52 protein-coding genes (1 of these 52 cut by a window edge) are annotated in these 57,124 nt (G+C 61.2%); 38 read left to right on the top strand and 14 right to left on the bottom strand.

Going from position 1 to position 57,124, the window contains the following annotated elements; translation table 11 throughout:
* From mdcA to WA157_RS03190, 10 genes are all read left to right on the top strand, one after another.
* Positions 1–273 carry the final stretch of a malonate decarboxylase subunit alpha gene (gene mdcA / locus WA157_RS03235; RefSeq protein WP_422619585.1) on the top strand. The gene continues 1,380 nt to the left of window position 1, outside the view, so the window shows 273 of its 1,653 coding nt (coding positions 1,381–1,653); its start codon lies beyond the left edge, outside the window; the stop codon is at positions 271–273.
* A 17-nt stretch (positions 274–290) separates the two neighbouring features.
* A complete protein-coding gene (gene mdcC, locus WA157_RS03230) occupies positions 291–623 on the top strand; it encodes a malonate decarboxylase acyl carrier protein (RefSeq protein ID WP_422619584.1) in 333 nt (110 codons plus the stop codon).
* Positions 620–1,507, top strand: a complete 888-nt coding sequence (locus WA157_RS03225) for a biotin-independent malonate decarboxylase subunit beta (protein WP_422619583.1) — start codon at positions 620–622, stop codon at positions 1,505–1,507. Before mdcC ends, WA157_RS03225 begins: the two co-directional genes overlap by 4 nt.
* On the top strand, positions 1,504–2,202 hold the full coding sequence (gene mdcE / locus WA157_RS03220) for a biotin-independent malonate decarboxylase subunit gamma (protein ID WP_422619582.1): 699 nt from the start codon (positions 1,504–1,506) through the stop codon (positions 2,200–2,202). Before WA157_RS03225 ends, mdcE begins: the two co-directional genes overlap by 4 nt.
* Before the next feature lie 28 nt (positions 2,203–2,230).
* On the top strand, positions 2,231–2,929 hold the full coding sequence (gene mdcG, locus WA157_RS03215; protein ID WP_422619581.1) for a malonate decarboxylase holo-[acyl-carrier-protein] synthase: 699 nt from the start codon (positions 2,231–2,233) through the stop codon (positions 2,927–2,929).
* An 8-nt stretch (positions 2,930–2,937) separates the two neighbouring features.
* Positions 2,938–3,894 (top strand): triphosphoribosyl-dephospho-CoA synthase MdcB, encoded by a 957-nt coding sequence (gene mdcB / locus WA157_RS03210; protein WP_422619580.1) that lies wholly within the window; start codon positions 2,938–2,940, stop codon positions 3,892–3,894.
* Complete coding sequence (mdcH, locus tag WA157_RS03205; RefSeq protein WP_422619579.1) at positions 3,891–4,826, top strand: malonate decarboxylase subunit epsilon; 936 nt, start codon at positions 3,891–3,893, stop codon at positions 4,824–4,826. Before mdcB ends, mdcH begins: the two co-directional genes overlap by 4 nt.
* Before the next feature lie 187 nt (positions 4,827–5,013).
* Entirely contained in the window at positions 5,014–8,271 is a 3,258-nt protein-coding gene (locus WA157_RS03200) for a hypothetical protein (protein ID WP_422619578.1), read from the top strand.
* A gap of 21 nt (positions 8,272–8,292) precedes the next feature.
* Positions 8,293–9,501 carry a hypothetical protein gene (locus tag WA157_RS03195; RefSeq protein WP_422619577.1) on the top strand — a complete coding sequence of 403 codons (1,209 nt, stop codon included), beginning with the start codon at positions 8,293–8,295 and terminating at the stop codon, positions 9,499–9,501.
* Positions 9,502–9,601: 100 nt separating this feature from the next.
* Entirely contained in the window at positions 9,602–10,612 is a 1,011-nt protein-coding gene (locus WA157_RS03190; protein ID WP_011464146.1) for a patatin-like phospholipase family protein, read from the top strand.
* A gap of 69 nt (positions 10,613–10,681) precedes the next feature.
* Here WA157_RS03190 and WA157_RS03185 read toward each other — a convergent pair whose 3' ends face one another.
* Positions 10,682–12,244 (bottom strand): glycoside hydrolase domain-containing protein, encoded by a 1,563-nt coding sequence (locus tag WA157_RS03185; RefSeq protein ID WP_422619576.1) that lies wholly within the window; start codon positions 12,242–12,244, stop codon positions 10,682–10,684.
* 400 nt (positions 12,245–12,644) lie between these two features.
* On the opposite strand from WA157_RS03185, the gene osmF reads away from it, so the two are divergent.
* From osmF to WA157_RS03115, 14 genes are all read left to right on the top strand, one after another.
* On the top strand, positions 12,645–13,571 hold the full coding sequence (osmF, locus tag WA157_RS03180; protein ID WP_422619575.1) for a glycine betaine ABC transporter substrate-binding protein OsmF: 927 nt from the start codon (positions 12,645–12,647) through the stop codon (positions 13,569–13,571).
* 44 nt (positions 13,572–13,615) lie between these two features.
* Positions 13,616–14,794, top strand: a complete 1,179-nt coding sequence (locus tag WA157_RS03175; RefSeq protein WP_422619574.1) for an ABC transporter permease — start codon at positions 13,616–13,618, stop codon at positions 14,792–14,794.
* On the top strand, positions 14,787–15,719 hold the full coding sequence (locus WA157_RS03170) for an ABC transporter ATP-binding protein (protein ID WP_422619573.1): 933 nt from the start codon (positions 14,787–14,789) through the stop codon (positions 15,717–15,719). The genes WA157_RS03175 and WA157_RS03170 overlap by 8 nt, the downstream gene beginning before the upstream one ends.
* A complete protein-coding gene (locus WA157_RS03165; RefSeq protein WP_422619572.1) occupies positions 15,716–16,486 on the top strand; it encodes an ABC transporter permease in 771 nt (256 codons plus the stop codon). The genes WA157_RS03170 and WA157_RS03165 overlap by 4 nt, the downstream gene beginning before the upstream one ends.
* Positions 16,487–16,844: 358 nt before the next feature.
* The gene (locus tag WA157_RS03160) at positions 16,845–17,198 is read left to right on the top strand and encodes a HesB/IscA family protein (RefSeq protein WP_422619571.1); all 354 of its coding nucleotides are present in this window, start codon (positions 16,845–16,847) and stop codon (positions 17,196–17,198) included.
* Positions 17,195–18,631, top strand: coding sequence for a Fe-S cluster assembly protein SufB (gene sufB, locus WA157_RS03155; RefSeq protein WP_422619570.1), 1,437 nt, complete (start codon positions 17,195–17,197; stop codon positions 18,629–18,631). Before WA157_RS03160 ends, sufB begins: the two co-directional genes overlap by 4 nt.
* On the top strand, positions 18,628–19,419 hold the full coding sequence (gene sufC / locus WA157_RS03150) for a Fe-S cluster assembly ATPase SufC (RefSeq protein WP_422619569.1): 792 nt from the start codon (positions 18,628–18,630) through the stop codon (positions 19,417–19,419). The genes sufB and sufC overlap by 4 nt, the downstream gene beginning before the upstream one ends.
* A complete protein-coding gene (gene sufD, locus WA157_RS03145) occupies positions 19,416–20,738 on the top strand; it encodes a Fe-S cluster assembly protein SufD (RefSeq protein WP_422619568.1) in 1,323 nt (440 codons plus the stop codon). Before sufC ends, sufD begins: the two co-directional genes overlap by 4 nt.
* Positions 20,739–20,743: 5 nt before the next feature.
* The gene (locus WA157_RS03140) at positions 20,744–21,994 is read left to right on the top strand and encodes a SufS family cysteine desulfurase (protein WP_422619603.1); all 1,251 of its coding nucleotides are present in this window, start codon (positions 20,744–20,746) and stop codon (positions 21,992–21,994) included.
* Entirely contained in the window at positions 21,991–22,479 is a 489-nt protein-coding gene (gene sufU / locus WA157_RS03135; protein WP_422619567.1) for a Fe-S cluster assembly sulfur transfer protein SufU, read from the top strand. The genes WA157_RS03140 and sufU overlap by 4 nt, the downstream gene beginning before the upstream one ends.
* 30 nt (positions 22,480–22,509) lie before the next feature.
* Entirely contained in the window at positions 22,510–23,070 is a 561-nt protein-coding gene (locus tag WA157_RS03130) for a NifU family protein (protein WP_422619566.1), read from the top strand.
* 37 nt (positions 23,071–23,107) lie between these two features.
* A complete protein-coding gene (locus WA157_RS03125; RefSeq protein ID WP_422619565.1) occupies positions 23,108–23,572 on the top strand; it encodes an RrF2 family transcriptional regulator in 465 nt (154 codons plus the stop codon).
* A 50-nt stretch (positions 23,573–23,622) separates the two neighbouring features.
* Entirely contained in the window at positions 23,623–24,864 is a 1,242-nt protein-coding gene (gene serA, locus WA157_RS03120) for a phosphoglycerate dehydrogenase (RefSeq protein ID WP_422619564.1), read from the top strand.
* 27 nt (positions 24,865–24,891) lie between these two features.
* On the top strand, positions 24,892–25,122 hold the full coding sequence (locus WA157_RS03115) for a DUF3079 domain-containing protein (protein ID WP_422619563.1): 231 nt from the start codon (positions 24,892–24,894) through the stop codon (positions 25,120–25,122).
* Positions 25,123–25,137: 15 nt separating this feature from the next.
* On the opposite strand, the gene WA157_RS03110 is transcribed toward WA157_RS03115, so the two are convergent.
* The 3 genes from WA157_RS03110 to bktB are packed head-to-tail and all read right to left on the bottom strand — an operon-like array spanning position 25,138 to position 28,966.
* Positions 25,138–25,833: a response regulator gene (locus WA157_RS03110; protein WP_422619562.1), complete on the bottom strand. Its 696-nt coding sequence runs from the start codon at positions 25,831–25,833 to the stop codon at positions 25,138–25,140.
* 6 nt (positions 25,834–25,839) lie between these two features.
* Positions 25,840–27,750 carry a type IV pili methyl-accepting chemotaxis transducer N-terminal domain-containing protein gene (locus WA157_RS03105; RefSeq protein ID WP_422619561.1) on the bottom strand — a complete coding sequence of 637 codons (1,911 nt, stop codon included), beginning with the start codon at positions 27,748–27,750 and terminating at the stop codon, positions 25,840–25,842.
* Between the two features lie 28 nt (positions 27,751–27,778).
* Positions 27,779–28,966, bottom strand: a complete 1,188-nt coding sequence (gene bktB / locus WA157_RS03100) for a beta-ketothiolase BktB (protein ID WP_422619560.1) — start codon at positions 28,964–28,966, stop codon at positions 27,779–27,781.
* 230 nt (positions 28,967–29,196) lie between these two features.
* Here bktB and WA157_RS03095 point away from each other — a divergent pair, with 230 nt between their 5' ends.
* A complete protein-coding gene (locus WA157_RS03095; protein ID WP_422619559.1) occupies positions 29,197–29,616 on the top strand; it encodes a response regulator transcription factor in 420 nt (139 codons plus the stop codon).
* A gap of 8 nt (positions 29,617–29,624) precedes the next feature.
* On the opposite strand, the gene WA157_RS03090 is transcribed toward WA157_RS03095, so the two are convergent.
* Positions 29,625–30,257 carry a response regulator gene (locus WA157_RS03090; protein WP_422619602.1) on the bottom strand — a complete coding sequence of 211 codons (633 nt, stop codon included), beginning with the start codon at positions 30,255–30,257 and terminating at the stop codon, positions 29,625–29,627.
* Positions 30,258–30,313: 56 nt separating this feature from the next.
* On the opposite strand from WA157_RS03090, the gene WA157_RS03085 reads away from it, so the two are divergent.
* The 5 genes from WA157_RS03085 (at position 30,314) to WA157_RS03065 (ending at position 33,032) form a co-directional block, all read left to right on the top strand.
* Positions 30,314–31,195 (top strand): sensor histidine kinase, encoded by an 882-nt coding sequence (locus WA157_RS03085; protein WP_422619558.1) that lies wholly within the window; start codon positions 30,314–30,316, stop codon positions 31,193–31,195.
* Positions 31,196–31,391: 196 nt separating this feature from the next.
* Complete coding sequence (locus WA157_RS03080; RefSeq protein WP_422619557.1) at positions 31,392–31,556, top strand: DUF1328 domain-containing protein; 165 nt, start codon at positions 31,392–31,394, stop codon at positions 31,554–31,556.
* Between the two features lie 95 nt (positions 31,557–31,651).
* On the top strand, positions 31,652–31,996 hold the full coding sequence (locus WA157_RS03075; protein WP_422619556.1) for a hypothetical protein: 345 nt from the start codon (positions 31,652–31,654) through the stop codon (positions 31,994–31,996).
* A gap of 125 nt (positions 31,997–32,121) precedes the next feature.
* On the top strand, positions 32,122–32,505 hold the full coding sequence (locus WA157_RS03070) for a hypothetical protein (protein WP_422619555.1): 384 nt from the start codon (positions 32,122–32,124) through the stop codon (positions 32,503–32,505).
* Positions 32,502–33,032 carry a hypothetical protein gene (locus WA157_RS03065; RefSeq protein WP_422619554.1) on the top strand — a complete coding sequence of 177 codons (531 nt, stop codon included), beginning with the start codon at positions 32,502–32,504 and terminating at the stop codon, positions 33,030–33,032. Before WA157_RS03070 ends, WA157_RS03065 begins: the two co-directional genes overlap by 4 nt.
* Before the next feature lie 34 nt (positions 33,033–33,066).
* On the opposite strand, the gene WA157_RS03060 is transcribed toward WA157_RS03065, so the two are convergent.
* Together WA157_RS03060 and WA157_RS03055 are read right to left on the bottom strand one after the other, a co-directional pair.
* Positions 33,067–33,225, bottom strand: a complete 159-nt coding sequence (locus tag WA157_RS03060) for a DUF3309 family protein (RefSeq protein WP_011464173.1) — start codon at positions 33,223–33,225, stop codon at positions 33,067–33,069.
* Positions 33,226–33,257: 32 nt separating this feature from the next.
* Positions 33,258–33,542, bottom strand: coding sequence for a hypothetical protein (locus WA157_RS03055; protein ID WP_422619553.1), 285 nt, complete (start codon positions 33,540–33,542; stop codon positions 33,258–33,260).
* Positions 33,543–33,877: 335 nt separating this feature from the next.
* Here WA157_RS03055 and WA157_RS03050 point away from each other — a divergent pair, with 335 nt between their 5' ends.
* From WA157_RS03050 to WA157_RS03035, 4 genes are all read left to right on the top strand, one after another.
* Positions 33,878–35,980 carry an ice-binding family protein gene (locus tag WA157_RS03050; protein ID WP_422619552.1) on the top strand — a complete coding sequence of 701 codons (2,103 nt, stop codon included), beginning with the start codon at positions 33,878–33,880 and terminating at the stop codon, positions 35,978–35,980.
* A 102-nt stretch (positions 35,981–36,082) separates the two neighbouring features.
* The gene (locus WA157_RS03045; RefSeq protein WP_422619551.1) at positions 36,083–37,243 is read left to right on the top strand and encodes an outer membrane beta-barrel protein; all 1,161 of its coding nucleotides are present in this window, start codon (positions 36,083–36,085) and stop codon (positions 37,241–37,243) included.
* A 142-nt stretch (positions 37,244–37,385) separates the two neighbouring features.
* Positions 37,386–37,628, top strand: a complete 243-nt coding sequence (locus tag WA157_RS03040; protein ID WP_422619550.1) for a hypothetical protein — start codon at positions 37,386–37,388, stop codon at positions 37,626–37,628.
* Positions 37,629–37,631: 3 nt separating this feature from the next.
* Complete coding sequence (locus WA157_RS03035) at positions 37,632–46,166, top strand: GH36-type glycosyl hydrolase domain-containing protein (RefSeq protein ID WP_422619549.1); 8,535 nt, start codon at positions 37,632–37,634, stop codon at positions 46,164–46,166.
* Positions 46,167–46,293: 127 nt separating this feature from the next.
* Here the strand turns inward: WA157_RS03035 and WA157_RS03030 are convergent, their stop codons facing one another.
* On the bottom strand, positions 46,294–46,803 hold the full coding sequence (locus tag WA157_RS03030; protein ID WP_422619548.1) for an RrF2 family transcriptional regulator: 510 nt from the start codon (positions 46,801–46,803) through the stop codon (positions 46,294–46,296).
* A 105-nt stretch (positions 46,804–46,908) separates the two neighbouring features.
* On the opposite strand from WA157_RS03030, the gene WA157_RS03025 reads away from it, so the two are divergent.
* From WA157_RS03025 to WA157_RS03015, 3 genes are all read left to right on the top strand, one after another.
* Positions 46,909–48,114 (top strand): NnrS family protein, encoded by a 1,206-nt coding sequence (locus WA157_RS03025; RefSeq protein WP_422619547.1) that lies wholly within the window; start codon positions 46,909–46,911, stop codon positions 48,112–48,114.
* A 30-nt stretch (positions 48,115–48,144) separates the two neighbouring features.
* Entirely contained in the window at positions 48,145–48,528 is a 384-nt protein-coding gene (locus WA157_RS03020) for a SirB2 family protein (RefSeq protein ID WP_422619546.1), read from the top strand.
* Positions 48,529–49,145: 617 nt separating this feature from the next.
* On the top strand, positions 49,146–51,425 hold the full coding sequence (locus WA157_RS03015) for a nitric-oxide reductase large subunit (protein WP_422619545.1): 2,280 nt from the start codon (positions 49,146–49,148) through the stop codon (positions 51,423–51,425).
* Positions 51,426–51,448: 23 nt separating this feature from the next.
* Here WA157_RS03015 and WA157_RS03010 read toward each other — a convergent pair whose 3' ends face one another.
* The 5 genes from WA157_RS03010 to WA157_RS02990 form a co-directional block, all read right to left on the bottom strand.
* Entirely contained in the window at positions 51,449–52,432 is a 984-nt protein-coding gene (locus tag WA157_RS03010; RefSeq protein WP_422619544.1) for a diguanylate cyclase domain-containing protein, read from the bottom strand.
* A gap of 13 nt (positions 52,433–52,445) precedes the next feature.
* Positions 52,446–53,054: a chemotaxis protein CheC gene (locus WA157_RS03005; protein WP_422619543.1), complete on the bottom strand. Its 609-nt coding sequence runs from the start codon at positions 53,052–53,054 to the stop codon at positions 52,446–52,448.
* A 5-nt stretch (positions 53,055–53,059) separates the two neighbouring features.
* Complete coding sequence (locus tag WA157_RS03000) at positions 53,060–53,434, bottom strand: response regulator transcription factor (RefSeq protein ID WP_422619542.1); 375 nt, start codon at positions 53,432–53,434, stop codon at positions 53,060–53,062.
* Positions 53,435–53,526: 92 nt separating this feature from the next.
* A complete protein-coding gene (locus tag WA157_RS02995) occupies positions 53,527–53,694 on the bottom strand; it encodes a hypothetical protein (protein WP_422619541.1) in 168 nt (55 codons plus the stop codon).
* A gap of 172 nt (positions 53,695–53,866) precedes the next feature.
* Positions 53,867–55,369: an ISNCY family transposase gene (locus WA157_RS02990; RefSeq protein ID WP_422619540.1), complete on the bottom strand. Its 1,503-nt coding sequence runs from the start codon at positions 55,367–55,369 to the stop codon at positions 53,867–53,869.
* 486 nt (positions 55,370–55,855) lie between these two features.
* On the opposite strand from WA157_RS02990, the gene WA157_RS02985 reads away from it, so the two are divergent.
* The gene (locus WA157_RS02985; RefSeq protein ID WP_422619539.1) at positions 55,856–56,413 is read left to right on the top strand and encodes a hypothetical protein; all 558 of its coding nucleotides are present in this window, start codon (positions 55,856–55,858) and stop codon (positions 56,411–56,413) included.
* A gap of 139 nt (positions 56,414–56,552) precedes the next feature.
* On the opposite strand, the gene WA157_RS02980 is transcribed toward WA157_RS02985, so the two are convergent.
* Positions 56,553–56,990: a hypothetical protein gene (locus WA157_RS02980; RefSeq protein ID WP_422619538.1), complete on the bottom strand. Its 438-nt coding sequence runs from the start codon at positions 56,988–56,990 to the stop codon at positions 56,553–56,555.
* Positions 56,991–57,124 lie beyond the last annotated feature (134 nt).

The following is a 57,124-nucleotide window of genomic DNA, read 5'->3' as shown; positions in this document are numbered from 1 at the left end:
GAAGAAGGCATTGCCAATTTGCTGCTGTGTCGCAGCGACGAAGAGCGCGAGCAAGCCATTCGGGGCGTGGCGGGCTACACCCCGGTGGGCTTGGCGCGTGACCGACGCATGGTGGAAAACCTGCGGGACCGGGGTGTGATCCAGCGCGCAGAAGACATCGGTGTTGACAAACGTGATGCCACGCGCAGCCTGCTGGCGGCGCGCAATATGCGCGATTTGGTACGTGCCTCGGGCGGGCTTTATGACCCGCCTAAACGGTTTCGCAATTGGTAAGTGGCAAGGACGAATCCGTGGAAAGACTTCACTTTGAATTTCCGGGGCAACATGCGCCAGGGCACTTCACGCCTGTTCTGGTGGGGGTGGTCGGATCCGGCAATCTGGAGGTGATGTTGGAGCCTCATGGAGGCTCCACGTGCACCATCGACGTCACCACGTCGGCCGGGGGTTTTGGCCCCATTTGGGAGGCGGTGGTCCACGACTTTCAGACCCGTCATCGCCTGGCGGGGATCGCTGTCTCCATCAACGACATGGGTGCCACCCCCGCCGTGGTGAGTTTGCGTCTGGACCAGGCAGCGGCTGCGCTGCCTCTGGGTTCGCAGTCAAATTTTGGTGCCCCGACATGAACCGCAGTTTTGCCGAATCCACTGCCCGTGAGCGTGTCATGCACTTGCTCGATGCCGACAGCTTTCACGAAATTCTGGGGCCAGCCGAGCGCGTGGTCAGCCCGCACCTGGCGCTGCTGGGCGTGCCGTCGGCGTTTGACGACGGTGTGGTCATTGGCAGCGGCTTGCTTGATGGCCAGGTCATCCTCGTCGCGGCTCAGGAAGGTGAATTCATGGGGGGTGGCGTGGGCGAAGTGCACGGTGCCAAGCTGGTCGGTCTGTTCAAACGCGCGCTTGCCGTCAAACCCGCTGCTGTCATCGTGTTGGCTGAGTCCGGTGGCGTGCGTTTGCACGAGGCCAATGCCGGATTGATTGCGGTGTCTGAGGTGATGCGTGCCCTGCTTGATGTGCGCGCCCAAGGCATCCCGGTGATCATGCTGATTGGTGGTGCCAACGGCTGCTTTGGCGGCATGGGGCTGATTGCGCGCTGCGCCGACCATGTGGTGATGAGTGATATTGGCCGTCTGGCCATGTCGGGCCCCGAGGTGATTGAATCCTCCAACGGGGTTGAAGAATTTGACTCGCGTGACCGCGCGCTGGTGTGGCGCACCACCGGTGGCAAGCATCGCTACCTGACGGGTGACTGTGATGTCCTGGTGGAGGATGACGTGGCGCAATTTCGTGCTGCCGCTATGGGTTTGCTTGGTCGGTCCGTGCCCCTGAGTCTGGCCTCGATGGAGGCAGAACACGCCCTGCTGGCCAGCCGTTTGAGCCGTTACGGCGACTGCCGTGACGCACTCGATATCTGGCAGCGCGCGGGTGTCGCTGACCCGTTGCGGGTGCCCGATATGGAAGCCAGGCAGATGCCAGCCTTGAAAGCACTGAACCCCAAGGAGCTGGCATGAACTGGGAAGCCTTGCTCGCCGCCCTCTTTGGCAAATCGCATGACGTCAAGTGCGATGGTGATCTGCTCAGTGGCACGGCCCAATTCAATGAACACACCCTCACGGTGGTGGGCACCACCCATCATGCGGCAATTGGGGTGGAGCTCGCGCTGGCACAGGCGCGTGTGGTGCTCAACACGGTGCGTGAACATCCTGGGCGGGGTATTTTGTTGCTGGTGGACACGCAGGGTCAACGCTTGCGCCACCGCGATGAGCTGCTGGGTATCAATCGCTACATGGCTCACATGGGCTGTTGCGTTGAGCTGGCGCGGCGTCAGCACCACCCCGTGATCGGTTTGGTTTACGACCAGGCACTGTCCGGCGGTTTTATTACCTCTGGCTTGATGGCCGACGCTTGTTACGCATTGCCTGAGGCAGAGATTCGTGTCATGCGCTTGCCGGCGATGGCGCGCGTGACCAAAATTGACGAGCAGCGACTTGCTGAACTCTCAAAATCCAATCCGGTTTTTGCGCCGGGGGTGGAAAACTACGTGGCCATGGGCGGTATTCGCGCGCTCTGGAGCGGTGATCTGAAGGCCTGCCTGTTGACCGCGCTGCTGGATGCATTCACCCTGGACGAGCGTGCCGCTGATGGCGCTGCACGTGGCGGGCGCAGGCTTGCCGCGCAGGTCACAGCGCGTGTTGTCAACGCCTGAGGCATGGCATGCCTTGGTTGTGAATTGCATGAAAGTTTTGGCGCGTAACCAACTGGTGTGGCTTGACGCACAGGCTTGGGCGCAGATGCAAGCGCATCCTTGGGACGATGAGGCGCAGCGCATTCTTGCGCATTGGCGAAGTACCAGTTTGCCGCTGGTGGTGTGCCGCCAGCGCGTTGAAGTCGCGCCAGATCAGATTTGCCTGGGTTTGCCAGCCCCCCGACATTGGTCCAGGCGGCGCCTGGCGCTGACGGTGCGCCTGGATCAGGTCCTTGCCTTTGGGGTCTTTCCTACGCTGTTTCAAGTAGCGCGCGCCTGCCATTGGGGGCAAGCCGCGCTGGATCTGGACCTGGCGCTGTCCAACTGGGGTGTGACGGCCCATGTCTATGGTTCCCATGGTTGGCAGTTGCTCACCAACATGCCCTACTTGCATGACGGTTCAGACCTGGACTTGAGCCTGGCTGTGCCTGATTTTCAGACGGCGTGTCGGGTACAGGCGCTGATGGCTGAGGTGGAGCTTGAGCGGCGACTGGACGGTGAAATTGTCTTCCCAGGCGGGCAAGCCGTCGCCTGGCGGGAGTTGCAACGGCTGGTGACGGGGCAGACCTTGCAGGTCTTGCTGAAAGACCGCCAAAACATCCGGCTGGCAAGCCTCACAGAGGTGCAAAAGTTGGGTGCTTGTGGTGCACCGCATGAGGTAGCCGAAACGGCTCTGGCATTGCCCTGAGGCGCGGTATGGGACCGACTTCCGAAATGCCCGCTGTGCGCCGCACCATGGCTGCAGATGCACAAACACTGGGGCTCGCCGCGGTGCGTGCACTCTACGCAGAAGTAGCGCTGGAGCCCAAACCGGGTCTGGTCTCGTTTCGTGACTGCGGAAGCCATGCCGATATGAGCGCAGAGACGTTTGTGCGCAGCTTGTTTGCCTTGCGCGGCTATTTCTCCCGCATGGCACAGGCAGGTCGTGACGGGCATCCGTTTGGCGTTCTGGAAAACCTGGGTAAAAACGCAGAGGCCCGCATGCTGGCGGCTACCCGCGGCATCAATACCCATCGTGGTGCTATTTTCGGTCTGGGTTTGCTTTGCGCCAGCGCCGGGCAGTTGCAGGCACAAGGCATGGCATTCACGCCGCAACATTTGCGTGCCGTGCTGTTATCGACCTGGGGCGAAACCCTGGCGCACCGTGCCAGGGCGGCGCGCTTGGCAGTGCCTGGCTCCAATGGACAACAGGCGGCCCAACGCTTTAAGCTGCGTAGCGCGGGAGAAGAAGCGGCCCAGGCATTCCCGGTGCTGTTCGAAGTCACACTGCCGGCGCTGCAAGCCGCATTGCAAGCTGGGGCAACAGATCGCGCCGCCCGCGTGCAAGCCCTGTTTGCCACCATGGCCGAGCTCGATGACACCAATTGCGTTCACCGTGGCGGCATGGACGGCCTGCGTTTTGTGCAGACATCAGCCCGCAATTTTTTGGACGCCCGCGGGGTCATGCAAACCGATTGGCTGCTGCATGCCCGTGCCATCCACACCACTTTTGTTGAGCGCAGGCTGTCACCAGGTGGTTCCGCTGACGTGTTGGCCAGCGCTTGCTGGGTTGAGTCGCTGCGGCGAACGACCCTGGCCGAGTCATTTGCAGCATCCATCAGCGAGGGTCGAGTGGTTTGGTCACCGCATGAAATGCCGGTGTTTGCACCATGACCTATGCCCTTGTTTTTTCGGGTCAGGCCAGTCAGCACCCGACGATGCTGCCCTGGCTTGACACCGACCCCATGGCCGCTGATGCCTTGCATGCCATGGGCCTTTTCCTCGGTGCCAATTGGCGAACAGCGATCCAGGATGAGGGGTGCCGCAGCAACAATGCCTTTGCACAGGTGCTGATCACCGGCACCTCTTTGGCCGCGTGGGCGGCTATCAAGGACAAATTGCCCCAGGCACCTGCCGTTGTCGCTGGCTACAGTGTTGGCGAGCTGTCAGCGTTTGCGTGTGCCGGTGTGTTCTCGACAGATCAAGCCATCGCGCTGGCGGCGCAGCGGGCTGCGCTGATGGATCAAGCGGTTTCTGGCCTCCATACCGGCTTGCTGGCAGTGTCTGGTATTTCAGAGAGCAGGGTGCTCGCAGCGAGTGCAGGTCTTGGACTTGAATGCGCGATCCGGGTCAATCCAAGTCAGGCCGTATTTGCTGGAACGGATGATGCCTTGTCGCAAGCCATGCTGGCACTGGTGGCTGTTGGTGCTGTATGCAAGCGTCTGGATGTGCGCGTGGCCTCGCATTCGTCCTGGATGGCACAAGCAGCCCACGCCTTTTCCGATGTGCTGTGCGCATTGCCTTTTGCCGCGCCTTCTTGTCCAATTGCCACCAATGCTCAAGGCGTTCTCAGCAGACAACCGGCAGAGCTGCGTCAGGCTTTGAGTCAGCAACTCGCCAGCACGGTGCAATGGTCCTCTTGCATGGAGGCCCTGGCCGAGCGGCAAGTCTCCTGTGTGCTTGAAATCGGGGCAGGGTCAGCGTTGGCGCGGATGTGGAACGAACGCTATCCTGATATCCCGGCACGGTCGCTGGATGAGTTTCAGGGACCCAAGGGCGCTGCGCAATGGGTTGGGAGGCACTTCAGTTTACGAGAGCCGCATTGATTCGGACTGTTTCGTTTGGCGCGGTTGAATCTCCTCTCTGTAGTTGCGAAATGTCAAGCCATTTGCAAACCCTGCCCATAAAGTGCAATCGGCGGATCGTGCCAGGCGTCATGGAGGTGAAAGTGGCCACAACCATAAACGATGAAAAGCAGGGAATGGGTTTTGCACTGTCACGGCAGAGCCCAGCATGACGGCGCAACTTCAGCCTGACTCTCTGGCTCCGTTGTTGTCTGTTGCAGCCAACGACCCGGATGTCATGGTGCGCATCGCCGCACTGGATGCGGCCTGTCGCTTCCCGCTGAGCCTGCCGGCCTGGCAGCGCGTGGCCGAGGCGAACTGGCGGATCGTCCAGGCACAGCCGGCGGGGTCGCTGGCGCGCCGCCAGGCGCTGGCGCTGGCTGTGCGCATTCCGCTGCGTTCGCTGCGCGAGCATTTGCGCCGCATGGTCGAAGGTGGTGACGAGGCCGACCGCGATGCGCTTGCTGCGGCGCTTGACGAGGCTGGCGATCGATCGCGGATCCTGCCGTTGCTGGCCCAGGTGCGCAGCGGGCGTCTTGAAAAATTCGAATGGCTGGCGGCGATGCCGGTCGAGGAGGTGATCACGGTCGAGGACGTGATGGCGACTCATGACGAGACTGCGCTGGCGCAGGGCGAGGCAGCCTTGTTCTGGCGTGCACTGGTGCTGGCACGGCTCGGTGAGTTTCGGCCGCTTGATGCCTTCTTTTCCGGCGAGGCGCCTGAGCCTGGACTATTTTTTGGCAGTCCGTGGACGGCCTACAACGCCATCGCGCGTATCCGCCCGATACCCGAACCGATGCGAGCCCATCTGCTGGAGGTGCTCGCGCGGCGGGACGCCGCGCCCACGGACCGGCAGCCCGACGATGCCACGCAGCGCTTGCTGCGACTGACCGTGTGGGCCGCCACAGGGATCGCGGACGCCGAAGGTACGCCGCTGGCGGCCGCTGAGAGACTGGCACCGGTCCTGGCTTCGGCGACCGGGTCGACAGCGTCGTCCGATCAGGTCAATCTGGCCCTGGCTGTTCGGGCGCAACTACCGGATGCGCTGTTCGCCGGACGGCGTGCGCCAAATGAATTCGATGCGCTCAACTACCTGCCCCAAGAAAGTGTCACCAGCCTGATCCGGGATGTGCTGGCACAAGGCAACCAGCGCGCGCTGGCACTGGGTTTGGAGGTCCCGGTGGCCTCGGTGCTGGGCAACGGCATCGTCGACTTGATCGGGTGTTGCCCCGTGAATGACGACTGGCCAGTTGCGGACCTCACCGCCGGACAGTTGGGCGCGCAACGCCCCGCGCTTGACGACGCTCAGTTCGCCTGGATCATTGCCCGCGATCGGGCCGAGCATCTGATCGCTCAACTTGCCAGCTTGCTGACGCCCGGGCGCAGCGTGGCGGAGCGCCTGCGCATCCTGCACCTGCTGGGTCTGGCAGCGGATTGCCAGGGCGGTCGGGCAGCTTCGCCCATGCGCGGTGCGGGCCCCGCTGGCAGCGGGTTCACCGGCCGCGAAGAGCTGATTGACGACACGGTTTACCTGGCGGCCAAGAGCATGGCGCCCGCAAGCCCAGCGCCGCCGGTAAAGAGTATCGCGCCACGGAAGATGGCGCCCCCACCCATGGCGCCCCCACCTATGGCGCCACCTGCCATGGCGGGCGCAGCGATGGCGGCGCCAGAGAAAATGGCGGAGGTTGAGAAGCGCGCGGTCAACGCACACATCCTGCACGACGGGACGCGACGCAACACCTTCGTCGCTGGTGCCGACAACGTCATTCGCTGCTGGATCGGCCTGCCGGAAAAAGATGCCGCTGTGGCGGACAAAACCATCCCGCCGGTGCACATCCCGCCCGAAGGCCTGCTGCTGACGGTGCAACTCGTGTGGCGCGACGGGGGCGGGCAGGACCATACCGACAGCAAGCCGATGCTGCTGCCGCCCGAGCGCACCGCGCGCAGCGGGGATTGCGACCTGCATATTCATGTGCCCGAGGGGGAGCGCTACGTCAGCGCCGAGATCATGTTTCGTTACCGCGGTCGGACCTTCGAGGCCGTGCGCCTGGAGGCGTTCGCGCTGGCGCCCGACGAGGCGCAGGGACCGCAACACGAGGTACGAGTTCGGGTTCAGGCCAGTCGGCGCGAAGTGATCGAGCTGGCCGACAGCCAGCCGGTGGATGCCGTCTTTGTCTTTGGCGACGAGCGCGCGCCTGCGGCGCAAGACGCTGCTGCACCGGCGCCTTCCAGCCTGCGTGTGTTCGGCGGCCAGGGCGGCAGCAGTTTCAACCTCAGCGATGCCAAGGTGGCGATCAAGTGGTTGAACGAAACGCTTTTCACAACCGAGAAGCTGGTCGTGCGGCGGCAGGCGGCGCAGGACCCGGCCAACGGTACTGGCACAGCGGGTGCCCGTGTGCAGGACGTGCTCGATGCGGACGACCCCAACGTTCGCGTGCTGTTGCGCGACATGGCGCGTCACGGGGCGGGCTTGTACAACCACCTGCTGAGCCAGGGCTTCACAGACCCGGGCGAGCGTATCCAGGTGTTGAACCATGAGCCCAATACCTACGTGCCGCTGGAATTCGTCTATGACCGCGGCTACCCGGTCAGTGACGCCAAGCTCTGCGCGCCCGGGCTGCAGGCCTTGAACGCTGGGGCCGGCGCCTGCCCGGTCTGCAGCGTGCCGGCGCCGGACGATCAGCGCAGCGCTGCGCCCGTCATCTGCCCGTTTGGTTTCTGGTCGCTACGCAAGATCATCGAACGCCTTGCCTTGGGCGATGCGGGGCAGGCGTCGTCGCCTGGGGTCGGGCGGCGCAGCCTGCCGGTGATCGATTCTGTTGCGTTTGCCAGCAGCCATCTGGTGCCGCAGGACGAGAGACGGGCGACGCAAGAGGTTCTGCAGCAGAGCTTCGGGCGCCTGTTCGTGGCCGATGACTGGACGCAGTGGAAGAAAGCCATGCAGGCGCATCCATCGCTCTTGCTGCTGCTGCCGCACCATGGCATCCAGGCGGCACTCGACTATCTGGAAATTGGTGATGAGCAACTGGCCGAGGACCTCGGCAAGTTGAGCCGTGGGCAGATCGACCGGCAGTATGTGAATCTGGATGGCCGTGATCCGGGGCCGATCGTGCTGCTGCTGGGCTGCCAGACTGCGGGCGAGACCGAGACCGGCTACGTTGAGATGACGCAACTCATCCAGCAGCAACACGCGTCCATCGTGCTCGGCACATTGGCACAGATCCTCGGCCGCCATGCGGCGCCGCTGGCGCGGGAACTGGTCGCCGAACTCGTGGCCGTGGAAGATGCACAGGCCGACTTCGGCACGATCATGCGCCGCGTGCGCCGTCGCATGCTCGGGCGTGGCTACCTGATGGCGCTGTGCCTGGTTGCACTTGGCGATGCCGAATGGCGCCTGACGCCCCGAGCGTCTGTCGGCCACGCTTGACACTTTACCGGGAGACGATTCATGTTCCGTATCGAGATGCTGCCCGCCGCGCATGGCGATTGTCTGTGGATTGAATATGGCAGCGCCCAGCAGGTCCGGCGCATACTCATCGACGGCGGTCCGGCCCACACCTACCCGGCACTGCGCGAGCGCATCCTGCAACTGCCGGCCGATGAGCGTCATTTCGAGCTGCTCATCATCACCCACATCGACGCCGACCACATTGAAGGTGTCGTGCGCCTGTTGCAGGACGCCCAAGTGCTGAACTGCCGCTTCGAGCGTATCTGGTTCAATGGCCGCGAGCAACTGAACCAGGTTTTTGATCCGGCCGGCGCGCCGCTGGGTGCCCTGCAGGGTGAAATGCTCGGCATGCTGATTGCCGACTATGAAAAGCGGACCGGCCAGCAGGTGTGGAACGTCGGCCTGGCCGATGCCCTGGCGGCGATCGACCGCACGGCGGGCACGCTGCCCGTGCTTGATCTGCCGGGCGACTGCCGCCTGACGCTGCTGTCCCCCGACCATGAGCGGCTGCTCGAACTCAAGGACTGTTGGCGCGACGAATTGCGCAAGGCGGGCGTGGCGTCGGGCGACGAGGCTGCCTTGCGCCAGGCGCTGGAGGGCGCGCGCAATCTGCGCCCGCTCGGCGACGTGCTGGGCGCGGACGGCGAGCCCATCGAGGACCGTTTTGAGCTGCCGGACCCGGCTGGGCGGGATCTGGCGGCGGGGCTGGACGACACGCTGGGTGGCGGCGACGGCGAGGCGGGCGCGGATGCGCCGTTTGGCGGCGACGCCAGCCGTGCCAACGGCAGCAGCATCGCGGTGCTGCTTGAATACCCGAATGACCAGCCGAAAGTCCGGTTTTTACTCGCCGGCGATGCCTGGCCGTCCGTGCTGGAAGCCTCGGTGAACCAGCTGTTGTCGGGGCAGGACAAGCGGCTTTCGCTCACCGGCTTCAAGCTGCCGCATCACGGGAGCGTCGCCAATACGAGCGCCGCGCTGCTGCGCAAACTCCGCTGCCAGCATTACCTCGTGTCCACCAGCGGTGCCGTGTTCCGTCACCCGCACGTGCGCGCGCTCGAACTGCTCCTGAGTGAGCACACCGGTCAGGGCAAACCACAGCTGCACTTCAACTACCTGACCGAGACCACCGCGGCGTGGAGCGATCCCGCTGACCAGCAGGCGCGCCGCTACCAGGCGTTTCATCCCAAAGGCTTGTCGCTCTTTCTCTGATCCTTCCGATTTATGGGCAGTTGCGAAATGTCAAGCTGTGGTGAAACGCCGGTCATAGAGTGCAACTGGTTTCTCGTGCCAGTTTTAGTCGGGGGAACAAATGAGCATCAGCATCAACGGGCAACAACGCAGAATCGGGCTCGCTTTGTCCGGGGGCGGCTTCCGGGCGGCAGCCTTCCATCTGGGGGTCATGCGAAAGCTGCAGAGCCTCGGACTGTTTGCATCCATTGACCTGCTGTCATGCGTGAGTGGCGGCAGCATCGCAGGTGCCTTTGTGGCGCTGAACTGGGGCAAGGCATCGGTCCTGGATGAGCTTGAAAACTACCTGGCCACCCGCTCCATCGCCGTCAGCTCCGTCATCGGCGGCATTCTTGATCCGTTCGAGAGTCGCCTGGACAAGCTGGCCGGCACCTATGACCGCGACCTCTTCAAGGGGGCCAGGTTGAGCGCGCTTCGCGGCGGGCCGCGGATCTATCTCAACGCCACCAACCTGGCGACCGGTAACATGTTTTTCTTTGTCGCCGGGGGCGCCGGTCCGGAAGAGATGGGGGAGCATGAACTTGGTGTCGTGCCGGGCCCCGATTTCAGCCTGGCAAGAGCGGTTGCCGCATCGTCTGCGTTTCCGCCTGTGTTTCCGCCGCTGCGACTTGAGTCCCCGGAATACATCCCGGCCTCTCAGGTCGACTATGTCACGCTGGCCGATGGTGGTGTTTACGACAACATGGGCGTGAATCCGACCCTGCGTGCACGCAACGCGCTCGACTACCTGATCGTCAGCGATGGTGGCAAGCCTTTTGCCAACGATGCACAGCCTACCGAGTCCGGCGCCATGGTTTTGAAGGCGGCGCTCGACATCATGATGGAACAGATCCGGGGGCTTGAGTTCGACCGCATGGAGCATCGGCATAAGGCCGGGCTCGGGCCCAAGCCCATGTGGTTCTCGATCGACAGCGTGGTCGGGCAAGCGCAAGACGGTGATGCGCAGTTTGCCGGTTCCATTGCGACAAATCTCATGGCGCTCAATGCGGCGCAAAGAGCGGTGCTGATTCGCCACGGCGGTGCCCTCGTGGAATCACGCATCAGGGGCTACGCGCCCGAGCTGATTCAATAAGCCGGGCGATAGCTCAAAGGACGGCCTTGCCCGTCGCGCAATCGGGACAGGAAGGAAACGTCACAGCGTTCAGGCGTGCACAAAGAAAACGTGGTCAATGAAGGCAGCTCCGAGCCACCAGTTGCGCCCAGCGTTTCCAAAGCGCTTGTTGACGGCGCCGGCTTGGCTCTGCAGCGGTTGATCGACATTGCCCGCGGCGTCGTGTTGAGCGGTGTTGCCTGTGTCTTCAGGCACGACGACGGTGATGTGACCGGGTCGGCCCTCGGCGGCGCGGTCGGCGCAAATGATGCCTATCCCGCCGCCGTTCGCCGTGCTCTGAAGTGCGGTCGCGTCGGCCACACGGCGCCAGCCGAACATCGCGCCGTAATCGAGCAGCCAGCGGTACAGGTCATCGGCGCGCATCTCGCGCACCGTGTCTGCGTAGGCCGCCGCGACGGCCTGGCCGGCAGCCATCCTCGCGATGGCGGGGCTGGTCCACCACACGCGCGGCAGGTAAGCTGCCGCCAGATAGCAGTAGTCGGCCGCGTAGACGTTACAGAAGGTCACGCCGTCCCGGCCCGCGTAGCGAGTGCTGTGTTCAACATCCAGCCAATCACCGATCGCGGCAAGCTGCTGCTTTCGCAAGGCGGCAACTGCATTTGGATCGCGTGTCGGCCGCCCGGCCTCGCCGATCGGCGAAGCCAAGCCGCCGGTCGATTGGCGCGTGGCCGAGCGGTTGTCTTCCTTCCAATGCACGGCCGCAATTTGTGGGTTCGGCGCCGGCGCCGGCGGCAGCCCAGGTGCGGCCTCCAGGAAACTCGCCTTGACGTGACCGATGAAGGTGGCACCATTCAGCGTCACACGCACGCGCACCCACCCCGGTGCCGACACACCGAGCACCCGCAGCAGCGTGCCATGCGGCAAGGTCGCGAGTGGCGTGTTGGCGTCGGCGGTCGGCACAAAGCGCAGGTTCAACTGGGTTGCGCTGACTTTCATCAGTTCGCCTTCTCCTGCCTGGACCTCAAAGCCCGCTGGCTGGAACTGACCGAACGCGGGCAGCGCGGTACAACGCTGCCAGCCGTTGCCGATGCTGCAAAGGTCCTGGTTGGTGACGAATTGTTTGACATCCCAGGCCGTATACGTTTTCGATTCGGCCCACCCGGTCGCCTCGGCGAGCCAGGTGAACTCAACCAGGCCGGCTTTCTTCAGCAGCCGGCACGTCAGGCCCGACCCATAGACGCCCAGCTTGTAGTGTGAAACCCCGCCAGACGCGGCGTCCAGCGCAGCGCGCACGCCCTTGAAATACGGCAGCACAAACTTCTTGATCTGCGCCGCGCTGAAATCGACATCGACCGCGAAGTAGATCGCGCTGCCGGCGGGCTGGCCGATCTGCCCGGCGCTGGCAAAGGCGCTGGCACCATCAAGCTGGCCGCGCGCCAGGTTGAAATCTTGGGTGAGCCGGGCACGGTCCTGGTAGACGACTGCAATCTGCAACCCGGCGCGCGCCATCTCGGCGGCCTCCTTCGGACGAAGTTGCTTTTCCGGCTGCTTCGTGGTGCGAGAGTAGTAACGGATCACAAAAGCCTTGCCAGCCGCCACCAAGCCGGTGGCCGAGCTGTCGCAGAGGCGGTTGGTGGAAATTCCCTCAAGCATGTTGCCTCCCTTATTGAACGCACCAGTGGCGTATGAAATGATCAATCTTGAACAGGTACTGCACTGCAGGAGAGAGCGTAGCCAATCCCGCTCAGCTGGGCAAGTGCTGAACCTCTCTTTGGGCGCTGCCGGCGTGACCATGAATTCCAGAAGTTGATCTTAGCCTTTTAGGCCTCTAGCCCCCGTTTAATATACGTTAGTAGCTATATATTTGATAGCATTTTGCTGTCGTGCCGAATGCGTCGAAACCTCGTCTTTTTATGTGCGGACCTGGCGCCACGTCGCCGTCTGCCATTCACGCTATAAACTGAAAACCCGCACACCTGTGTTTGCAATGCAGCAAGAACCTGCGCTAATGTTGCTTGCCCTGCGCGCTCCACCTCTTCTGAAAGGCTTTTGTATGAACACGTTGTTGTCCCGTCGCTGGCTGATCCGCTGCACTCCCATCCTGCTTTTTGCATCGGCCTCGGTATTTGCCCAGGCCCCTGTTCGCGTGGCGTCAAAAATTGACACCGAGGGCTCCTTGCTGGGCAACATGATGATTCAGGTGCTGGAGGCCAACGGCATCAAAACTGAAAACAAGGTGCAACTGGGTGCCACCAAAATCGTGCGCGGCGCCATCACCGCGGGTGAGATTGACCTGTATCCGGAGTACACCGGCAACGGCGCTTTTTTCTTTTCCGATGAAAAAAACCCGGCCTGGAAAAACGCCAAGGCGGGTTATGAGCTGGTGAAAAAGCTCGATGCCGACAAAAACAAGATCGTCTGGCTGGAGCCCGCCCCGGCCAACAACACCTGGGCCATTGCGCTGCGCCAGGATGTGGCCACCAGCAACAAAGTCAAGTCGCTCGCCGACCTGGGACCGTGGCTGGCCAAAGGCGGCCAGTTCAAGCTGGCCGCTTCAGCCGAATTTATCGAGCGCACCGACGCCTTGCCCGCGTTCCAGACCGCCTATGGTTTCAAGCTCAAGCAAGACCAGCTCCTGACGCTGGCCGGCGGCGACACCACCGTGACCATCAAGGCTGCCGCCCAGCAGACCTCGGGCGTCAACGCCGCCATGGCCTATGGCACTGACGGCGCAATCGCCGCTTTGGGACTGGTGGTGCTGGACGACCCCAAAGGCATTCAGCCGATCTACGCGCCGGCACCGCTGATCCGGGCGGAAACGCTGGCACGCTACCCGAAGATCAAGGACCTGCTCGCACCGGTTTTCAAGACACTGGACGGCCCGACGCTGCAAGCGCTCAACGCAAAAATCGCGGTGGAAGGGCAAGACGCCAAAAAAGTGTCCGCCGATTACCTGCGGGCCAAGGGCTTCATCAAGTGACACGCCGCGGCGTTGCTGCGCTGTAAGGCCACGCGATTGATGGAATGGTCAAAAACCGCGTAGTGGCTGTGCTGGTCCTGGCTGGCCTGGTTGCGGCGCTGGGCTTGCCATTTTTGACGCACGCGCCCAATCGACTGGCCGCTGGCACCGGTATACCGCTGGCGCAACTTGTCAGCGCCACAGCGGGCCACCCCATCGGCTCCTGGCTGGCCTGGCTGGTCTTGCTGCCCGCCCTGCTGTTGGTGGTGGCCATTTTCACGCGCCCGACGCGCAGCACACAGATGATTGTTTGCCTGGCGGCAACGCTGCTGCTGACCGGCCTGGCGGGGCTGGCGGCGGAACACGCAACGCAACTGGCAGACCAGTCGGGCGCGATCGCCCGCACGTCCCTGGGCGGCGCGTTCTGGCTGCTGGCCGTTTTCAGCTGGCTGGCGGCGGCCGACGCGATACAGCGGCTGGCCTTGAAGCCGAGCTGGCGCCTGCTTGGCGCCGGCGTCGTCATCGTGCCGCTGGGGCTGCTGCTTGGCGGCGGCGCGTTCAAGGATTTGTCGCTGCTCAAGGAATACGCCAACCGGCAGGACGTCTTCACTACGGCGCTGTGGCAGCATGTGCAAATTGTGCTGGCCAGCCTGCTGCCCGCGTTGCTGATTGGCGTGCCGCTGGGCCTGGCCTCAAACCGGTCGCGCGCGCTGCGCCCGCCCTTGTTTGCCGCGCTCAACGTAATTCAAACCGTGCCCTCGATTGCGCTGTTTGGCTTGCTGATGGCGCCGCTGGCGCTGCTGGCAGCCAGCGTGCCGGTGCTGGCCCAACTGGGCATCAAGGGCATAGGCCTGGCCCCGGCCGTGATTGCCCTGACGCTGTACGCCCTGCTGCCGGTCGTGCGCAGCACCGCCGCCGGGCTGAGCCAGGTGCCGCAGCCGGTGATTGAGGCGGCGCGCGGCATGGGCTTGACGGCGCGGCAGATTTTCTGGCGCGTCGAGCTGCCCCTGGCCTTGCCTATTTTTCTCTCGGGGCTGCGCGTGGCCATGGTCCAGACCATTGGCATGGCGGTGGTGGCGGCCTTGATTGGCGCGGGCGGTTTCGGCGCCATCGTGTTTCAGGGTTTGCTCAGCGGTGCGCTCGATCTGGTGCTGCTCGGCGTGCTGCCGGTGGTGGCCATGGCCGTGGCGGTGGACGCCTTGCTCAAGGCCCTTGCCCTGGCGCTGGAGCCCGACAATGATTGAACTGCAGCATGTCTCCAAAGGCTTCAACGGCGTGACAGTCTTCGACGACCTGAGCCTGCACATTGCGCGCGGCGAGTTCACCGTGATTCTGGGCAGCTCGGGCTCGGGCAAATCCACCTTGATCAAGATGATCAACCGGCTGCTGGAGCACGACAGCGGCCGCATCACGTTTGCCGGTGACGAGATTCGCAGCTTTCGGCCCGAAGACCTACGGCGCCGCATGGGTTACGCGATCCAGTCGGTCGGGCTGTTTCCGCACTGGAGCGTCGAGAAAAATATTGCCACCGTGCCAACGCTGCTCAAATGGCCGCCAGGCCGCATCCACGACCGCGTGACGGAGCTGATGACGCTGCTGCAACTTGACGCAGAGCTGTACCGCAAGCGTTATCCACACCAGCTCTCGGGCGGCCAGCAGCAGCGCGTGGGCGTGGCGCGGGCACTGGCGGGCAACCCCGAAGTGCTGCTGATGGACGAGCCGTTTGGCGCGCTCGACCCGGTGACGCGGGCCGCGCTGCAGCTGGAGATTGCACGCATTCACAAGGCGTTTGACAAGACCATTGTGCTGGTCACGCACGACATTGACGAAGCACTCAGCCTGGCCACGCGCATCGTCTTGCTCGACCAGGGGCGCATCGTGCAAAGCGGCACGCCGCTGCAGATGCTCGCAAGCCCGGCCAATGACTTCGTGAGCGATTTTTTTGGCCGCGGCGATGTCGGCATCAAGCTGCTGGGCCTGCAAAGCGTGGCCACGCGCCTGCGGGCGGGTGAGTACGCCGCGGGCGCGCCGGTGTTGGCGAGTTCGAGCTTGCGTGAGGCCTTGTCGATGTTTTTGTCGCGCCGGGTGGACCGCTTGCCGGTGGTGGACGGCGACGGCCAGGCCCTGGGTGTGATTGACTTCTCTGACCTGCTGGACCTGCGGCCATGAGCGGCGCAGCGCCTGTCAGTGCCACTGGCCGTGCCTGGGCGCGCGATCCCTTGCCGTGGGCCTTGGCTGCCTTGCTGCTGCTGGTCTTTGGCATGGCGTGGCTCAAGCCCCTGTTTGCCGCGCTGTTTCCGGCGCTGGAGCGGCCGGTGTACGCGCAGGACAGCTTTTTGGGGCTGACGCTGGCGCACCTGAAAATCGTCGGTCTGTCCAGCGGTTTTGCCGTCATCGTCGGTGTGGCCGCAGGGATTTTTGCCACGCGGGCCGGCGGACGCGAGTTTCGCCCGCTGATTGAAACCGTGGTGGCCGCCGGGCAGACCTTTCCGCCGGTGGCGGTCCTGGCGGTGGCGGTTCCCGTGGTGGGTTTTGGCGAGGCGCCGGCCCTGATCGCGCTCGCCCTGTATGGTTTGCTGCCGGTGCTGCAAAGCACTCTGGCCGGTATCGCTTCGGTGTCCCCGGCGGCGCGCGAAGCCGCTGAGGGCCTGGGGCTGAGCCCCTGGCAGCGCCTGCTGCGCGTTGAGCTGCCGCTGGCCGCCCCCGTGATTCTGGCGGGCGTGCGCACCTCGGTCATCATCAATATCGGCACCGCCGCCATTGCCTCGACCGTCGGCGCCAAGACACTGGGCCTGCCGATCATTGTGGGCCTGAGCGGTTTTAATACCGCGTATGTGCTGCAGGGCGCGGTGCTGGTGGGTTTGCTTGCGGTGGTAACCGACCTGGGTTTCGAGCGGTTGGTGCAGCGGCTGGGACGCTGGCAGTCAGCGCAATAACCCACCCAGCGCAGCTGACGTCCATTGCAATACCCGCGACAACAAAAGGGTGTCACGGCCACCGCCGGCTCAGTCGGCCAGTCGAAGTTAGCTATCATTTAGATAGCTACTTGCTCAGTACCTATAAGGGCTACAGCCATTTTTGTTCAATAAATTCAGCTGATCTCCGGCTAGCAGGCTGCGCCGTCGCGCGACGGCGAAGTCGGGCCCAAGGTCGGCTTGTTCATAAGGTATAAAATAAATAGACCTTATAGATTCGAGCATCAAAGGAGTTCCAAAAAATGAGATTCCAACATCAATGTTCAAACCTGCCCAAGCCCGGCGCGCGCCGTTCCAATGGCCCAACAGGAGTTGCATCATGACCATCACCCTCACGCCAGCAGCGGCCAGGCAAATACGCTCGCAAATTGCCAAGCGCGGCAGTGGCCTGGGCTTGCGCGTCGGCGTCAAAAGCGTCGGCTGCTCGGGCTTTGCCTACACCTATGAACTGGCCGACGAAGTGCGGGCCGACGAGCAGCGCTTTGAAGCCCACGGTGCCGCGCTGCTGATCGCCCCGCAAAACCTGCTCACCCTCAACGGCGCCAGCCTCGACTTTGTCACCGAGGGGCTCAAGCAGAGCTTCCAGTTTGACAACCCCAACGTTGGCACCACCTGCGGCTGCGGCGAGAGCTTCAGCCTGAAGGCGGGCGCTGGCAAAGGAGTCCCTGCATGAGTGCCGTCTTGCAAAACCTGGTCAATCAGCCCTACAAGCATGGCTTTGTCACTGATATTGCGTCCGATGTGGCGGCCAAGGGCCTGAGTGAAGACACCATCCGGCTGATATCAAACAAGAAGAACGAGCCCGAGTGGCTGCTTGAATTCCGCCTGAAGGCGTTTCGCCACTGGCTCACGATGACCGACCCCAGGTGGGCCAACGTCAAACATCCGAAGATCGATTTTCAGGCCATCAGCTACTACGCGGCACCCAAGCCCAAGGCGAAGCTCAAGAGCATGGACGAAGTCGATCCCGAGTTGCTGCGCACCTTTGAAAAACTCGGCGTGCCGATGCACGAGCGCGCGGCGCTGGCGGGTGTGGCGGTGGACGTGATTTTTGACAGCGTCTCTGTGACCACCACCTACAAGGCCAAGCTGGCCGAGGTCGGCATCATTTTTGGGTCGATTTCCGAGGCGGTGCAAAACCACCCCGAGTTGGTCAGGCAATACCTCGGTAGCGTGGTGCCAGCGGCCGACAACTACTACGCCGCGCTTAATTCGGCGGTGTTTACCGATGGCTCTTTTTGCTTCATCCCCAAGGGCGTCAAGTGCCCGATGGACCTGTCCACCTACTTTCGCATCAACACCCAGGACACCGGGCAGTTCGAGCGCACCCTGATCGTGGCCGAAGAGGGCGCCTCGGTGTCTTACCTCGAAGGCTGCACCGCGCCCCAGTTCGACACCAACCAGCTGCACGCAGCCGTCGTTGAACTGGTGGCGCTGGACAACGCCGACATCAAATATTCAACGGTGCAAAACTGGTACGCAGGCGACGAAAACGGCGTTGGCGGCATCTACAACTTCGTCACCAAGCGCGGCCTGTGCCGGGGCGTCAACTCGCGCATTTCCTGGACCCAGGTGGAAACCGGATCGGCCATCACCTGGAAGTATCCGTCGTGCATTCTGATGGGCGACAACTCGGTGGGCGAGTTCTATTCAGTGGCGGTGACCAACCACCACCAGCAGGCCGATACCGGCACCAAGATGATCCACATCGGCAAGAACACCCGCAGCACCATTGTCAGCAAGGGTATTTCGGCCGGCCAGTCGAGCAACAGCTACCGCGGCCTGGTCAAGGTGATGCCGGGTGCCGATGGCGCGCGCAACTATTCGCAGTGCGACTCGATGCTGGTGGGGGACAAGTGCAGCGCCAACACCTTCCCCTATATCCAGGTGCGCAACCAAAGCGCCCAGGTGGAGCATGAAGCGTCCACCTCAAAAATTGGTGAAGACCAGATGTTTTATTTCGCGCAACGCGGCATCGGTGCCGAGGAAGCTGTCTCGATGATCATCAACGGTTTTTGCAAGGACGTGTTTCGCCAGTTGCCGATGGAGTTCGCGGTCGAAGCCACTAAATTACTCGGGTTCAAGCTTGAAGGGAGCGTAGGATGATTGTTCAAAATAGCCAGACACTGCTGGAGGTGCGCGACCTGTGCGCCAGCGTCAGCGGGACCGAAATTCTCAAAGGTCTGAACTTCACAGTGAAGCGCGGCGAGGTTCACGCCATCATGGGGCCGAACGGCTCGGGCAAGAGCACCTTCGCCAAGGTGCTGGCGGGCCACACGGCGTACCAGGTCACGGGCGGGGAGGTGCTGTTTGAAGGCAAGAACCTGCTGGAACTGGCCCCTGAAATGCGCGCCCGGGCCGGTGTTTTTCTGGCCTTTCAGTACCCGATCGAAATCCCCGGCGTGGGCAACAGCCAGTTTTTGCGGCTGGCCTACAACACCGTGCAGGCTGAACGTGGTCATGACGAGCTGGACCCGCTTGAGTTTGACGACCTGGTGCGCGAGAAGATGAAGCTGTTGGAGATGAGCCCCGAGTTTCTGGAGCGCAGTGTCAACGAAGGCTTTTCTGGCGGCGAGAAAAAGCGCAACGAGATTTTGCAGATGGCGCTGCTGGAGCCCAGCCTGGCCATCCTGGATGAAACCGACTCGGGCCTGGACATCGACGCGCTGCGCGTGGTGTCGCAAGGCGTCAATCACCTGGCCAGCAAGGACAACGCCATTGTGCTGGTCACGCACTACCAGCGTCTGCTGAACTACATCGTTCCCGACTACGTGCATGTGATGAGCGCCGGGCGCATCATCCGCACCGGCGGCAAGGAACTCGCGCTCGAACTCGAGGAACGCGGCTACGACTGGATCGAGGCCGAAGCAGAGGCCGCAGGGGCCCTGTCATGAGCACTGAAACCGCCGTTGCCCGAGGCGTTCTGGACAGCCTGCTCGCCAGTCTGGCGCAAGCACCCGGCAGCTTGGCGCCAACGACGCTGGAATGGCTCAAAGCGCTGCGTGCCCAGGCGCTGGAGCGGGTCGGCGCACTCACGCTACCCACTCCGCACGACGAAGCCTGGCGCTTCACCAACATTTCAGCGCTGACCCGGCAATCGTTTCATCCGCTGCGCACGCCGACCGCGTTGCAGGCGGGCGACATCAAGCGGTTTCATATTGAAGAGGCGACGACCCGGCTCGTTTTTGTGGACGGCGTCCATGCGCCGCAGCTCTCCAGCATCACCGCTGAAGCTGGCGTCGTGGTCAGCACCTTGTTGTCAGCCCCTGCAACGCAGACCGCCAGTATGGCGGCGCATCTCGGCCAGCACGCGCCCTTCCACGATGCGCTGTTCCCGGCGCTCAACACCGCCGTCCTGCATGACGCTGCGGTGGTCATCGTGCCGCGCGAGACCTCGGTTGCGACACCGGTGCATTTGCTCTTCCTCTCAACGCAGCCTGACCTTGCCAGCCACCCGCGCGTCCTGCTGGTGGCCGAGAGCGGTAGCGCAGTGACGGTGATTGAAGACTACGCAGCCTTGCACGATGGCGCGTACTTCACCAACGCGCTCGCTGAGGTGGTGTTGGCTGCCAACGCGCAGGTCGAACATATCCGCGTGCAGCGCGAGAGCGGCCAGGCCTTCCACATGGCCAGCTGCGCCGTGTCGCTTGGGGCTGCGAGCCGCTATCACTCGGTCAGCATTGCACTGGGCGCACAGATTTCCCGGCTCGACCTCAGCGTTGCGCAAACCGCCGACGCGGCGGAATGCTCTCTCGACGGATTGGCGCTGATCGGTGCGGAGCACCTTGCCGACACGCACACCTTCATCGACCACGCCAAGCCGCACGGCGTCAGTCGCCAGTTGCACAAATGCATCGTGGGCGGCGCCGCGCATGCGGTGTTTAACGGCCAGGTGATGGTTCGCCCCGGCGCTCAAAAGACAGATTCGGCGCAATCGAGCCGCAACCTGCTGCTCTCGGGCAAGGCGCAGGTTGATACCCAGCCGCAACTCGAAATTTTTGCCGACGACGTGAAATGCACGCACGGCGCCACCGTTGGCCAGCTCGACAGCGAGGAAGTTTTCTACCTGCAAAGCCGCGGCTTGTCAGAGCGCGTGGCGCGCAATCTGCTGACCTACGCCTTTGGTGCGGAGGTGATCAACCGCATTCCGGTCGCGTCATTGCGCCGGCAGCTGGAACAGACGGTGCTTGAACAGACCACGGGCCAGCCATGAACACAATGCAAACGTCGCCCCCAAGCAACACGCTAGTCGCGTTTGAAGTGGAACGCATCCGCGCCGACTTTCCGATCCTCAAGCTCACGGTGGCGGGAAAACCGCTGGTCTACCTGGACAACGCGGCATCCAGCCAGATGCCGCAAGCCGTGATCGACCGCTTGGTGCGCTACCAGACCAGCGAGCACGCCAACATTCACCGCGCCGTGCATTATCTGTCCGAGACCGCGACCGCCGCTTACGAGGCGGCGCGCGCCCGGCTGCAATACTTCATCAACGCGCGCGAAGCACGCGAAGTGATCTTCACCAGCGGCACCACCGAAGGCATCAACCTGGTGGCGCAGGGCTGGGGCCGCCAGAACATCGAGGCGGGCGATGAAATCATTTTGAGCGTGCTGGAGCACCACTCGAACATCGTGCCGTGGCAAATGCTGGCGCTGGAGAAAGGCGCCACAATCCGCGTGGTGCCGATGAACGACGCGGGCGAACTGCTGCTCGATCAGTACGAGGCGCTGTTCAACGAGCGCACCCGCCTGGTGAGCGTCGGCCATGTCTCGAACGCGCTGGGCAGCATCAACCCGGTGAAAAAAATGATCGCTTTTGCGCACGCGCGTGGCGTGCCCGTGCTGGTCGATGGCGCGCAGGCCGCGCCGCACTTGGTGGTGGACGTGCAGGATCTGGACTGTGATTTTTATGCCTTCTCGGGCCACAAGCTGTGCGGCCCGACTGGTATCGGCATCCTGTACGGCCGCGCCGCGCTGTTAGAGGCGATGCAGCCGTTCAAGGGTGGTGGCGACATGATCCATACTGTCAGCTTCGAGAAGACCACTTACGCCCCGATACCCAACAAGTTCGAGGCCGGCACGCCGCCGATTGCCGCGGCCATCGGCCTGGGTGCGGCTGTGGATTACCTCTCCAGCATTGGCATGCCAGCCATTGCCGCGCACGAGCATGAGTTGCTGCGTTATGCCACCGAACAGATGGGTGCGCTGCCCGGCGTACGCCTGATCGGCACCGCGCACGACAAGGCGGCCGTGCTGTCCTTTGCCGTGCAGGGCATCCACCCGCACGACATGGGCACCTTGCTCAATCAGGAAGGCGTGGCCGTGCGCACCGGCCACCACTGCGCGCAACCGCTGATGGCGCGCCTGGGCGTGGTCGCCACCTCACGAGCCTCCTTTGCGTTTTACAACACGATGGCTGACGTGGACGCGCTGGTCGCTGGTATTCGCACCGTTCAAAAGGTATTCGCATGAGCGCAGATCCCAAGGCCCTGTACCAGGAAGTGATCCTGGACCACAACCGCAAGCCGCGCAACTACGGCGAGCTCGATCACCCCAGCCACCATGCCGAAGGGGTGAATCCGCTCTGCGGCGACCACATTCACGTCGCGCTGGAGCTCAAAGGCGACACCGTCGAGCGCATCGCCTTTCACGGCGAATCGTGCGCCATCTGCAAGGCGTCGGCGTCGATGATGACGGTGGCGGTCAAGGGCAAGAGCGCGATCGAGGCCAAAACGCTGATTCACGAGTTTGTGGATATGGCGACCGGCCGCATCGTCGCGAACGAGGGCCCTCACATCGGTAGATTGGCGGTCTTTTCTGGCATCAGTGAGTTGCCCATGCGCGTGAAGTGCGCCATTTTGCCGTGGCACACACTGCAGGCCGCGTTTAATGCTGAGCCCAGCACGTCGACCGAGGCTGAGGCTGACCCGATGCACGCGCCCTTGGGCGACGCGTGAGGCAAATCGCTTAAATGACAGGACAACAAAATGCCAAAGATCGCTGACATCGAAGACACGCCCAACCCGAACGCGAAGAAGTTCGTTTTGCGCGAGCCGCTCACCTGGGGTATCGCGCATTCGTACGAGAACGCGGAACAGGCCCAGGGCGACGCACTGGCGCGCGCGCTGTTTGCCATCCCTCACGTGACCAACGTTTTTTATGTGGATCGCTGGCTCACCGTGACGCAAGACGGACAGGCCGACTGGGAGATTTTGCTTCGTCAGATTGCGCCGCCCTTGCGGGGCACCCCCGCCGCCAGTGAACAGTCGGCTGCCGCCGTTTTCGAGGCGCGCGCCAGCGTGGCGGATTTGAGCGCAGAAGACCGCCAGCGGCTCGACGACATCGAGCTGGTGCTGGATCAGGAGATCAGGCCCTATCTGCAAAGCGACGGCGGCGACCTGCATGTGCTGGGCCTGACCGGCAATCAGCTTATCGTGCACTACCAGGGCGCATGTGGCACCTGCCCGAGTTCGATTTCCGGCACCCTGCAGGGCATTGAGAATCGCTTGCGCACCCTTGAACCTGACATCGAAGTGATCGCCGCCTGATGCGGCAACACGCATCAACCTCCTTAGAGAGTCCAACATGCGCCTGACTACGATGAGCGACTACGCGATGCGCCTGCTGATGTATGTCGGCCAGCATCCCGATCGCCTGTGCACCATCTCGGAGGTGGCGCGCGCTTATGAAATTTCCGAGGCGCATCTCACCAAAATAACGCATCAATTGGCCCTGGCGGGCTGGCTGGAAACCGTGCGCGGCAAGGGCGGCGGCATGCGGCTCGCCGCAAGCCCGCAAGACATTGGCTTAGGCGCCGTGGTACGCAGCATGGAGCCGGATTTCACCATTGTTGAATGCCTCACCAGCGACACCACGTGCCAGTTGACCAGCAGCTGCCACTTGACCGGCATCATCAATGGCGCACTGCAAAGCTTCATGCAGTACCTTGACCGCTACACGCTGGCTGACCTGCTGGCGCCAGGCACCGAAGGCCATACGAAGGTTCAGCCCCTGACCTTTCACAAGCGACCAAGCGCAGCGATCGCGTGACAAGCTGTGTTCACGCCTCATACCCACCATTTGTCGCCACCGAGCCCCCCATGATCCAGAAATCCATCGACTCATCCGCCGCCAAAAGCGAACTTCAAGCCGTGCTGTTCGAGGGTATTCACCCGTCTGCAGTCGAGGCGCTGGAGCAAGCTGGCTACACGCGCATCGTGACGCATGCCAAGTCACTGTCCGGCGACGAACTGCTGGCAGCCATTGCCGATGCGCATTTTGTCGGTGTGCGCTCACGCACCCAACTCACCGCCGAAGTTCTGCAGCACGCGCGGCGGCTGGTTGCCGTCGGCTGCTTTTGCATTGGCACCAACCAGGTTGACCTGAAGGAAGCCATGCGCTTAGGCGTTCCCGTCTTCAATGCCCCGTTTTCCAACACCCGCAGTGTGGCCGAGCTGGTGCTGGCGCAGATCATCATGCTGATGCGCGGCATTCCGGAGAAGAACGCCATCCTGCATCGCGGTGGCTGGGTCAAGAGCGCGGCCGATTCTTTTGAAGTGCGCGGCAAGACGCTGGGCATCATCGGCTATGGCCACATCGGCACACAAATCGGCGTGCTGGCCGAGCAACTCGGCATGCGCGTGATATTTACCGACATCGAGGCCAAGCTGCCGCTGGGCAACGCGCAGCCCATGAGCAGCCTCGAAGCACTGCTGAGTGCGGCCGATGTCGTCACCCTGCACGTGCCTGAAACGCCGCAGACAGCCCTCATGATCGGCGCGGCGCAACTGGCTGCCATGAAGCCGGGCAGTCACCTGATCAATGCGTCGCGCGGCAGCGTGGTAGACATTGAGGCGCTCACAAAGGCGCTGGAGAGCAGGCATCTGCACGGCGCCGCCATTGATGTTTTTCCGATCGAACCGCAAGGCAACGATTCAGCCTTTGTCTCGCCATTGACGCGCTTTGACAACGTGATCCTGACTCCGCACATTGGCGGCTCCACGCTTGAGGCGCAGGTCAACATCGGCACGGAAGTCGCTGCCAAGCTGATTCGCTACAGCAGCAACGGTTCCACCACGTCGGCCGTCAACTTTCCCGAAGTGGCACTGCCCGCCCACACCGGGCGCAGCCGCTTGCTGCACATTCACCACAACGTGCCTGGGGTCATGGCGCACGTCAACGAGCGATTGTCAGAGGCAGGCATCAACATCGCGGCGCAGTACCTGAGCACCAACGAGGAAGTCGGCTATGTGGTGATCGACGTGGACAGCGCGGCGAGCCAGGTGGCACTCGATGAACTCTGCGCGGTGCCGGAAACCATCCGTTGTCGCATTTTGTATTGATCGCCATGAATATTCTTTGGCCAAACGATGAACAAAAAATTTCCAATACATCCCGCTAAACCGGAACGTGTTTGCTGGGGTTGCGACCAATACTGCTCAATCGATTCGATGGCATGCTCGAACGAGCGTTCACCACACCCGGTGGAACTTTTTGGTGAGGACTGGCTGGCTTGGGGTGATAACCACCAGCACGATCAAAAACCGGCGGATCCACCCATCAAGCCAGGCAACGAATTTCAAAATCAGACCAACAAGTGAGCGTTTCCCATAGGCTCAGAGCAGGCCTTGCTCGGTGGCAATGACAGCGGCGTGCACGCGGGAACTGACGTCGAGTTTGCGCAAAATGTGCTGCACGTGAATCTTGACGGTGGTTTCTGCAATACCGTGCTCGCGGCCAATTTCCTTGTTGCTGGCGCCACGCGCAATGCCACGCAATATGTCGCGTTCGCGCGGTGAAAGGCTGGCCATGGCGGGGCCGGCACTGACGGCCGGGGGCTGCGATGTGCCGATCCCGGGGACTTCTTTACTTGTCCCCCGATAGGCGGCGACCAGCTTGTTCATCATCTCGGGCGCCACCACGCTGTCGCCCTGCATGGCACGCACGATGGCGGCAGTCAGGGCATCGCCTTCGATGGTTTTAAGGAGATACCCGGCGGCGCCGCCGCGCAGGGCCGCCGCCAGGTCGTTTTCATCTTCGCTGACAGTCAGCATCAGGATCACGGTGTTGGGTGCGGCTTCACGCAGGGCGGGCAGGGCGTCCACGCCGTTGACGCCTGGCAAGTGGTTGTCCAGCAGGATCAGGTCTGGTTGCATTTCCTGCGCCTTGCGCAACGCCTGGCCGGCATCCGCCGCATCCCCAATGACACATAACTGGGGATCGCGCGCCAGAAGCGCTGTCAGGCCCCGGCGAAACAAGGTGTGATCGTCAACGACCAAAATGCGAATCGGTTGGGGAGAGACTGTTTGCATGAGGTTTCAAGCCTGAATCGAAGCCACTGGTTTGACTTTGGCCATGGGGTGTGCAGGAAGCGGCAATGTCAAAATGACCGAGCTGCCATGCGACGGCGTAGAAATGACATCAAGTTCAGCACCAATGCGCTGCGAGCGCTCCGACATGATACGCAGACCCACATGTGTTTCGTCGAGGGGGTCATCGCCCAGGTCAAAGCCAATTCCGTTGTCACGCACTTCAAAACGCCAGGCGGGGAGTTGCTGCACATCGAGCCAGACTTGTGACGCGTGGGCGTGCTTGCGCACGTTGGAGAGTGCCTCCTGAATGATATGCAGCACCTGTATTTGCAGGTCGGGTAATAGTGGCATGCCTTGCCCCTGCATTGCCAGCGTCGCCTTGATGCCACTCTGGTGCTCAAACTTGCGCAGGGTGGTGGCCAGTGCCGGCTCAATATCCTCGGCATTGGTTCGGGTTCTGAAATGCAGCAGCAACTCACGTACGTCACCATAACTTTCACGCACGCCAATATCAATTTCTTCCAGTACTTTTGCAATTTCTACCGGGTCGCTGGACTTGATGGCATCGCGCATCAGTTGCACCTGAATTTTCAGAAAAGCCAGTGACTGGGCGATCGAGTCATGTAGTTCCCGGGCCAGCAGGTGGCGTTCCTGCGATACGGCCGCTTCCATTTCAAGGGCATTGAGACGCAGGTTTTCCATACCGCTGGCCAGATGGCTGCTCAGTGCTTCCAGCAGGGAACGCTCCGGCAAAGTCGGATTGACGCGTGCGTGGAAGAACAAATCGACCTCTCCCATCAAACGTTCATGCAGACGCACGGGAAGTGTGACCAAGGTCTCAAAGCCGGCTCTGGCGCAATGTTGCAGCGATGATCCGGCGATATTGCGGATTGGAATCACGTTCAGCCCGGGTTCCGCTTTGGCGGCACCACAATGACAGTCGCCGGTGTAGATGCACTGCTCAGCATCCACCATGGAGACCGGCAGGCCGTGGGCAGCCAGAATCAGGTGGCGCTGGTTGGCCTGATTTGACCAGCGCAGGGCAACCCCGTCGGCGCGGGCAATCCGTGCCAGAGTTTTGGCAAATCCTTGCGCAAGCGCCTCCAGTGAAGTGGCGTTGCTCACCAGGGCAGTGACTTCATAGAGACTCTCCAGGCGTGCAGTCTTTTCTTGCAACTGGGCGGTCTTTTCAGCGACTTTGCTTTCCAGGTTTTGGTACATGGACTGCAGATGTGCAGCCATGTCATTGAACCCATCGGCCAGGGTGCCAAACTCGTCACTGGTGACGCGCTCAACCCGGGCGTCAAAATTACCTGACTGGATGTTTTCAATCGCCTGTTTGAGTTGGCTCACCGGCTCCAGCACGAAGAGATAACCGGTGTAAAGCAACACCGCCGCTCCCAAGATCACCAGTGCCAGCATGCTGATCTGCAGCAAATGCAGCAGGGCAGTCCATTTGGCAATATGCGCCTCGATGCTGCTCACGAAGGCATCAATGTGGGAGGCAAAGGCCACGGTCTGCGCCCGCAAGTCAGTCAAGACGCGTGGCTGGCCTGCAATCCAGCGGGCTTGATATTGGGACCAGTCTTGCTCGATAACGGCAAACCGCGCTGTCGAGGTGTCGTCCCACGACACAAACAAAGGTCGATCGGGGTCACCATGGCGCAAGGTGGCCAGACTGCGGTCAAATTCTGTGGCCAGCGCGGTCAGCTCTCTGGTTTCGCCGGTGCCAATAGCCAGAGACATGCGGTAAGACTGCATTCGCATGCGGCCGGCCTCATTGACCGCAGCGGCGCCACCATCAAGCTGCCAGGAAACCCACAGCGTTGCCACGGTAGAAATAAAGACCAGCAGCAGAAAGGGCGCCCCCACCAGCATCAACTTGGCGCCCAGACTCCAATGCCTTACGTGTGCCATATGGCGTTGCCTGCTGCGCGTCTGTCGGTCAGGAGACGCGCTCGAAAACAGCTGCAATGCCCTGGCCGCCACCAATGCACATGGTGACCAGTGCGTAGCGGCCGCCGATGCGCTCCAGCTCGTACAGGGCCTTGACAGTGATCAGGGCACCAGTCGCGCCAATCGGGTGGCCCAGCGAAATGCCGGAACCATTCGGGTTGACCTTGGCCGGGTCCAGACCCAAATCGCGACTGACTGCGCAGGCCTGCGCAGCAAAAGCTTCATTGGCCTCAATCACGTCCAGATCGTTCACGGTCAAACCCGCCTTTTTCAGGGCCATCTGACTGGCCGGTACCGGGCCGATGCCCATGTATTTGGGGTCCACGCCAGCATGTGCGTAAGCCACCAGTCGGGCCAGTGGTTTCAAGCCACGCGCTTTGGCGGTGGCGGCTTCCATCAGCACCACCGCGGCGGCGGCGTCGTTGATGCCGGAGGCGTTGCCGGCCGTGACAGTGCCGTTTTCCTTGAGGAAGGCGGGCTTGAGTTTGACCAGGTCGGCCAGCGTGCAGTTGGGGCGATAGTGTTCGTCGGTGTCGAAGACCACGTCGCCCTTTCTGCTTTTGAGCACGACGGGCAGGATTTGGCTCTTGAAGTAGCCGGCTTCAATCGCGCGTTGCGCCCGGTTGTGGCTCTCTACCGCCAATGCGTCCTGATCAGCGCGCGTAATACCCCATTTGGCCGCAATGTTTTCGGCGGTGACCCCCATGTGGACGGTGTCAAACGGATCGTTCAGCGCACCGACCACCATGTCAACCATCTTGGTGTCGCCCATACGCGCACCCCAGCGCATATTCAGGCTGGCGTAGGGCGCACGGCTCATGCATTCGGCACCGCCACCAATCGCAATGTCACAGTCACCCAGCAAAATGCTCTGGCTGGCAGAAACGATGGCCTGCAGACCCGAGCCGCACAGGCGGTTGACGTTGAATGCCGGTGTGCCCTGCGCGCAACCGCCGTTGATGGCTGCTACGCGCGAGAGATACATGTCTTTGGGTTCGGTGTTGACGACATGGCCAAAAACCACATGGCCGACATCCTGGCCGTCTGTGTTCGCACGTTTGAGCGCCTCACGTACCACTTGCGCTGCCAGTTCGGTTGGGGCGATGTCTTTCAGGCTGCCGCCATAGGTACCAATAGCGCTGCGCACACCGCTGACGATTACGACTTCACGTGACATGGACGATCTCCGGTAGATAAACAAAAAGAATAGGCATATTGGTATGCCAACCGCCTTATCTTAGCCCTGCCGGTGATTCCCGAGCGGGTCATCCGGCGCTTGGCATTAAAAGTTGAGGTTGTAGGAATTTTCTGACAACGAGCTGGGCTGGCGCCCGATGGTCCTTTGGGGTTTACGCAGGCATATTCGAGTGAATTTTTTTTGACTTCACGGAAGTAACGCTACAGGCCATGCAACAGCTCAAGACTTACATCGTCGAAGACAACCCGGTCATCCGCGAGAGCCTGATCGTCACTCTGGAAGAGCTGGCACCTGTCAAGGTGGTGGGCACGGCCGTCGATGAATTCACGGCAGTGCAGTGGATGTCGCAGCCAGGCAATCATGCCGACTTGGTGATTGTTGATATTTTTCTGAAGGCCGGCTCCGGCCTGGGTGTGCTCAGGGCAGCGAGTGGCCTAACGCCGCGGCAGAGATTGGTGGTACTGAGTAACTATGCCACGGCGGATATTCGGCGCAAATGCCTTGAACTCGGTGCCGACCGGGTTTTTGACAAGTCCAATGAGATCGATGCGCTTATCGAGTACTGCGCTCAGCTGCCAGTGGATCCAGGTGACGGCAGCAGCCAACCGGGTCCCGGAACGTCGGCCTGACCATGCGGCTATTGGATCAAGCCGCTTTTCAACGCGTAATAGGTCAGGTCGCTGTTTGTTTCGAGTTTCATTTTTTCCATCACCCGGGTTCGGTAGGTGCTGACCGTCTTGACGCTTAGCGACATGCTGACCGCCATGTGGCCGATTGCCTCTCCCTTGGCCAGACGCAAAAAAACCTGTAACTCACGCTCCGACAGATTCTCATGAAGCGGCTTATCGGTTCCCCCGCTCAAACCGTCCGCCAGAAGCTCGGCAACACCCGCCGTGATGTACTTGCGCCCGCGATACACCGTGCGGATCGCTTTAACAATTTCTTCCGGGTCGCAGTCTTTGTTCAAGTAGCCACTGGCACCTTGGCGCAGCAAGGTGGTGGCGTAATGCTCTTCCGCAAAGCCACTCAGAATCAGTACCGGCAAATCGGGTGCACGAGCCCGGATGGCGATCAGTGCATCAACACCGCTTTGGTCCGGCATGGAGATGTCGAGCAGGATCACGTCGACCTCGCCTTTGCGCACGATGTCGAGCGCCCCTCGGCCATTGGCCGCTTCGGCGACCACGGCGAAGTCGATCTGGTCGGAAAAAAATTGGCGCAATCCGGCGCGGACCATCGCGTGGTCGTCAACAATGGCAATTCGAATCATGGTGTTTGGCAGCATTTTTTGTTGCATGATCCCACATTTTGGGGCGGGGGCTGAAGATGGATGTACTGAACGTTGCCAAACAAGGCAACTCTGTCCTGCTGCTGGCTGGTCTCGCCGCCGTGGTGTCGGTGATTATCAGTCTGTTGGCGCTCTTCATGTATTGGCGCCAGCGTTCAATGATTGATAAGCTGCGACAGGAGTTGCAACGCACCATTCAGGCCGGACGCGACCGACTCGAAACCGAGGTCTCGCTTCGCACGGTGCAACTGACCGAGTTGACCCACCATCTGCAGACTGCGCGAGAAGACGAGCGTCATCGCCTGGCGCGTAATTTGCACGATGATCTGGGTGCCTTGCTGACATCGGCCAAGCTTGATGCGGCCCGCATCAAATCGCGCTTGGCAGACAGGGCCCCCGAGGCCTTGGAACTGTTGGCACATCTGGTTAGCACACTCAACAGCGGCATTGCACTCGGGCGCAGCATCATTGAAGACTTGCGCCCGTCCGCACTGAGCAATCTGGGCCTGGTGGCGACGCTCGAAATTCTGACGCGTGAGTTTGCTGAAATCTCAGGTGTCGAAGTTCATTGCGAACTGGAGCCGGTAGAGCTTGAAGTCAGTGCCGAGCTGATGGTTTATCGTCTGGTGCAAGAGGCCATTACCAATATCACAAAGTATGCCCGGGCGCAGAATGTTTGGGTGCGCTTGGCCACAGACAATGGCCAGGTGGAAGTCTCGGTTCGTGACGATGGGGTTGGTTTTGATACCCGTGTGCAGCCGCGTTCTGCCTATGGCTTGGTGGGTATGCGTTTTCGGGTTGAGGCCGAAGGCGGAACCCTGGCCTTGGTATCGGCGCCGGGGCAGGGCACGTTGATTCAAGTGAAACTGACGCCAGTGCGCGAGCGGCACGACCGCAGAAACAACGCAAGGCCAAGCTGATCTGCGCCTCCAACAAGGCATTGTCAGTCCCGTCCTACGCAAATTGGCGTATCCACCCGACAAGGCCGCGGCGGGCTTGCCTATCGCCGTTACCTGCAATCAAGATCACACTTGATGCATGGCGCGACACAGTTTGCGGGCCTTTCGTTCGAATTATCCCAAGCGGTTGGCCGCTTTTCAAACCAGGAGTCTGGATATGCTGCATTACGCTGTTGTATTTTTTGTCATTGCCTTGATTGCTGCTTTATTCGGCTTTGGCGGCATTGCCGCCAGCGCCGTCAGCATCGGCAAAATTCTATTCATCGTGTTTGCGATCCTGGCTGTGGCCAGTTTCCTGTTTGGCCTGATCAAAAAACACTGACGCCGGGCTGGCATAGCTGGCCAGGCGAGCCGTCTGGATCGACGCTTGATCACCACAGTTTTCATTTAACCCCAGACTTCCCCTAAGGAACCTTCATGTTTAATAAAAAGGCCCCAGAGCCATCCAGCCTGACTGACCAGGCCGCCGAGTCGGCTACCCACGCCATCAAGTCAACCCAGCGTATGACCCATGAGGCGCTCGATAGCTTGGCCGGAAGTGTGCAGGACTTGCGTCAGCAAGCCAGCGCGTTGGCACATCGTGGTGTGGACGGTGTGCGCGACACGTCACAACAGTTGCGTGACAAGGCGCTGCGCGCCTCGGACAACACGCTGAACTACATCAAGGACGAACCCATCAAGTCGGTACTGATCGCCGCTGCGACCGGTGCTGCGCTGATGGCGCTGATCAGTATGATGGCAAGTTCGCGGGATCGACGCTAACTGCTTTTCATCAGGCGTGCGCGGCCCGGTAGCAGCCGCTGCCGCATAGCCGTCAATGCAGACTCCGCGCTGTCCGTGACGGTTCTGGTCATGCCTCCATTTCTCGATTCCGGAGCTTGACCGTCATGATTCACCCCCTGTTTCTCCTGATCGCGACCCGACCGCAATTGCTGGCGGACCACGCCGAGGCCTACGCCGAGCTGGTAGCCACGGAGCTTGGCCAAGTCTCGGCCGCCTGGAGGCGACGTGCGCTGTTCTACGCGGTGGCGTTGGCTTGCCTGGTAGCGGCTGCGGTGTTGGCGGGCGTGGCACTGATGATTTGGGCCGTTATTCCCGTGGCCACCATGCAAGCGCCGTGGGCCTTGGTTGTGGTGCCGTTGTTGCCGATGGCCGTGGCTGCAGGGTGTTTGCTGGCGGTCCGGTCGCGCGGCGATACCAGCGGTTTTGACAACATTCAACAGCAAATGAAAGCCGATCTGGCTATGTTGCGCGAAGTGAGCACGTCATGAGTGCTGCACCGCTGACTCCGTCCGAGCGGCTGACCCTGTCGCGCGAGCGATTGCGCCTTGCCCTGCGTGATATTTCAGCCCCGGCGGGCGGCGCCTCCAGTGCGCGCGCCAGCGCCGTTGGGCTGGCCTGGCTCGACAGCCTGAAATCAATTCCCGCTGCCGGTATCGTGATTGAGGCCGTGCGCAGTTGGTGGGCGCAACACCCGTGGCGTATCAGCAGTTTGCTGGTCGGCGAAGCCGTGAAAACTGTGGTGCAACCCATGGCGCAACGTCATCCGCTGGGGCTGGTCGTGGGGGCTTTGCTTTTGGGTGGTGTGCTGGCCCGGGCGCGCCCGTGGCGCCTTATCTTCACGTCGTCCCTCTTGGCCGGACTGTTGCCACAACTGTTGTCCAAGGCCGTGGCCCAGCTACCAACGCAGTCCTGGATGGCGGCGCTGACAGAATTGCTCAGACAGCCGCGTCAGCCACAGGAACCGGCCCAGGCGGCCGGCTTGTCGCCAACCCGACCTGATGCCCCGACGCGCTGATGGACGCGGCATGGTGCCGCGCCAGGAACGACCGTTATATGCGGCCCATTAACAGCAACACGATGATGATGATCACCACCAGTCCCAGTCCACCGCTGGGTCCGTAGCCCCAGTTCCGGCTGTGGGGCCAACTCGGAATGGCGCCTATCAGCATCAGGATCAGAACAATCAGCAGTATGGTTCCCAAGCTCATGAGCTTCTCCTTGAAGTGGTGAGTTGGCGAATTTAGTTGGCAGGTGCTGAAGCCGGTGGCGTCACGATGATCGTGGCACCGCTACCGGCCTTGCCAGTTGCACCAGTGTCGCCGGTTGTGCCAGTGTCACCGGTTGCGCCAGTGCTACCGGTTGCGCCAGTGCTACCGGTGCCGCCGGGGCTGCCGGTCTCGCCCTGCGGACCTGCGGGGCCGGGCACGGCCACGGGCGTTGCGGGGACAGTGACCACGGCGGGTCGGTCACAGGCGGCCAAACCTAGTGTGGCAAGCAGGGCTGAAATGAGCATCAAGCGTTTCATGAGAAATCCTTTGAAAGTTTTAGAAATATTGCGGTCGACTTGAAGAAGACGTCCGCAACCAGACCGGCACAACCTGGCTGTCGCGCTCAGCAGAATTCCAGCTTAAGCCTTTAGCCCGCGCGGTTCTGTGCGTTGGCGAACACACAAGCCATATTTTTATTTAGTCTGTTGCGTCTGCCTGTGTGCGTCATCGCACAGACGTTCAAGCAGCGCGGGGCAATACTGCCCCCGCGATGCACGGCGCCCAAACGATTGTGCAAAACAGCAGCGTGAGCGCCGGACGGAAGTCGGGCAATTACATCAATGGGTTTCTGGATAAATACGTAGGAAAACAAATGAAAAAATATGACAGCTATGCCAGAGTCTTGCCGTGGTTCATGGCATTATTTCTGAGCGTTTTGGTTGCGGCCTGTGGCGGCGGACGAGACCCGATTCTCGGCAGTCCGGCCTTGGGCTTGGGCGTGGTTTCCGTCTCGGTGACGCCTGCAACGGCCTCATTGCCGACAGGTGGTATCCAGCCATTGATGGCGACTGCGACCTACGTCGATGGGTCAACCCGTGATGTGACCGCAACCTCCAACTGGGCGTCAGGCACCCCCGGTGTGGCCACTGTCATGCAGGACAATGGCGTTGCCACCGGCGTCGCAAGTGGCACATCGGTCATATCGGTTGATTTTGGTGGCAAGTCCGGCTCAGCTAATTTGACAGTAACTTCCGCAACATTGATGTCGATGGCAGTGGCGCCTGCTGCGGCCTCCATACCTATTGGCAGTATCCAGGCATTGATTTCGACGGCCACCTATAGCGATGGGTCAACCCGGGACGTAACGGCCTACACCAACTGGACCTCAGGCACGCCCAGTGTGGCCACGGTCGTGCAGACCACTGGCGTCGTTACCGGCATCGCTAGCGGCGCATCTGTCATCACTGCCAATTTTGTTGGCAAAACCAGCTCGACCAACTTGACCGTGACTGCTGCAACGTTGGCTTCGATCGCAGTGACACCCGCATTGGCCACCGTACCCGTTGGCCTCACACAGCCCTTTGTTGCAACGGGCACTTACTCTGATGGCAGCATCGTCGATATCAGCCAGACGGTGGCTTGGACCTCAGCCAGTCCTTTGGTGGCGACAGTCCTGTCGAGCACCGGCGTCGCCACTGGCGTGTCAGCCGGTTCGGCACTGATCACTGCAACATCGGGCGGCAAGTCCGGCTCAGCCACCTTGACCGTGACGGCCGGAACGTTGGCTTCGATCGCAGTGACGCCGGCATTGGCTAGCGTACCAGTTGGCCTCACACAGTCCTTTGTTGCAACGGGCACTTACTCTGATGGCAGCATCGTCGATATCAGCAAGACCGCGGTCTGGACTTCAGCCAGTCCTCTGGTGGCGACAGTTCTGTCGAGCACTGGCGTTGCCACTGGCGTGTCAGCCGGTTCAGCACTGATCACGGCAACGTCTGGCGGCAAGTCCGGCTCGGCGACCTTGACCGTGATTGCCGGAACGTTGGCTTCGATCGAGGTGACACCTGCACCGGCCACGGTACATATTGGTTTCACCCAGCCGTTTGTTGCAAAGGGGACTTACTCTGATGGCAGCATCGTTGACATCAGCACGAGCGTGGCCTGGACCTCAGGTAGCCCGCTGGTGGCGACAGTTCTGTCGAGCACCGGCGTCGCCACTGGCGTGTCAGCCGGCTCAGCATTGATCACCGCAACGTCCGGCAGCAGTTCCGGTTCCGCAACCTTGACTGTGCTGGCTCCGCAAGGCCCTGCCGCGGTCAATCTTGGATCGGCCGGAAACTTTGTGGTCTTGGCAAAATCAGGAATCTCAACGACGGGAACCACCGCGATTGTTGGCGACATTGGCGTAAGTCCAATCGACTCCACTGCCATCACGGGATTTTCTTTGATCGCGGATCCCTCAAATGTTTTTTCAACATCGTTGTATGTGACTGGAAAGGTATACGCAGCCAACTATGCCGTGCCGACGCCTACCACCATGACCACAGCCATCAGTGACATGGAAACCGCGTTCGTCGACGCCGCCGGAAGAGCCACGCCCGATGCCACCGATTTGGGCGCAGGAAACATCAGCGGGCTGACACTCGTTCCTGGTCTTTACAAATGGGGTACCGGAGTTCAGGTGACAAGTGCCGGCGTTACGCTGTCGGGCGGCCCGAATGACGTCTGGATATTCCAGATTGCTCAAGACCTGACGGTGGACAACGGTGCCATTGTTACCCTGAGCGGTGGTGCCCAAGCCAAGAACGTTTTCTGGCAGGTGTCTGGACAAGCGACCCTGGGAACAACGGCTGACTTCAAGGGAAATCTTCTGAGTCAAACGCTGATTTCCTTGAACACCGGCGCAGTGGTGACCGGCAGGATGCTGGCACAGACCGAGGTCACGTTGAATGCCGCTCGCGTGACCAAGCCCTAGCTTTTTGAAGCAGAGACAACGGGCGTCGGAGTCATTTCAGTCGACCGTTGTTGTTCAACAAAAACAGAGTGAAAAAGTTTTAATTCCTTTTTGGAGAAAAGTATGAAATTAGCAAGAACCAAATTGGCAAGCGCCTCAGGCAAGCTGAGCTTGATTGCACTGGCCATCCTCGCCGGCCCGTTTGCATTGGCGGACGATTCAGGCTGGTACGCCGGCGCCAATGTGGGCCGGTCCAGCGCGACCATTGATGACGCGCGCATCACCAGTGGCCTGTTGGGCTCTGGCTTGACCACGACAGCGATTAGCGATGACAACCGTTCCAACGGCTACAAGATTTTTGGCGGCTACCAGTTCAATCAGAATTTCGCTGTTGAAGGCGGCTATTTCGATCTGGGCAATTTTGGCTTCAATGCCACCACGGTGCCAACTGGAACCTTGAGTGGCAACATCAAACTCAAAGGCCTCAATCTTGACCTCGTCGGTACCCTGCCCATTTCAGAGAAGTTTTCTGTCTTGGGCCGCATTGGCGTGAACTATGCCGATGCCGCCGATTCCTTCGCTGGAACCGGAGCGGTCAGTGTGCTCAACCCCAACCCCAGCAAGCGTGACACCAACCTCAAAGTGGGCGTGGGGCTGCAGTATGCCTTCACCGACGCACTGGCCATGCGAGCCGAGATTGAACGCTACCGCATCAATGATGCAGTGGGCAATAAGGGCGACATTGATCTGGTCTCGCTCGGCCTGATCTATCGCTTTGGTGCAAAGACACCAACGCCCGTGCCCGTTGCCTACGTTGCGCCACCGGTGGTTGCCCAAGCGGCGCCGCCGGTGGAGGTGGCGCCACCAGCACCCGTGCCAGTGGTCGTGCCGCCGCCGGCTCCAAAGAAGGTGTCCTTCTCGGCGGACTCTCTGTTTGACTTCGACAAGGCAAGCCTCAAGCCAGGCGGCCAGCAAGACCTGGACAAGCTTGCGGCGGAGCTCAAGAACACTCAATTTGACGTGATCTATGTCACCGGGCATACCGACCGGATTGGCTCGCATGCCTACAACCAGAAGCTCTCGGAGCGCCGCGCTCAGGCCGTCAAGGGCTACCTGATGACGTCGACCGGAATTGCAGGTGACAAGATTTTGACCAAAGGCGTCGACGGCGCTGAGCCGGTGACGAAGCCGGGCGAATGCCCGGGCACCAAAGTCACCAAAGCGCTGATTGCCTGTTTGCAGCCTGACCGCCGGGTCGAAGTGGAAGTTGTCGGAACACGCTAACGATGACTGTGGCGCGAGGCGACGACTCGATACCTCACGCTCTTTTGATCGTTAGCTCGCACTTGGGGCCATGCACAGACCCAAGTGTGCAATAGATTCTTTATTGTCGAGGTCCAATTTTCTGTTGTGCGGGGAGCTTTTCATGAACGCAAATATTATTCTCAAATCGCGCTGGAGCACCGCATCTTTCGGCGACACCGCTGACACTTCCCCGATGGAATTGTCGGCTCTGGGCGCGCATCTGGAACTATGCCAGAGATCGCATGGGCGCCTGTTTTTTCTGAAATGCGCGGCACAGACCATGCACGGTTTTGTGGTCGGGCGTTTTGTAACGACCTTGGTGGTGGTCGCCCTGTTGATTGGTGTCTTTTCAATGGTGTTGTAGGCGATGGCGCAAGGTGAATTGCAGCGCCTGTTGCCGCAGGCTCCACGGGCGCTGTGCGAAATGCTGGACGGCGCGCGCGGCTCGGTGCAGCCTCCGATCCGCTCCGAGATATTCGGGCTGCAGCGTTTTGCCCAGCACGGCCGCAGTCTTGGCGCCACCCATCGTGCCGCCAGGGCTGGCAGGCGTGCGCCGACTTTTTTTCCACGTCTGCGCAGCAATATTCAAGCGCTGCGCGAGGCGCATCTTTACATCGGTCAACAAGCGAGCAGCGGTTACGACATCAGCCCGGCGGCTGAGTGGCTGCTCGACAACTTTCACCTGATCGAAGCGCAGCTCAGGGAAATTCACGAGGGACTGCCGCGCAGTTACTTTCGCACCCTGCCCATGTTGCTGGACGAGCCCTTGGCCGGATTGCCACGGGTTTACGGTGTCGCCTGGGCCTTCGTAGCCCACACCGATGGCGCGTTCGACGAAGAATTGCTGATGCAATTTTTGAGCGCCTACCAGGAAACCCGTGAACTGAACCTGAGTGAGATGTGGGCGCTGCCTACCACCTTGCGGGTAGTGCTGATTGAAAACCTGCGTCGCCTGGCCGAGCGTGTGGCCACGAACAAGGCAGCTCGCGGGGTCGCCAATCTGTGCTGCGATCACATAGATGCCTATAGCGTGCCGGTGCTTGACCAGTTGTTAAGGCTGCTGGATCAGCGCGGCGTGGGCCGTGTCTTTCTGGTGCAGATGGCACAGCGTCTGCAGGGTCGCCGCACCACGGGTGATGCCAGCTATCCGGTCGAATTGCACGACTGGCTGCACAACGCGCTGCCGGATCTGGCAGCGATGCAGATGCAGCAAAGCGCCGACCAGGCCGCTGACAACCTGAGTGTGAGCAATGCCGTCACGTCGCTGCGCGCCATCGGCGCCGCGGATTGGCCCGAAATTGTCGCCCGTACCAGTCCGCTCATGCGGCTGATGCTCACCTCACTGATGTTCGAAGCGGAGCAGGCCGTCACGCGCGACCAGACGCTGCATGGCATTGAGCGCTTGGCCAGGCGCAGTGGTCGCAGTGAATTATCGGTGGCGCAAACACTGCTCGATCTGATGCATGCCGCAGAGGGCGCCAACAGCACCACCGCAGCGGCCAGCCACTGGCTGCGCGGTGCAGGCTGTCCCGCGCTGCTGCAAGCGCTGGGCTTGCATGAGCATGCGGCATTTTTCTGGCGCGCCGTTGCGCGCCGCGTGACCGTACCCGTTTATCTGGGCACGCTGCTGCTAGGTACCTTGAGCCTGGTGGCGTGGCTGTTGCTGCGCCACGGCGCCGATTTGACTGGTGCCGGTGCTCCCCCGTGGTTGACCCTGCTGGGCGCGGCGCTGATGATGTTGCCGGCGTCCGAGGCGGTGGTCGCGGTGATCAACCGGCTGATCAGCGAATCGGCCCGGCCTCAGCATCTGCCCCGCCTGGCCTTGGGCGAGGGCATACCGCCAGAGCACCGAGTGATGGTGGTGATCCCGGGCATGCTGACCGGCACCGCGTCAACGCGCGACCTGGTGTACCGGTTGCAAATGCATTACCTTGCCAACCCGGAGCGTCACGCCCAGTTTGCACTGCTGACCGACTGGGCCGATGCCGATACGGCGCAGCTGGCGTCTGATGACGCCTTGCTGGCAAGCGCAACGCAGCAGGTCCGCGAACTCAACGCGCGCTATCCCAACGAGGCGCAGGCGACTGACGCTGCGCCGCGTTTCATCGTACTGCACCGGGAGCGCCGTTTCAGCGAGACCGAGCAGCGCTGGATTGGTTGGGAACGCAAGCGCGGCAAGCTCGAACTGCTCGTGGCCGCATTGGCAGATGGCTCGGCCGCCGCGTTCCTGGACTTGGGTGCTGAGTCACGCATTGCCGCTGACACACAGTACATCGTGACGCTCGACAGCGACACCCAGTTGCCGCCCGGTCGGCTGCGCGAACTGGTGGGTGTGGCCGCGCACCCCCATAACCAGCCGCGGTTTGACGCGAGCGGGCGCGTGGTGGTGGGCGGCTACGGCATCTTGCAACCGCGCGTGGTGACGCCACTGCCTGCAACCAGGAACTTCACGCTCTATCATTGGCTGTTTGCCGGGCAGTGCGGTATTGACCCCTACAGTGCAGCGAGTTCGGAGGTCTATCAGGACCTGTTCGGCGAAGGTACCTTTACCGGCAAGGGTCTGCTCAATGTGCGGGCGATGCACACGGTGCTGTCCGGTCGCCTGCCAGATGGCCAGGTGCTGAGCCACGATTTGCTCGAAGGATCCATGGCACGCTGCGCAGCGGTGACCGACATCACGGTGATTGAGGACGCACCGTTTCATGCCGATGTGGCGGCCTCGCGTGTGCACCGCTGGACGCGCGGCGACTGGCAGTTGTTGCCGTTCCTGCTAAGCCCCAGGGGCTATCGCTTTCGCGTCATTAACCGCTGGAAAATGGTCGACAACCTGCGCCGATCGATCGTGGCACCCATGTCCTTGGTGTTGCTGCTGCTGGCGCTGGGTGGCTTTGTGGTGTCGCCGTGGGCTGCTTTGGCGCTGGTGATGGCGGCCTTTTCAGCCGGGCCGCTGCTGGGTGCGGTGGCCGGCTTTGCCCCCAGTCGCGACGATGTTGCCAAACGCCACTTCTACCGTCTGGCTGCCATGGACCTGGCACGTGCTTTGTGGGGCGGCTTGTGGCATCTGGCCTTGTTGCTGCAGCAGGCGCTGATGGCGGTGGACGCCCTCGTGCGCGCGCTCTACCGCATGACCATCAGCCACCGCCACCTGCTGCAATGGACCACGGCCGCAACCGCGCAGGCGCAGGCAAGGACCGACCTGAAATCGCTCGCGCGGGCCCATTGGAGCTTGCCCGTGGTGGCGCTGTTGCTGCTCGCTGCTCTGCTCGCCCGCGCCACACCTTACCCGCTGCTGTCGCTGATGCTGTGCCTGTTGTGGGCCGCGTCGCCGGTATGGATCTGGTGGGTCAGCCGGCCGCGCCCGGCCGGCAGAGATGCGGCGTTGCCGCCGCAGGATCAAGCCTATCTGCAAGGCATCGCGCGCGACACCTGGCGCTTTTTTGAGCGCTGCGTCGTCGCCGAGGACAACCACCTGCCGCCCGACAACTTGCAGACCATGCCACACGACATGGTGGCGCACCGAACCTCACCCACCAATATTGGTCTGTACCTGCTGAGCGTGGCTTGCGCCCGGCAGTTCGGCTGGATCGGAACGCAGGAGTTGTTGGCCAGGATGGAGGCGACGATGACCACGCTGCTCACCCTGCAGCGCCACCGCGGCCACTTTCTGAACTGGTACGACACGCAAACGCGCTCGCCACTACTGCCCATGTATGTGTCCAGCGTGGACAGCGGCAACCTCAGCGGCCACCTGCTGGCGGTGGCCCAAGCCTGCCTGGAGCTGGCGGGCGCACCCCATGACAGTGGCGCGGCGCAGCTTGCCATCGAAGCGTCAAGGCAACGACTCGCATCGCTGCTGGCGATGCGGTCCACACTGACGCCAGCGAGGCGCGCCGAACTGAGGTGGTGCCTGGCTGATCACCGTGCCACACAACGCTCGGCAGCACTGGACGCGCAGGCGCTGGGCCCGCAAGGCGACACCGAGGCAGCCCGGCGTTTGCTGGCGCTGGCGGTTGCGTGCGAGCAACTGGCGGGGGAGGCGGACTTCAGCTTTCTTTACCACCGCAAGCGGCATCTGCTTCACATCGGCTATCGGGTCGCGGAGCAGGAGCTCGATGCAAGTTTTTATGATTTGCTGGCGTCGGAGTCGCGGCTGACCAGTCTGCTGGCCGTCGCCAAGGGTGATGTACCGGTGAGCCATTGGGCCTCCCTGGGGCGGCTGTTCTACGCCGTTGGTGCGGACGCGGGCTTGCGTTCGTGGTCGGGTTCGATGTTCGAATACCTGATGCCCACCCTGGTGCTCGACGAGCCGCATGGCAGCGTGTTGTGTCAGGCCTGCCATGCAGCGCTTCGAGAGCAAATCGACTTCGCTCAGGCGCAGAACGTGCCCTGGGGCATTTCGGAGTCCGCCTATGCCGGCAGCGACTACACACTGGCCTACCAGTACGCGCCACAAGGGGTGCCGAGACTGGCACTGCGGCGCACACCGATTGACGAGCTGGTGATCGCGCCTTACGCCACGGCCCTGGCAGCGCAAATCGCACCTCACCGCGCCTCTGCCAATTTTGCGGCGCTGGAAAAGCTGGCGGCACGTGCACGCTACGGTTTTATTGAAGCCCTTGACTTTTCCCCCGCGCGGCAAGCCGATGGCGAGCTCGTCACGCCAGTGAGCACCTTCATGTCGCATCACCAGGGCATGAGTATTGTGGCGCTGGCCAACGTGCTGCTGGGTGGCCCGGCGCAGCGCTGGGGCATGGCCAATGCACCCATCGAGGCGGTGGCCTCCTTGCTCCACGAGCGCGTGCCGCGCGAGGTGTCGATGCTGTATGCGCCGCCCTCGGGTCCACCACTGCAGCCGCTGGAGCGCAGGCGCGCGCCGGGGCTCCTGCGTGACGTGTTGCCGGGCTCGACCGCGCTGCAGCCCACGCATGTCTTGTCGAATGGACGCTACAGCGTGTCGCTGCGCGCCAACGGCGCTGGCTGGAGCCGTTGGGGTCAGGCCGGTATCACACGCTGGCGTGACGATGCGCTACGCGACGCTCATGGCAGCTTCTTTTACTTGCGCTGGCTGGATCTGGCGCGCGGGACCGGGCCACAGCGGCCGGTGTCCATCACCCAGCACCCGGCACCCGATCCGGCCGCGCACTATCGCAGCGTCTACCACACCGACCGCGTGTGCTTCGATGCAACATGGTCCGAGTTGGAGGCCCACATCACGGTCTGGGTCAGCCCGGAAGACGACATCGAGTTCCGTCAGGTCGAACTGCGCAACCTCAGCGATCAAAGCATCGACCTCGAACTGATGTCGGCCTTCGACGTCACGCTGTCCGATCCGCGCGCCGATGAAGCTCACCCCGCGTTCACGAACCTGTTCGTGCGTGCCCAGTGGCAGGCTGGGCACCAGGCGTTGCTGTTCGAGCGCAAGCCCCGTCTGCCCACTGAGCAGGGATTGCAGGCCGCGCACTTTCTCGCCGCCAGCGACCCGCAAGTGCAGGGCGTGCGCGTCCAGACCGACCGGCAACGCTGGCTCGGCCGTAACCAGAGTGCGAGTCAGGCGCTGGCCTCGTTCGATGCCTTGCCGCAGGCCTCGTCCGATCAGGCGGTCGAGCTCGACACCGGCCTCGACCCGGTCTGCGCCCTGTCCGTGCAGCTTCGCATTGCGCCCCACGGCAAGGCGCGCCTGACCTTCGCCACGGCGGCGTCCGACAATGGCGGCACCTTGCGCGCCGTGATCGACAAATATGTGCAACCCAGCCATATTGAACGCGCCTCACTGATGTCGGCCACGCTGAGCAGCATTCGTTTACGTGCCCTTCGTATCAGCGCTGAGAACTTCGCGGCCATCCAGACCCTGACGACCGCGTTGGTGTTCAGCTTGACGCGCGCGCAGGCCGAAGTAGTCCGCTTTGACGGCGCGGCGATCGAGGTTTGTGACCGGCGACTGCTGTGGCGCTTTGGCATCTCGGGCGATCGTCCTATCGTCCTGGTGTCGGCCGGCGTGATGCAGGGCCAGGGCTTGCTGCGTTCGCTGGCCCAGGCCCTGAGCCTCTGGTCTTGGGGCGGCATCGGTTGTGACCTGGTGGTGGTGAACACCGAGCCGGCCTCGTACCTGATGGCGTTGCAGCGCGAGATCGTGGCGCTGCGCGAGCGCTACGTGAGTGACAGCGGTGAAAATTCGACCCGAACCGGTCCCTGGGCCACGGGGTTCTACGTGCTGCGCGGGGACGAGCTCGCACCGGAAGAACTGAGCACCTTGCGAGCTTGCGCGCGCGTGCGCCTGCATGCCGACGGTCGCCCGCTGGTGAATCACGTGCAGGAATGGGTAGAGATGCATGAGCAAGCCTTCGAGCAGCGCCATGACACCTCAACTTTCGCCGTCGCCGTCGCCTCGACGCCTGTTACCGACGTAGCCGCATCGGTGGGCGGGTTTGATGCGGCTTCGGGCGAGTTCCGTTTCGACGTCAGCGCCCGGTTGCGCCCGGTGCGACCCTGGATCAATGTGCTGTCCAGCCCGACCTTTGGCGCCCAGATTTCGGAGTCGGGTGGCGGCTACACCTGGGCGGTGAATAGCCGTTTGAACCAGCTCACGGCCTGGTCGAACGATCCGGTGGCCGATCCGCCGGCCGAGTGGTTCTTGCTGCAGGATCTCAATACCCGGCAGGTCTGGAGCGTGGCGCCCAGTGCCTGGGGTGACGAGCGCGTGGCCTACCAGGTGTCGCATGGGCAGGGCTACAGCCGCATCAGCCATCAGCAGGGCGACCTGGCGGTGAGCGCGTCATGGTGTGTCGATGCGCAGACGTCCGTCAAGCAAGTGCAGCTCGACATCGTCAACCACGGCCACCAGACACTGCATCTGCGTGTGATCGGCATCGCCGAGTGGATGATGGGTGCGAATCGATCCGATCGCAGCACCGTGCGCACGGCGCTGTACCGCCAGCGCCTGCCAGGGCAAAAGCTGACCGCGCTGCTTTGCACGCAGCCGGAGCGTTCAGCCGGCTTCGGCGACGGCACGGCATTCTTCGGTCTGGCCAGCGCCGCCGACGAGGCTGAAGACTGGACCTGCGATCGGCGCGAGCTTTTTGACGCGCGTGGCCGCCTGGTGCTGCCCGACTATTTCGGCTTGACCCAGGGTGACGGTCTTGACCCCTGCGCAGCGCTATCGACGCGTGTGCTGCTGGGCGCTGGTGAATCGGCGCAACGCGTGTTCCTGCTGGGCTACGGCGACAACCCAGATGCCGCCCGGCGGATCGCCACCCGGGCCGCAGCGATGCCTGCCGCGCAGCGCATGGAGCAGGTGCGCAGCACTTGGGATGAATTGCTGGGTGCCACCACGGTGAAGACGCCCGATCCCCTCTTTGATGCGATGGTGAACCGCTGGCTGCTGTACCAGTCGGTCACGTGCCGCTTGTGGGCCAAGGCTGGCTTTTACCAGGCCGGGGGCGCCACCGGTTTTCGCGACCAGTTGCAGGACGCGATGGCGCTGGCCTGGGCAAGCCCCGAGACGCTGCGCCAGCAGATCGTGCTGGCCGCGTCACGTCAATTCCCTGAGGGCGACGTGCAGCACTGGTGGCATGCCCCGCTGGGTGCTGGCGTGCGCACCCATTTCTCCGACGACCTGTTGTGGCTGCCCCATGCGACCCAGCACTACCTGCGCGCGACCGGCGACGCTGCGCTGCTCGATGAGAGCGTCCCGTTTCTCGAAGGGGCGGCTATTCCTGTGGGCGCCGAAGACGCCTACTACACGCCAACGGTCAGCAGCGAGCAAGCGTCGGTCTACGAGCATGGCGCCCGGGCGATTGATCGCAGCCTGGCGGTGGGCGCACACGGCTTGCCCTTGATGGGCAGCGGTGACTGGAACGACGGGATGAACCGTGTCGGCATCGAGGGCCGTGGCGAGTCGGTCTGGCTGGGTTGGTTTCTGTGTCAGGTAGTGGCCGACTTCGCGCCCTTGGCGCGAGCGCGTGCTGACGAGGCGCGGGCGCTGCGCTGGGAACTTGCTGCCCAAGGTTGGAAATCGGCGCTTAATGGCATCGCCTGGGACGGGCAATGGTTCAAACGCGCCTTCTTTGACAACGGCCAGGCACTCGGTTCACAGGCTAATCCCGAAGCGCGCATCGACCTGATCGCACAAGCCTGGGCGGTGCTGTCCAAGGCCGCCGAGCCCGACTTGCAGCGCCAGGCGCTGGCGGCGCTGGATGCGTATCTGGTGGACCCAGAGGCGGGGCTGATCAAGTTGCTTGACCCGCCATTGGTGCACGCCGTGCCGAGCGCGGGCTACATTCAGGCTTACCCGCCGGGCGTGCGCGAAAACGGCGGCCAGTATTCGCACGCGGGCGTCTGGGCGCTGATGGCGCAGGCTGAAATGGCGAAAAGCCAACCGGAAGCGCGCGAGGGCCTTGACACCCCCTACCGCTACTTCACCTACCTGAGCCCGGCCCACCGCGCCAGCCACCCGGTGCGCGGCCCGGTGTACGGCATCGAGCCCTATGTGATGGCCGGTGACGTGTACAGCCAGCCGCCTTATGTCGGGCGTGGTGGCTGGAGCTGGTACACGGGTGCTGCGGCCTGGCTGCATCGTGCCGCCATCGAGTCGATTTTTGGCTTGCAGCAAGGGCCCCAGGATTTGATTTTCACACCTTGCCTGCCTTCCGATTGGCAACAGGCCGAGCTGACGCTGGTTCGCGACGGCCGCTCCATGCGCTTCATCCTGGTACGTGCCAGCGCTCGCGTCGCGCTGGAAATGACGGCGTCAATGTGCGCGCCCTTGGTGGCACAACTGCTGCACCCCGGCCAGCCGCTGCCCTGGACCGGACTGGCCCCGCACAGCTGCTTTGTGGTCCCCTTGCTGCCGCAAGAGTGGGAACCGCACAGGGCAGCCAGTGCCTTGGCAGCCCCATCGACTTGAACAGCTTAAGCCGCGATGGCGGTGGCGTCGGCGGCCAACAGCGGCTTGTTTCGAGTTTTCATCAAAGCCTGTTATGCTATATATATAATAGCAATATATGCTTATTTCACGGGGGCTATCGCCTGATTTAATGTGAATTTGTGGTGGATTTCCTGGGCGCCGCGCGTTTGATCGCGCTCACCGGGACCCCTTTGACACCACCGCCTGCGGCATGGCCGGGGCCTTGACTGGCGGGCCTCGCGCGGGTCACATCAGCCAGCGTTACCTTGTCCAACTCGGCCAGAAAGTTCTGTTTTGCTGTCCAGAACACCTGCTTTAACTGGCACTGATTGGTCAGGGTGCAGGTGTTGTGGCCGGAGTCGAAACACTCGACCAGGCGGAAATCGGTCTCGGTCTGGCGTACCACATCGCCAATGCGAATGTCCGCCGCTGGTTTAAGCAGGCGCAAGCCACCACCGCGCCCGCGTGTCGTCTGCAAGATGCCTTGGCGGGCCAGATCGTTGACGACCTTCATCAAATGATTTTTGGAGACCGCGTGGCTCTCGGCCAGTTCGGCAATGGTGACTGAGCGATTGGGGTTGAGGGCGCAGAACATCAAAACCCGTAGCGTGTAATCGGTGTAGTCGGTTAGTCTCATGGGCGCTTTCAGGGTTTGCTGTATTGTGAATTTTATCGCAGTTTGTCTTAAGATGCATATAAAATGTACTTTTCAAATAGTTGATGTGTCCGTCATCCTGCCGCCATGAAACCAACATTCTTGCCCCTCTTTTCTGAAACCAAAGCCGCCACCCAAAGGCCTCAAGGCCTGCCTTTCTTGCGATTGGGTTTTCGGCCCTTCTATGTCGGTGGCGCACTGCTCGCGGCACTGATCGTGCCGTTGTGGGTGGCCATTTTTCTGGGTTGGTTGCAGCTCACGCCGGCGTCGCAGCCCCTGCTATGGCATGCCCATGAAATGCTGTTTGGCTTTGCAGTGGCCATCATCGTGGGCTTTTTGATGACGGCTGGCAAAGCCTGGACCGGCTTGGCCACGCCGCGTGGTCCCACATTGGCGGCCCTGGCGCTGCTTTGGCTGGGCGCCCGTGTGGCCTCGGTGACGGGACCCTATGCGGTTTACGCCGTGCTGGACATGGCGCTGTTGCCGATCGTGGCAGCCATTTTGGTCACGCTGCTGCTGCGTGCACGCAATTACCGCAACTTGCCGATTGGCTTGATTCTGGCCTTGCTGGCCGGCGCCAACCTGGTGTTCCACCTGGCCGTTCTGGGCCTGCTCAACCTGTCGGCGATGACGCCCTTGTATGCGGGTCTGGCTTTGATCATCATGATCGAATGTGTGATGGGCGGGCGCGTCATTCCGGCGTTCACGATGGCGGTAACGCCGGGTCTGAAGCTGGTCGCCCCGGTGTGGCTGGAGCGGGTCACATTGGGCGTCACCGGGCTGGGTTTGGCATTTTGGGTGCTGGCGCCGCCCAGCGCGATAGGTCTGATCGTGCTGGGCCTGGCCAGTGGGTTGCAGGTGCGGCGCCTGCTGGCCTGGCGCTTCGGCGTCACGCTGAAGCGGCCTATTCTGTGGATTCTGCATGCCGCCTACGCCTGGATTCCGGTCGGCCTGGCATTACTTGCGTTGGCCCAATTGGGCTGGGTGCCGGTGTCGGCGGGCGTGCATGCGCTGGCGGTGGGTGCCACCGGTGGCCTCATCATCGGCATGATCACCCGCACGGCGCGTGGCCACACCGGCCGGTTGTTGGTGGTGTCGGGTCCCGAGGTGCTGGCTTACGCGCTGGTCATGACGGCGGCGCTGCTGCGGGTTTTTTTACCGCTGTTGGCGCCTGGTCTCTATGCGTCGGCTCTGATTGCCACCGCAATGCTGTGGAGTGCCGCCTTTTTGATATACCTCTGGATTTACACCCCCTGGCTGATGAGCACCCGGCTTGATGGCAAGGATGGTTGAGGCGCGTCACAACGGTTTGGGAGCATCCGCATGGACTATCTTTTGGTGAAATATCTGCACGTCACTTGTGTCGTGCTCAGTGTCAGCCTGTTTGTTTTGCGCGGCACGCTGGAGCTGCTGGCACAGCCCTGGCGGCAGTGGCGACTGCTCAAGGTGGCGCCACATGTGATCGACACCACGCTGCTGACTGCTGCGCTGTGGCTGGCCTGGCGCATCGGGCAATACCCATTTGTGAATGGCTGGCTCACGGCCAAGGTGCTGGCGTTGTTGGCGTACATCCTGCTGGGCATGCGCGCCCTGGGCAAGCGCACACCGCAGGGGCAACGTTTGCCGTTTTTTCTGGCGGCGCTGCTGAGCGTTGGCTACATCGTCGGCGTGGCGCTCACCCACTCGCCCAGTTGGGGTTTGCTGTGACGTCGACACCGCCCTGATTTCGGTCGCCGCGTTTTGACCTGATCCACAGCTTGCCCTGCCAGGGCGGGGTTCTTGACTGGGCTGGCTTCTTGGCTGGGCTGGCTTTTAGAACGTTCTTGCCCCCACTCACTCCCCCCAACCCCTCTCTCGCCCCGCCGGGCGAAAGAGGGGAGCCTCATGTGGCCGCGTTTTTTGAGGTGGGAAATTGGTACTTGATTGCGCGCTGGCCTCGAAGTGGCGGCAACCCACCGAGAAGCCGCTCAGCCGGTTTGTGGCCAACGTGCCATGGCGCGTTTATTTCCCACCTTCAAAGACAAGGCCAAATGTGGCTGTTAGCTCCCCTTTCCGCCCCGGCGGGGGCGGAGAGGGGTTGGGGGAGAAGGGGGGGAATACAACATCTGAAAAATGTATGGGTCCGCAAAGACGGGGCTGCTGGAGCAACGACTGCGGTTCACAACCTCGGTTGCGCTGCAAGAAAAAGAACGCACCATCAATTCAAAAATAAAGATGCATTCAAATTGCCTTTTACGAAAAGATGCACTTAGAATACATCTTATAGCTTTGTCAAAAACATCCGCTTATCCAATTTTCAACTCAACCATAAAGGAATCCCTGCCATGCATGCCACGCGCAAACTCTGGACCTGGCTCGCTGTCATCTGTGTACTGTCTTTTGCCGTTTTAGGCTGGGTCGGCACCGAGATCTATCTGACAGCGCCGCCTATTCCCAAACAAGTCGTCAGTACCAAGGGCGCTGTTTTGTTTTCAGAAGGACAAGTTCAGCGCGGTCAGGAAGCCTGGCTTTCCGCTGGCGGTCAGCAGTTGGGGTCGGTCTGGGGTCACGGCAGTTATGTCGCACCGGATTGGTCGGCCGACTGGCTGCATCGCGAAGCGCTGGCACTGCGTGCGGTGTGGTCGCAACGTGACTTTGGCAAGCCTTTTGAGCAGCTAAGTGTCGGGCAACAAGCCGAACTCAGCGCGCGCCTCAAGAGCGAGATGCGGCGCAACACGTATGACGCCAGCACCGGCAGCATCACGCTCTCGCCAGAGCGCGCCGAGGCGGTGGCCCAGGTCGTCGCGCATTACGTCGGTCTGTTTGGCAGCGACCCGTCACTGGACAAACTGCGTGAACAGTATGCAATGAACGCCGGGTCCCTGCCCGATGCGCTTGACTTGCAGGCCTTGCCGGCCTTTATCTTCTGGTCGGCCTGGTCGGCCGCCACCGACAGGCCCGGTGAAACCGATTTGAGCTACACCAGCAACTGGCCGCACGAACCGCTGGTCGACAACACACCAACGGCGGGCGCCGGTATCTGGTCGATCGCCAGCATCATTTTCATGATCGCGGCCATAGCGGGCATGATTTTTTACCACTCGGTCAGCAAAGAAGAGGGCGACCCGACCCCGCCCAAGAGCGATCCGCTATTCGACCTGAAGCCAACCCCGTCCATGAAGGCGACCCGCAAGTATTTCTATGTGGTGATCGGGCTGATCCTGGTGCAAATCGGCATGGGGGCCATTACCGCCCACTACGCCGTTGAAGGCCAGAGCTTCTTTGGCTTTCCGCTGGCGCAAATCCTGCCCTTTACGGTGAGCCGCACCATCCATACCCAGTTTGCCGTCTTGTGGATTGCCACCGCCTGGCTGGCCACCGGTCTGTACATCGCGCCTGCCATCTCAGGCCATGAGCCCAAGTACCAGAAACTTGGCGTCGACGTGCTGTTTTATGCCTTGCTGTTCATCGTGGTTGGCTCCACCGCCTTCGGCTGGCTCGGCACCTTGCAACACCTGGGCAATGATTTCAGCTTCTGGATCGGCAATCAGGGGCTGGAGTTCACCAGCATGGGCCGCGTCTGGCAAGTGCTGTTGTTTGTTGGCTTGTTGTTCTGGGTCACCCTGCTGGGCCGCGGGCTATGGCCTGCATTAAAAACACCGTCGGAGAGCCGCGGTCTGATTGCCATGGTGTTCCTGGCCGCGCTGTGCATCGGCGGCTTCTATGCCACGTCCCTGACCTGGGGCCCGCACACGCACTACTCGATGATCGAGTACTGGCGCTGGTGGCTGGTGCATTTGTGGGTGGAAGGCTTCTTTGAAGTGTTTGCCACCGCCGTGATTGCCTTGTTGTTCACGCGTCTGGGTTTGATCCGCGCCAGCACCGCCAACAGCGCCATCGTGCTGGAAACCATCGTGTTCCTGTTCGGCGGTATTCTGGGCACGCTGCATCATCTGTACTTCACCGGCACACCGACCTTCGTGATTGCCATTGGCGCCATGTTCTCGGCGCTGGAAGTGGTGCCACTCGCCATGATTGGCGTCGAAGCCTGGCGCAACTACCAACGCTCCAAGTCGGCGCCCTGGGTGCAGGCCTACAAGTGGTCGATCCTGTGTTTCATCGCGGTTGGCTTCTGGAACGTGGTCGGCGCCGGTTTGCTGGGTTTCTCGATCAACACACCGATCGCGCTGTACTACATGCAAGGCCTGAACATGACCGCCGCCCACGGCCATGCCGCGCTGTTCGGTGTCTACGGCATGCTGGGTATCGGGCTGCTGCTGTTCTGCCTGCGCGGCCTCTCAAGCCGGCTGGCCTGGTCGGACAAGCTGCTGGCGCCGATGTTCTGGTCGTTCAACATTGGCCTGGGCATGATGGTGTTCATCTCCCTGGTGCCAGCTGGCATCTACCAGGCCTGGGCCAGCATCACCCAAGGCATGTGGTTTGCGCGCTCGCCCGAGGTGATTCATTCGCCCTTCATGGAAACCCTGGTCTGGTTGCGGGTGCCGGGCGATGTGGTGTTCTCCGTTGGTGCCCTGTTCCTGGCCTGGTTTGCCGTGCGTTTGCTCACGGGTGGCAAACGCGCGCAGTTGGCACCGTTGCCAGTGGCCAGCGCCAACCGGGCTTGACGAAAAGGCGGACAGACCGATCGTCAGGCAGGCGCTGCGACGGTCTGTGGACTGCGGCTCTGCACGCAGTTGCGCCCCTGGTTCTTGGCGGCGTACAGGGCCTGATCAGCCGCATCCAGCAGCGCTTGTGCGCTGCTGGTTTGGTCCGCTTTCAGGGTGGAGGTGCCCAGACTGACGGTGAGCTGGTTCGATATGGCGGATTTTCGATGCGGCAGATTGAGCGCCAGAACCGCGGTCCGGAGCAGTTCGGCAATTGCCAACGCTTTGTGCTCACCGCAGTCGGGCAGTATGACGGCAAACTCTTCACCCCCATAGCGGGCCAGCTTGTCGGTTGAACGCAACAGAACAGCCTGAAGGGCCTGTACCACGGCAATGAGCACCTTGTCACCGGCAGGGTGACCATAGGCATCGTTGTAGTCCTTGAAGTAATCCACGTCGATCATGATGAGCGACAGCTTGGTTCCTTTTCTTTGCGCCCGTGCGAATTCCTGCTGGTAGAAATGGTCGAAAAAGCCCCGGCTGAAGGCACGCGTGAGACTGTCGGTCATCACCTCGCGGTTGAGACGCTCCGATTGCCTTTGAAGTACTTTTTCGCGGGAAATTGCCCGGCTGGAATCGGTGATTTGAATCAGACAACAGGCACCCCATGGGGGCAGCACCAATGGTGTCATGGTGATGGCGTGCGGCATCCGGGTGGCCGATGCATCTGCCGGCGTGTGCGCGTACAGGGGCAGGGGGCAAAAGTGCAGCACATTGGACAGCACCACCGGCAGTCTGTAGCGCAGGGCGTTGCTCAACGCGGCCACAAAGGAGGCCGACAGGCCCGCGCCAAACACGCCGGCCAAGGGCTGGCCGCAGGCTGTCTGGGCGCTCACCCCGCTGTGGCGGGCCAGCCAGGCGTTCCACAGCAACACGCGCGCGTCGGCGTCCACCAGCACCAGACCCAGCCCCACGGCGTCAAGGATCAGTGGCCAGCTCGCGCCGCCATCGAGTTTTTCAGGTTCCATTTTTCGGGCAGTACTAGATACGGGAGACGAACTGTTCAAGATGAAGCATCAGTTCCTGCAAAGACGAGGAGCTCAGCCAGAAAATCAGGGTTCCCTGGCTGCGTCGCTTTTCGATCAGCATGTTGATGTGCAAAACCAGCATCAATGGATTGTCGGCATCCGCGACCAGGCGCTCAATGACAACGTCGGGCTCAGCGCTTGAATACTCGGGCAGCGTGCTTTCAAAGGAAATGCCCAGCATGTCCGCCATGGCCGACAGGCAGGCGTTCAAAATGATGTTGCCGACCTCGCACATGGCCTCTTGTTCATATTCGACCAGGTCCTCTTTCTGCACTTGCGAGCCCAGCATCTCCTGCACAATTTCCAGGGCCCGCTCTTCGGTGAACAAGAGGGAGGCTGTCAGGTTGAACGGCCCCCTGAATTTTTGTTTGACCGAACCGAGTCGCGCCGAGGAAAGCGACAACACTTTGGCGTTGACCTCATGGGCTCGGTAAAACTCGACACGGGGCACCGACAGCAGAACTTCGTCGCCCACGATGTCGCTCAGGCTGGACGCCGCGCGCCCGGCGCCAATGTTGAATATTTCGGTCAGTGCATCGAGCTGGGCGGCAGTGATCGTCATCAGTCTTACCCCTGAAAATAGGCCAGTGCCAGGGCCACCGACTTGGGGGTCACCGGCTTGGCTACGAACTGCGCACCCAACTGCATGGCGCGAATCTGTTGCGATTCCTGAATATTCGCTGAGAACAGGGCGACGCGCACGGTCGGCTGCATTTTCAGCAACTGCTCGGTGGCCTCGGTTCCCTGCAGGCCCGGCATGTTGATGTCCATGGTGCAGTAATCAAAGGGCCGCGTCGCAGCCAGTGCCAGCGCTTCGTCTCCGCTTACCGCCTCAGTGACGGTCCAGTGCGGAAACTGGGCCAGGATCAGGGACCTGATCAGCAAGCGTGAGACACGGCTGTCGTCGACAATCAAGACGGATTTGGGGGAAGGGTGGTCCATGGATGGGCGGCTCTCGTGTTGGTATTCCAGCGAATTCGTCGACCAGTGTAGCGCTGGACCAGCTGGTTCAACCACGACCAGCGTCATCCAGATCAATCCTTGAATTCAGCCGCGCGTTTACCCAGGTTGGCCATCATCGCTTCCTGCAGGTCTTTGCTCATCAGCATGGCCGAGTTCCAGGTGGCAATGTAGTTCAGGCCGTCGGCTACCGAGTGGTCACGCGCATAGGTAGTGCCTGACCGGAAACCCCATTTTTTCAAAAAATGGCCTGCCTAAACTTCAAGCACAGATCATTTTTTGCCTAAACCTATCTGCCGCTCGGACTCGTCGCCTCCTTTTTCCTGCAAAGCCAACAAATGACGGCGTTTTCAAACGAGCGTATCCCCTGATTTCTAAAATCCTACCCACCAAAAGCTGTGTCGTTCGCGTTGGCTACGCCGCGAGCTTGTAGGTCGTGTCGCGATCGGCATATTTGCTTTCCCGCTGCTCACGCTCAATTTCCTGCTGCCACACAATCGCACCAATGCGGTGAATATTCCTGGCCACCACCGCTAACGCCACATAGCGCTTGAAGCCCTCAATGCCGTGGTCCCTGCACACATCAAGTCCATGCACCTCGAGCCCATTGATCGCCGACTCCACCGCTGAATGCGCCCGGCGCGCTTTGACGAAATCAGGGGCCTGTTCTTGAGCTTGCGCCTGTTTGCTCAGTTTGCCTTTTCTGGGCAATACCACCAGTTCGAGTTGCTCTTTCAAGGCAATCTGGTTGGCCGGTGAGTGAAAGCCTTTGTCAAAGCTGCAGGCATTCAAGTGTGGGAAGCGCTTCCTGGCTTGGGCCACCATCTCCAGCGTCACTTGATCGTCCGTCTGCTGTTGCATCACCTGGTGGTGCAGGATGAACTGATACTGGTCTTCCACGATGCACACCTTGACGCCGAGTTCCACCGCAACGCCGGCCTTGCCTTTGCTGATCCATTCGGTGTGGGGCTGGAATATCGAGAATACTTTTTCGCCATGAGGGATGGTTTCACCCAGAATGACACGCCTGCGGACTTGGTCGATCTGGCGATCAGCATGGACCATGAAGCCCTCGATCTCCACTTTCCTCACCTGGTCAAAGACGTCTGCCAAGGCCTGCGCCTCAATCAGAACCAGTGTCTGGCGGGCCTTGTCCAAGTAGGCTTGGGCCACGCTCAGATAGTGCTGGTGCGCTTGCACGATGAGGGCTTCGTTTTTTTGCACTTGCTCGGGCGCCTTGGCCTTGCTGCGTTTTTTGTTTTGCGCCGTGCGCATGAGGCGCTTGACGTGGTTCAGGTTGTAGGCGTTTTGACGCCAGTCGCTCATGCCAAGATCGTCGCACCACTGCGCGGTGAGGCTGATGACTTTGCGCATGGCATCCCACAGCAGGTTGATGTCGGTGGGGAAGTGAACGTTGGTTTCAAGGACAAAGGAGTCGCACCGACCACGCAGCGCTTCGGCGGCCTTTTTTTTTACCAAACCGTGACCTGCCTGGACGATGAGTTGGTTGATTCTGTCGAGCAGTTCCGGTGTCAGCAGGCTGACGTTGTCTTTGAGGGTCTGGAAGTGGTAGCTCACATCATCGAAGGCGCCATGACCGAGCATCTCGCGGATGGTGTTGTGGTGGTTGACCAACTCATGCAGGCGGTCATAGTCGCAGTTCAAATCGAGCCGAATCACGCCGCACACCAGAATCGTCCACAGGGCCATGCCGGGGCGTCCGTTGGACTTGCTCACCGTTGGGGCGACTTGACTTTCCAGCAGTTCGAAGATCGCCGTGCGCAACTCGACATGGGTGTAGATGAATTGCAGGCCTTTCAATATCTTGGGGATGTCGTCGCGTGATTTGTAGTCGAAGTTGATCTTGGAGATGTCAACTTCACCGATGGTCATTTGTTCGTTCTGGACTACGCGCATGGTCTTCTTGTCTCTTCAAAACAGCATCATTTCGGGGCCTCACTTATTAACGTTTGAGAGGGGAAATGGTGCACTCCAGGAAGAGATTTTGATGACATTTCTCACCCCGAATTCAAGGGTAAATCAGGAACGAAGATACCGGGCATTGCCCCGGTATTTGACGCAAAACCAGCTCAAAGCATGGTTTTTGGAAAATCTTCACTTCGATGAAAACCGTGAAAACACGCGCCGTTGCTGGGGTTGACGGGTTTTCTGTCAAGCACTAAATAGGCACAAAATCGACAGGTTGCTTGGGGTGATTCTAGGCTTCAATCGAGCTGACCTGGAAATTGAGCGAGCTATCAAGATAGTCAGTTCCCTGTGCACAACCGTAGTACGTTTTACTCCATTTCAAGTTTAGGGGGGCATCAAAAATTACGTCAATGAAATTGAGGTCGCCGTCGCTTCTGCGACTCGATGAATTTGAAGAGATTACACTTCCATTCCATGGCGCAACTTACAAAAGAGCAGCTCGCTTTTCTAAAAGCACAGAAGGTATCCCCCTCATGGCTATTTGATGGCTCGGGACTGTCTAAGCGGTCGCGTGATGAGTCCATGAATACGCTGGAAAAATATTTCTATTATGGTGGATCACCGTGTGCAAAAGCGGGGCACACACTTCGATCAAAGGCAGGTCATTGCATACAGTGCGACACATCAAAAATTGCTTATCAGCTCAGAAATTCAGCTGCCGGTTATGTGTACTTGGCATACTCAAAATCAACGCAATTTTCCAAAGTCGGATTCAGTAAACATCATCCGCAGGATCGCAAGGACCTCCTCAATAAAGAGGCTTATGGGAGCATAACCGACTGGGATATCAAAAAAATCGCCACAATGACAAAGGACGCGGGGAAAAAAGAGTTCGAAATTCACTCCACTTTGGAGAAGTATCAGAAGGCAATCACTTATGAAAAGACACGCGGCTTGATTGTGGAATGCCGTGAAATTTTTGCCTGCGACTATCAAGTTGCATTAGAAGCCTTCCTAATGCACACAACTTAACGAATGTAGCGACTAAGATAGACCTACTGGACATGCGTGTCCGCTGACCGCTTCCGCTGCGCTGCCGAATTACGTTTTTCTCCATTGCCGACAAATGAACCTCCCCGCCCCAGAGGGGCGGGGAATCTACCCGCCACGATTAAAACAACACCTTGAATGCATTGCCTTTGTTGTCTTTTGCCACGCCAGAGCCGTTTGCTGTACCACTGCCGGTGTAGAACTCGACCTGAATGACTGTGCCCCGGTCTCCAACGAGCATGGCTTCGCCCTTGTTGACTCCCGGAAGATTTGCCACAGAAAAACCGGAGCCGTAAACCGTTGCCCATACTGAAGCCATACCATTTGTCGCAGACCCGGAAGCAGTTGCCGTTGAAAAGCCAACGCTCATAGGTGCAATAGATGACCATTTGCCGGTGCAATGCTCACCGTCAGGCAGCGACAATGAAATGCCGCCAGTATTTCCCATGATGCCGTCAACAGCTGCGGTGAGAACCGGTAGCGGCTGTTGTTTGGACAGGGGGCCGTCAACTGGATAGAGCGTTGCCGTCGTGGAACAAGCCGCTATGGCGGTAACCATAACAGCGGTTGGACTAACCCGCTGACGCGCGAACTGGTTCGCCAGTCCAGCAGGCTACCTCGGACTTTTCAGCAATCTCCTTTTGCAGGACGATGGACTCGCTGCTCGCAGCACTTCATCCCTTCAATCCGTAA

Source organism: Rhodoferax ferrireducens (assembly GCF_049302455.1).
Classification (GTDB): domain Bacteria; phylum Pseudomonadota; class Gammaproteobacteria; order Burkholderiales; family Burkholderiaceae_C; genus Rhodoferax; species Rhodoferax ferrireducens_B.
The sequence above is the reverse complement of the archived record's forward strand: the minus strand, read 5'-3'. Positions and strand labels throughout refer to the sequence as shown.

What these genes read in the sequence shown, in the direction of transcription:
- WA157_RS03225 (WP_422619583.1), top strand. Translation starts at nt 620, where the DNA reads ATGAACCGCAGTTTTGCCGAATCCACTGCCCGTGAGCGTGTCATGCAC.
- mdcE (WP_422619582.1), top strand. Translation starts at nt 1,504, where the DNA reads ATGAACTGGGAAGCCTTGCTCGCCGCCCTCTTTGGCAAATCGCATGAC.
- mdcG (WP_422619581.1), top strand. Translation starts at nt 2,231, where the DNA reads ATGAAAGTTTTGGCGCGTAACCAACTGGTGTGGCTTGACGCACAGGCT.
- mdcB (WP_422619580.1), top strand. Translation starts at nt 2,938, where the DNA reads ATGGGACCGACTTCCGAAATGCCCGCTGTGCGCCGCACCATGGCTGCA.
- mdcH (WP_422619579.1), top strand. Translation starts at nt 3,891, where the DNA reads ATGACCTATGCCCTTGTTTTTTCGGGTCAGGCCAGTCAGCACCCGACG.
- WA157_RS03200 (WP_422619578.1), top strand. Translation starts at nt 5,014, where the DNA reads ATGACGGCGCAACTTCAGCCTGACTCTCTGGCTCCGTTGTTGTCTGTT.
- WA157_RS03195 (WP_422619577.1), top strand. Translation starts at nt 8,293, where the DNA reads ATGTTCCGTATCGAGATGCTGCCCGCCGCGCATGGCGATTGTCTGTGG.
- WA157_RS03190 (WP_011464146.1), top strand. Translation starts at nt 9,602, where the DNA reads ATGAGCATCAGCATCAACGGGCAACAACGCAGAATCGGGCTCGCTTTG.
- WA157_RS03185 (WP_422619576.1), bottom strand. Translation starts at nt 12,244, where the DNA reads ATGCTTGAGGGAATTTCCACCAACCGCCTCTGCGACAGCTCGGCCACC.
- osmF (WP_422619575.1), top strand. Translation starts at nt 12,645, where the DNA reads ATGAACACGTTGTTGTCCCGTCGCTGGCTGATCCGCTGCACTCCCATC.
- WA157_RS03175 (WP_422619574.1), top strand. Translation starts at nt 13,616, where the DNA reads ATGGTCAAAAACCGCGTAGTGGCTGTGCTGGTCCTGGCTGGCCTGGTT.
- WA157_RS03170 (WP_422619573.1), top strand. Translation starts at nt 14,787, where the DNA reads ATGATTGAACTGCAGCATGTCTCCAAAGGCTTCAACGGCGTGACAGTC.
- WA157_RS03165 (WP_422619572.1), top strand. Translation starts at nt 15,716, where the DNA reads ATGAGCGGCGCAGCGCCTGTCAGTGCCACTGGCCGTGCCTGGGCGCGC.
- WA157_RS03160 (WP_422619571.1), top strand. Translation starts at nt 16,845, where the DNA reads ATGACCATCACCCTCACGCCAGCAGCGGCCAGGCAAATACGCTCGCAA.
- sufB (WP_422619570.1), top strand. Translation starts at nt 17,195, where the DNA reads ATGAGTGCCGTCTTGCAAAACCTGGTCAATCAGCCCTACAAGCATGGC.
- sufC (WP_422619569.1), top strand. Translation starts at nt 18,628, where the DNA reads ATGATTGTTCAAAATAGCCAGACACTGCTGGAGGTGCGCGACCTGTGC.
- sufD (WP_422619568.1), top strand. Translation starts at nt 19,416, where the DNA reads ATGAGCACTGAAACCGCCGTTGCCCGAGGCGTTCTGGACAGCCTGCTC.
- WA157_RS03140 (WP_422619603.1), top strand. Translation starts at nt 20,744, where the DNA reads ATGCAAACGTCGCCCCCAAGCAACACGCTAGTCGCGTTTGAAGTGGAA.
- sufU (WP_422619567.1), top strand. Translation starts at nt 21,991, where the DNA reads ATGAGCGCAGATCCCAAGGCCCTGTACCAGGAAGTGATCCTGGACCAC.
- WA157_RS03130 (WP_422619566.1), top strand. Translation starts at nt 22,510, where the DNA reads ATGCCAAAGATCGCTGACATCGAAGACACGCCCAACCCGAACGCGAAG.
- WA157_RS03125 (WP_422619565.1), top strand. Translation starts at nt 23,108, where the DNA reads ATGCGCCTGACTACGATGAGCGACTACGCGATGCGCCTGCTGATGTAT.
- serA (WP_422619564.1), top strand. Translation starts at nt 23,623, where the DNA reads ATGATCCAGAAATCCATCGACTCATCCGCCGCCAAAAGCGAACTTCAA.
- WA157_RS03115 (WP_422619563.1), top strand. Translation starts at nt 24,892, where the DNA reads ATGAACAAAAAATTTCCAATACATCCCGCTAAACCGGAACGTGTTTGC.
- WA157_RS03110 (WP_422619562.1), bottom strand. Translation starts at nt 25,833, where the DNA reads ATGCAAACAGTCTCTCCCCAACCGATTCGCATTTTGGTCGTTGACGAT.
- WA157_RS03105 (WP_422619561.1), bottom strand. Translation starts at nt 27,750, where the DNA reads ATGGCACACGTAAGGCATTGGAGTCTGGGCGCCAAGTTGATGCTGGTG.
- bktB (WP_422619560.1), bottom strand. Translation starts at nt 28,966, where the DNA reads ATGTCACGTGAAGTCGTAATCGTCAGCGGTGTGCGCAGCGCTATTGGT.
- WA157_RS03095 (WP_422619559.1), top strand. Translation starts at nt 29,197, where the DNA reads ATGCAACAGCTCAAGACTTACATCGTCGAAGACAACCCGGTCATCCGC.
- WA157_RS03090 (WP_422619602.1), bottom strand. Translation starts at nt 30,257, where the DNA reads ATGATTCGAATTGCCATTGTTGACGACCACGCGATGGTCCGCGCCGGA.
- WA157_RS03085 (WP_422619558.1), top strand. Translation starts at nt 30,314, where the DNA reads ATGGATGTACTGAACGTTGCCAAACAAGGCAACTCTGTCCTGCTGCTG.
- WA157_RS03080 (WP_422619557.1), top strand. Translation starts at nt 31,392, where the DNA reads ATGCTGCATTACGCTGTTGTATTTTTTGTCATTGCCTTGATTGCTGCT.
- WA157_RS03075 (WP_422619556.1), top strand. Translation starts at nt 31,652, where the DNA reads ATGTTTAATAAAAAGGCCCCAGAGCCATCCAGCCTGACTGACCAGGCC.
- WA157_RS03070 (WP_422619555.1), top strand. Translation starts at nt 32,122, where the DNA reads ATGATTCACCCCCTGTTTCTCCTGATCGCGACCCGACCGCAATTGCTG.
- WA157_RS03065 (WP_422619554.1), top strand. Translation starts at nt 32,502, where the DNA reads ATGAGTGCTGCACCGCTGACTCCGTCCGAGCGGCTGACCCTGTCGCGC.
- WA157_RS03060 (WP_011464173.1), bottom strand. Translation starts at nt 33,225, where the DNA reads ATGAGCTTGGGAACCATACTGCTGATTGTTCTGATCCTGATGCTGATA.
- WA157_RS03055 (WP_422619553.1), bottom strand. Translation starts at nt 33,542, where the DNA reads ATGAAACGCTTGATGCTCATTTCAGCCCTGCTTGCCACACTAGGTTTG.
- WA157_RS03050 (WP_422619552.1), top strand. Translation starts at nt 33,878, where the DNA reads ATGAAAAAATATGACAGCTATGCCAGAGTCTTGCCGTGGTTCATGGCA.
- WA157_RS03045 (WP_422619551.1), top strand. Translation starts at nt 36,083, where the DNA reads ATGAAATTAGCAAGAACCAAATTGGCAAGCGCCTCAGGCAAGCTGAGC.
- WA157_RS03040 (WP_422619550.1), top strand. Translation starts at nt 37,386, where the DNA reads ATGAACGCAAATATTATTCTCAAATCGCGCTGGAGCACCGCATCTTTC.
- WA157_RS03035 (WP_422619549.1), top strand. Translation starts at nt 37,632, where the DNA reads ATGGCGCAAGGTGAATTGCAGCGCCTGTTGCCGCAGGCTCCACGGGCG.
- WA157_RS03030 (WP_422619548.1), bottom strand. Translation starts at nt 46,803, where the DNA reads ATGAGACTAACCGACTACACCGATTACACGCTACGGGTTTTGATGTTC.
- WA157_RS03025 (WP_422619547.1), top strand. Translation starts at nt 46,909, where the DNA reads ATGAAACCAACATTCTTGCCCCTCTTTTCTGAAACCAAAGCCGCCACC.
- WA157_RS03020 (WP_422619546.1), top strand. Translation starts at nt 48,145, where the DNA reads ATGGACTATCTTTTGGTGAAATATCTGCACGTCACTTGTGTCGTGCTC.
- WA157_RS03015 (WP_422619545.1), top strand. Translation starts at nt 49,146, where the DNA reads ATGCATGCCACGCGCAAACTCTGGACCTGGCTCGCTGTCATCTGTGTA.
- WA157_RS03010 (WP_422619544.1), bottom strand. Translation starts at nt 52,432, where the DNA reads ATGGAACCTGAAAAACTCGATGGCGGCGCGAGCTGGCCACTGATCCTT.
- WA157_RS03005 (WP_422619543.1), bottom strand. Translation starts at nt 53,054, where the DNA reads ATGACGATCACTGCCGCCCAGCTCGATGCACTGACCGAAATATTCAAC.
- WA157_RS03000 (WP_422619542.1), bottom strand. Translation starts at nt 53,434, where the DNA reads ATGGACCACCCTTCCCCCAAATCCGTCTTGATTGTCGACGACAGCCGT.
- WA157_RS02990 (WP_422619540.1), bottom strand. Translation starts at nt 55,369, where the DNA reads ATGCGCGTAGTCCAGAACGAACAAATGACCATCGGTGAAGTTGACATC.
- WA157_RS02985 (WP_422619539.1), top strand. Translation starts at nt 55,856, where the DNA reads ATGGCGCAACTTACAAAAGAGCAGCTCGCTTTTCTAAAAGCACAGAAG.
- WA157_RS02980 (WP_422619538.1), bottom strand. Translation starts at nt 56,990, where the DNA reads ATGGTTACCGCCATAGCGGCTTGTTCCACGACGGCAACGCTCTATCCA.